At 72.2% G+C, this 54,952-nt stretch carries 49 protein-coding genes, 1 rRNA gene and 1 pseudogene; 28 read left to right on the forward strand and 23 right to left on the reverse strand.

The annotated features are described in order from the left end of the window. The 3 genes and pseudogenes from ABD481_RS39910 to steA form a co-directional block, all read right to left on the reverse strand. Nucleotides 1-250 (reverse strand): annotated as a pseudogene (locus tag ABD481_RS39910) (hypothetical protein); the annotation flags it as partial. Between the two features lie 23 nt (nucleotides 251-273). Next, nucleotides 274-1,269 carry a copper transporter gene (locus tag ABD481_RS39915; protein WP_344671092.1) on the reverse strand — a complete coding sequence of 332 codons (996 nt, stop codon included), beginning with the start codon at nucleotides 1,267-1,269 and terminating at the stop codon, nucleotides 274-276. A gap of 70 nt (nucleotides 1,270-1,339) precedes the next feature. Next, nucleotides 1,340-2,536: a putative cytokinetic ring protein SteA gene (gene steA, locus ABD481_RS39920; RefSeq protein ID WP_344671093.1), complete on the reverse strand. Its 1,197-nt coding sequence runs from the start codon at nucleotides 2,534-2,536 to the stop codon at nucleotides 1,340-1,342. Between the two features lie 277 nt (nucleotides 2,537-2,813). On the opposite strand from steA, the gene ABD481_RS39925 reads away from it, so the two are divergent. The 3 genes from ABD481_RS39925 to ABD481_RS39935 are packed head-to-tail and all read left to right on the forward strand — an operon-like array spanning nucleotide 2,814 to nucleotide 5,851. Beyond that, nucleotides 2,814-3,287, forward strand: a complete 474-nt coding sequence (locus ABD481_RS39925) for a DUF1453 domain-containing protein (RefSeq protein WP_344671094.1) — start codon at nucleotides 2,814-2,816, stop codon at nucleotides 3,285-3,287. A gap of 14 nt (nucleotides 3,288-3,301) precedes the next feature. Further along, nucleotides 3,302-5,002, forward strand: coding sequence for a sensor histidine kinase (locus ABD481_RS39930; protein WP_344671095.1), 1,701 nt, complete (start codon nucleotides 3,302-3,304; stop codon nucleotides 5,000-5,002). Between the two features lie 45 nt (nucleotides 5,003-5,047). Further along, nucleotides 5,048-5,851, forward strand: coding sequence for a dienelactone hydrolase family protein (locus tag ABD481_RS39935; protein ID WP_344671096.1), 804 nt, complete (start codon nucleotides 5,048-5,050; stop codon nucleotides 5,849-5,851). Nucleotides 5,852-5,867: 16 nt separating this feature from the next. Here ABD481_RS39935 and ABD481_RS39940 read toward each other — a convergent pair whose 3' ends face one another. The 5 genes from ABD481_RS39940 to ABD481_RS39960 all read right to left on the reverse strand — a co-directional run bounded on the left by ABD481_RS39940 (nucleotide 5,868) and on the right by ABD481_RS39960 (nucleotide 10,497). Continuing rightward, nucleotides 5,868-6,494, reverse strand: coding sequence for a response regulator (locus tag ABD481_RS39940; protein WP_344671097.1), 627 nt, complete (start codon nucleotides 6,492-6,494; stop codon nucleotides 5,868-5,870). Nucleotides 6,495-6,592: 98 nt separating this feature from the next. Beyond that, on the reverse strand, nucleotides 6,593-8,335 hold the full coding sequence (recN, locus tag ABD481_RS39945) for a DNA repair protein RecN (RefSeq protein ID WP_344671138.1): 1,743 nt from the start codon (nucleotides 8,333-8,335) through the stop codon (nucleotides 6,593-6,595). Nucleotides 8,336-8,476: 141 nt separating this feature from the next. Next, nucleotides 8,477-9,382, reverse strand: coding sequence for an NAD kinase (locus tag ABD481_RS39950; protein WP_344671098.1), 906 nt, complete (start codon nucleotides 9,380-9,382; stop codon nucleotides 8,477-8,479). Between the two features lie 3 nt (nucleotides 9,383-9,385). Next, nucleotides 9,386-10,285, reverse strand: a complete 900-nt coding sequence (locus ABD481_RS39955; RefSeq protein WP_344671099.1) for a TlyA family RNA methyltransferase — start codon at nucleotides 10,283-10,285, stop codon at nucleotides 9,386-9,388. Beyond that, a complete protein-coding gene (locus tag ABD481_RS39960; RefSeq protein ID WP_344671100.1) occupies nucleotides 10,282-10,497 on the reverse strand; it encodes a hypothetical protein in 216 nt (71 codons plus the stop codon). Before ABD481_RS39960 ends, ABD481_RS39955 begins: the two co-directional genes overlap by 4 nt. 75 nt (nucleotides 10,498-10,572) lie before the next feature. Here ABD481_RS39960 and ABD481_RS39965 point away from each other — a divergent pair, with 75 nt between their 5' ends. The 4 genes from ABD481_RS39965 (at nucleotide 10,573) to ABD481_RS39980 (ending at nucleotide 13,241) form a co-directional block, all read left to right on the forward strand. Continuing rightward, nucleotides 10,573-10,902: an alkyl sulfatase C-terminal domain-containing protein gene (locus ABD481_RS39965; protein ID WP_344671101.1), complete on the forward strand. Its 330-nt coding sequence runs from the start codon at nucleotides 10,573-10,575 to the stop codon at nucleotides 10,900-10,902. Nucleotides 10,903-10,915: 13 nt separating this feature from the next. Beyond that, complete coding sequence (locus ABD481_RS39970; protein ID WP_344671102.1) at nucleotides 10,916-11,398, forward strand: SRPBCC family protein; 483 nt, start codon at nucleotides 10,916-10,918, stop codon at nucleotides 11,396-11,398. A 9-nt stretch (nucleotides 11,399-11,407) separates the two neighbouring features. Beyond that, nucleotides 11,408-12,016 (forward strand): TetR/AcrR family transcriptional regulator, encoded by a 609-nt coding sequence (locus ABD481_RS39975; RefSeq protein ID WP_344671103.1) that lies wholly within the window; start codon nucleotides 11,408-11,410, stop codon nucleotides 12,014-12,016. 91 nt (nucleotides 12,017-12,107) lie between these two features. Continuing rightward, nucleotides 12,108-13,241, forward strand: a complete 1,134-nt coding sequence (locus ABD481_RS39980) for a CaiB/BaiF CoA transferase family protein (RefSeq protein WP_344671104.1) — start codon at nucleotides 12,108-12,110, stop codon at nucleotides 13,239-13,241. 25 nt (nucleotides 13,242-13,266) lie between these two features. Here ABD481_RS39980 and ABD481_RS39985 read toward each other — a convergent pair whose 3' ends face one another. The 3 genes from ABD481_RS39985 to ABD481_RS39995 all read right to left on the reverse strand — a co-directional run bounded on the left by ABD481_RS39985 (nucleotide 13,267) and on the right by ABD481_RS39995 (nucleotide 15,168). After that, nucleotides 13,267-13,431, reverse strand: a complete 165-nt coding sequence (locus ABD481_RS39985) for a lamin tail domain-containing protein (RefSeq protein WP_344671105.1) — start codon at nucleotides 13,429-13,431, stop codon at nucleotides 13,267-13,269. A 142-nt stretch (nucleotides 13,432-13,573) separates the two neighbouring features. Further along, the gene (locus tag ABD481_RS39990; RefSeq protein ID WP_344671106.1) at nucleotides 13,574-14,620 is read right to left on the reverse strand and encodes an HAD-IIA family hydrolase; all 1,047 of its coding nucleotides are present in this window, start codon (nucleotides 14,618-14,620) and stop codon (nucleotides 13,574-13,576) included. Nucleotides 14,621-14,721: 101 nt separating this feature from the next. After that, a complete protein-coding gene (locus tag ABD481_RS39995) occupies nucleotides 14,722-15,168 on the reverse strand; it encodes a tetratricopeptide repeat protein (protein WP_344671107.1) in 447 nt (148 codons plus the stop codon). A 186-nt stretch (nucleotides 15,169-15,354) separates the two neighbouring features. Here ABD481_RS39995 and ABD481_RS40000 point away from each other — a divergent pair, with 186 nt between their 5' ends. From ABD481_RS40000 to ABD481_RS40015, 4 genes are all read left to right on the forward strand, one after another. Further along, nucleotides 15,355-16,851: a DUF1015 family protein gene (locus ABD481_RS40000; RefSeq protein ID WP_344671108.1), complete on the forward strand. Its 1,497-nt coding sequence runs from the start codon at nucleotides 15,355-15,357 to the stop codon at nucleotides 16,849-16,851. Nucleotides 16,852-17,093: 242 nt separating this feature from the next. After that, nucleotides 17,094-18,332 (forward strand): alanine--tRNA ligase-related protein, encoded by a 1,239-nt coding sequence (locus tag ABD481_RS40005; RefSeq protein ID WP_344671109.1) that lies wholly within the window; start codon nucleotides 17,094-17,096, stop codon nucleotides 18,330-18,332. 61 nt (nucleotides 18,333-18,393) lie between these two features. Beyond that, nucleotides 18,394-19,701 (forward strand): DUF1444 domain-containing protein, encoded by a 1,308-nt coding sequence (locus tag ABD481_RS40010; protein WP_344671110.1) that lies wholly within the window; start codon nucleotides 18,394-18,396, stop codon nucleotides 19,699-19,701. Between the two features lie 400 nt (nucleotides 19,702-20,101). Then, on the forward strand, nucleotides 20,102-21,112 hold the full coding sequence (locus ABD481_RS40015) for an acetylxylan esterase (protein ID WP_344671139.1): 1,011 nt from the start codon (nucleotides 20,102-20,104) through the stop codon (nucleotides 21,110-21,112). Nucleotides 21,113-21,131: 19 nt separating this feature from the next. On the opposite strand, the gene ABD481_RS40020 is transcribed toward ABD481_RS40015, so the two are convergent. From ABD481_RS40020 to ABD481_RS40030, 3 genes are all read right to left on the reverse strand, one after another. Then, nucleotides 21,132-22,412 (reverse strand): RNA polymerase sigma factor, encoded by a 1,281-nt coding sequence (locus ABD481_RS40020; RefSeq protein ID WP_344671111.1) that lies wholly within the window; start codon nucleotides 22,410-22,412, stop codon nucleotides 21,132-21,134. Then, the gene (locus ABD481_RS40025; protein ID WP_344671112.1) at nucleotides 22,409-22,732 is read right to left on the reverse strand and encodes a YciI family protein; all 324 of its coding nucleotides are present in this window, start codon (nucleotides 22,730-22,732) and stop codon (nucleotides 22,409-22,411) included. The genes ABD481_RS40020 and ABD481_RS40025 overlap by 4 nt, the downstream gene beginning before the upstream one ends. A gap of 239 nt (nucleotides 22,733-22,971) precedes the next feature. Next, nucleotides 22,972-25,434, reverse strand: coding sequence for a glycoside hydrolase family 3 N-terminal domain-containing protein (locus ABD481_RS40030; RefSeq protein WP_344671113.1), 2,463 nt, complete (start codon nucleotides 25,432-25,434; stop codon nucleotides 22,972-22,974). 255 nt (nucleotides 25,435-25,689) lie between these two features. Between ABD481_RS40030 and ABD481_RS40035 the strand changes: the two genes are divergently transcribed. The 3 genes from ABD481_RS40035 (at nucleotide 25,690) to ABD481_RS40045 (ending at nucleotide 27,638) form a co-directional block, all read left to right on the forward strand. After that, nucleotides 25,690-26,217, forward strand: coding sequence for a SigE family RNA polymerase sigma factor (locus ABD481_RS40035; RefSeq protein ID WP_344671114.1), 528 nt, complete (start codon nucleotides 25,690-25,692; stop codon nucleotides 26,215-26,217). Nucleotides 26,218-26,262: 45 nt separating this feature from the next. Beyond that, entirely contained in the window at nucleotides 26,263-27,171 is a 909-nt protein-coding gene (locus ABD481_RS40040) for a hypothetical protein (RefSeq protein ID WP_344671115.1), read from the forward strand. A 191-nt stretch (nucleotides 27,172-27,362) separates the two neighbouring features. Next, nucleotides 27,363-27,638, forward strand: a complete 276-nt coding sequence (locus tag ABD481_RS40045) for a DUF6289 family protein (protein ID WP_344671116.1) — start codon at nucleotides 27,363-27,365, stop codon at nucleotides 27,636-27,638. 23 nt (nucleotides 27,639-27,661) lie between these two features. Here ABD481_RS40045 and ABD481_RS40050 read toward each other — a convergent pair whose 3' ends face one another. Then, nucleotides 27,662-29,710, reverse strand: coding sequence for a hypothetical protein (locus ABD481_RS40050; protein ID WP_344671117.1), 2,049 nt, complete (start codon nucleotides 29,708-29,710; stop codon nucleotides 27,662-27,664). 112 nt (nucleotides 29,711-29,822) lie between these two features. Between ABD481_RS40050 and ABD481_RS40055 the strand changes: the two genes are divergently transcribed. Further along, nucleotides 29,823-30,173, forward strand: a complete 351-nt coding sequence (locus tag ABD481_RS40055; RefSeq protein ID WP_344671118.1) for a hypothetical protein — start codon at nucleotides 29,823-29,825, stop codon at nucleotides 30,171-30,173. Nucleotides 30,174-30,227: 54 nt separating this feature from the next. Beyond that, a complete protein-coding gene (locus tag ABD481_RS40060; RefSeq protein WP_344671119.1) occupies nucleotides 30,228-30,839 on the forward strand; it encodes a hypothetical protein in 612 nt (203 codons plus the stop codon). A 169-nt stretch (nucleotides 30,840-31,008) separates the two neighbouring features. Here the strand turns inward: ABD481_RS40060 and ABD481_RS40065 are convergent, their stop codons facing one another. Next, nucleotides 31,009-32,118 carry a baeRF2 domain-containing protein gene (locus ABD481_RS40065; protein ID WP_344671120.1) on the reverse strand — a complete coding sequence of 370 codons (1,110 nt, stop codon included), beginning with the start codon at nucleotides 32,116-32,118 and terminating at the stop codon, nucleotides 31,009-31,011. 199 nt (nucleotides 32,119-32,317) lie between these two features. On the opposite strand from ABD481_RS40065, the gene ABD481_RS40070 reads away from it, so the two are divergent. From ABD481_RS40070 to ABD481_RS40080, 3 genes are all read left to right on the forward strand, one after another. After that, nucleotides 32,318-34,819, forward strand: coding sequence for an AAA domain-containing protein (locus ABD481_RS40070; RefSeq protein ID WP_344671121.1), 2,502 nt, complete (start codon nucleotides 32,318-32,320; stop codon nucleotides 34,817-34,819). Between the two features lie 33 nt (nucleotides 34,820-34,852). Continuing rightward, the gene (locus ABD481_RS40075; RefSeq protein WP_344671122.1) at nucleotides 34,853-35,443 is read left to right on the forward strand and encodes a TetR/AcrR family transcriptional regulator; all 591 of its coding nucleotides are present in this window, start codon (nucleotides 34,853-34,855) and stop codon (nucleotides 35,441-35,443) included. Nucleotides 35,444-35,573: 130 nt separating this feature from the next. Continuing rightward, nucleotides 35,574-36,362 (forward strand): SDR family oxidoreductase, encoded by a 789-nt coding sequence (locus ABD481_RS40080; protein WP_344671123.1) that lies wholly within the window; start codon nucleotides 35,574-35,576, stop codon nucleotides 36,360-36,362. A gap of 121 nt (nucleotides 36,363-36,483) precedes the next feature. On the opposite strand, the gene ABD481_RS40085 is transcribed toward ABD481_RS40080, so the two are convergent. The 3 genes from ABD481_RS40085 to ABD481_RS40095 form a co-directional block, all read right to left on the reverse strand. After that, nucleotides 36,484-38,775 carry a jacalin-like lectin gene (locus ABD481_RS40085; protein ID WP_344671124.1) on the reverse strand — a complete coding sequence of 764 codons (2,292 nt, stop codon included), beginning with the start codon at nucleotides 38,773-38,775 and terminating at the stop codon, nucleotides 36,484-36,486. A gap of 21 nt (nucleotides 38,776-38,796) precedes the next feature. After that, nucleotides 38,797-39,810 (reverse strand): Tat pathway signal protein, encoded by a 1,014-nt coding sequence (locus ABD481_RS40090; RefSeq protein WP_344671125.1) that lies wholly within the window; start codon nucleotides 39,808-39,810, stop codon nucleotides 38,797-38,799. A gap of 449 nt (nucleotides 39,811-40,259) precedes the next feature. Further along, the gene (locus tag ABD481_RS40095) at nucleotides 40,260-40,664 is read right to left on the reverse strand and encodes a PPOX class F420-dependent oxidoreductase (RefSeq protein WP_344671126.1); all 405 of its coding nucleotides are present in this window, start codon (nucleotides 40,662-40,664) and stop codon (nucleotides 40,260-40,262) included. Between the two features lie 96 nt (nucleotides 40,665-40,760). On the opposite strand from ABD481_RS40095, the gene ABD481_RS40100 reads away from it, so the two are divergent. Both ABD481_RS40100 and ABD481_RS40105 read left to right on the forward strand, forming a co-directional pair. Continuing rightward, complete coding sequence (locus tag ABD481_RS40100) at nucleotides 40,761-41,444, forward strand: TetR/AcrR family transcriptional regulator (RefSeq protein WP_344671127.1); 684 nt, start codon at nucleotides 40,761-40,763, stop codon at nucleotides 41,442-41,444. Then, nucleotides 41,441-42,418, forward strand: coding sequence for an NADP-dependent oxidoreductase (locus tag ABD481_RS40105; protein WP_344671128.1), 978 nt, complete (start codon nucleotides 41,441-41,443; stop codon nucleotides 42,416-42,418). Before ABD481_RS40100 ends, ABD481_RS40105 begins: the two co-directional genes overlap by 4 nt. Nucleotides 42,419-42,531: 113 nt before the next feature. On the opposite strand, the gene ABD481_RS40110 is transcribed toward ABD481_RS40105, so the two are convergent. Continuing rightward, a complete protein-coding gene (locus tag ABD481_RS40110; RefSeq protein WP_344671129.1) occupies nucleotides 42,532-43,152 on the reverse strand; it encodes a DUF6215 domain-containing protein in 621 nt (206 codons plus the stop codon). Between the two features lie 144 nt (nucleotides 43,153-43,296). Between ABD481_RS40110 and ABD481_RS40115 the strand changes: the two genes are divergently transcribed. From ABD481_RS40115 to ABD481_RS40145, 7 genes are all read left to right on the forward strand, one after another. Further along, complete coding sequence (locus tag ABD481_RS40115; RefSeq protein WP_344671130.1) at nucleotides 43,297-44,544, forward strand: hypothetical protein; 1,248 nt, start codon at nucleotides 43,297-43,299, stop codon at nucleotides 44,542-44,544. Between the two features lie 78 nt (nucleotides 44,545-44,622). Beyond that, the gene (locus tag ABD481_RS40120) at nucleotides 44,623-45,591 is read left to right on the forward strand and encodes an MBL fold metallo-hydrolase (protein WP_344671131.1); all 969 of its coding nucleotides are present in this window, start codon (nucleotides 44,623-44,625) and stop codon (nucleotides 45,589-45,591) included. 211 nt (nucleotides 45,592-45,802) lie between these two features. Next, on the forward strand, nucleotides 45,803-46,435 hold the full coding sequence (locus ABD481_RS40125; protein WP_344671140.1) for a pyridoxamine 5'-phosphate oxidase family protein: 633 nt from the start codon (nucleotides 45,803-45,805) through the stop codon (nucleotides 46,433-46,435). A gap of 43 nt (nucleotides 46,436-46,478) precedes the next feature. Next, nucleotides 46,479-46,916 carry a VOC family protein gene (locus ABD481_RS40130; protein WP_344671132.1) on the forward strand — a complete coding sequence of 146 codons (438 nt, stop codon included), beginning with the start codon at nucleotides 46,479-46,481 and terminating at the stop codon, nucleotides 46,914-46,916. 27 nt (nucleotides 46,917-46,943) lie between these two features. Further along, entirely contained in the window at nucleotides 46,944-47,324 is a 381-nt protein-coding gene (locus tag ABD481_RS40135; RefSeq protein ID WP_344671133.1) for an RNA-binding S4 domain-containing protein, read from the forward strand. Nucleotides 47,325-47,675: 351 nt separating this feature from the next. Next, the gene (locus ABD481_RS40140; RefSeq protein ID WP_344671134.1) at nucleotides 47,676-48,509 is read left to right on the forward strand and encodes an ABC transporter ATP-binding protein; all 834 of its coding nucleotides are present in this window, start codon (nucleotides 47,676-47,678) and stop codon (nucleotides 48,507-48,509) included. A gap of 210 nt (nucleotides 48,510-48,719) precedes the next feature. Beyond that, nucleotides 48,720-49,826 (forward strand): branched-chain amino acid ABC transporter permease, encoded by a 1,107-nt coding sequence (locus tag ABD481_RS40145; protein WP_344671135.1) that lies wholly within the window; start codon nucleotides 48,720-48,722, stop codon nucleotides 49,824-49,826. 16 nt (nucleotides 49,827-49,842) lie between these two features. On the opposite strand, the gene ABD481_RS40150 is transcribed toward ABD481_RS40145, so the two are convergent. From ABD481_RS40150 to rrf, 3 genes are all read right to left on the reverse strand, one after another. Further along, entirely contained in the window at nucleotides 49,843-51,375 is a 1,533-nt protein-coding gene (locus tag ABD481_RS40150) for an aldehyde dehydrogenase family protein (protein ID WP_344671136.1), read from the reverse strand. 619 nt (nucleotides 51,376-51,994) lie between these two features. Then, the gene (locus ABD481_RS40155) at nucleotides 51,995-53,038 is read right to left on the reverse strand and encodes a hypothetical protein (RefSeq protein ID WP_344671137.1); all 1,044 of its coding nucleotides are present in this window, start codon (nucleotides 53,036-53,038) and stop codon (nucleotides 51,995-51,997) included. A gap of 1,790 nt (nucleotides 53,039-54,828) precedes the next feature. Continuing rightward, a 5S ribosomal RNA gene (gene rrf, locus ABD481_RS40160) occupies nucleotides 54,829-54,945 on the reverse strand. Between the last annotated feature and the right edge of the window lie 7 nt (nucleotides 54,946-54,952).

The raw sequence follows: 54,952 nt of genomic DNA on the forward strand, positions 1-54,952 counted from the left end.
CCGCGCCGAGCGCCGCCCCGCAGCCGGCGAGCCGCACCGCGCCCGGCACGCCCGGCGCGACGAGCGCCGCCGCCGCGATCCCGGCCGCGACCGCCGGGCCTTCGAGCAGCGTGACCTCGCGTCCTCGGTTGTTCGCCCGCGTCCAGCGCCCCGCACCGCCGGGGGTACGGGCATTGAGCAGCCGGTAGGCGCCGCGTGCCGCCACAGCGCCGGCCGCCGCGGCCGCCGCCGTCTCCTTCACCCCACGCATCACGCCGACCTCCCCTCCCTCGTTCAGTGCAGGTCCGGAAGCGGCCCGTCGGCCGTGCCCGTCAGCCCGTAGTGGCCGGTCTTGCCCGTGGTCTCCTCGGCCAGGGCGAAGACGGTGATGATACGGCCCGAGGCCTGGTCGACCGAGTCGGCGGTGGAGACGTTCTTGGACACCCAGCCGTCCTTGACGGCCGCCGAGAGCAGGCCCGGCGACACGGCGGCGGAGGCCGGGCCGGCCAGCACGGCGCCGTCGGAGCGGCCGCCGCCGGCCAGGTCCTTGAGGAAGCCGAGGTACAGCGTGTTGGCGGTGTCGGTGCCGGAGCCGGCGGTGGGCGCCGAAGGGGCCAGCACCACGGTCAGGTCGGCGGGCAGCGTCGACAGCGATTTCACGTCGGCGTAGCCGGCGGTGCTGTAGATGCTGAGGATGGTCGTGGCGGCGTCGCTGGCGATGCGCTGCTCGCCGACGCCCGAGGTGTTGGCCGGTATCCGCTGCACGACCGCGCCGGCGATGTCGGCCAGGGCGGCGGCGGCCGCGGCGGTCTTGTCCGGCGTGGCCGAGGCGCCGGTGCTCGGCAGCTGCGCGCCGCCGCGCGAGGCGGCCGGGAGCCGGGCGGCGACCTGGGCCAGCTTGCCGCTCTGCGCCGGGTCCAGCAGGCCGGACTTCAGCGTCACCACGCCGGTCACCGTCGCGCCGGCCTTGCCGAGCAGGTCGGACAGGGAGTCGGCGGTGGAGCCGTCGGCGCCGGGCAGCACGACGACGGCCACCGAGTGGCCGCCGAGCTTGCCGGCGACGGCGTCCGGACCGAGCGCGGCCAGCAGCGCGTCGCGGTCCCGGACCTGGGCCGAGAGCTGGTCCTGGGCGCCGTGCAGGGACTGGTTCTCGCCGCGCAGGACCGACAGCTGGTGGTTCAGGCCGTCGTAGGCGATCTTGCTCAGGTAGGAGGAGCCGATGACCAGCCCGACGGTGAGCGCGAGGAAGACCGCGACGATGGAGACGACGTGGTAGCGGAAGTCGATCAAGTGGACAATCCCCGGGGGCGGCGGGCGGCGGTACGGCGGGCAACGGCGGTGCGGATCCGGTGCGCGGCCGTCATGAGAACCAGCCCCGCACCCAGAACACGAAATCGTCCCACAGCGAGCCGAGCACGGTCAGATACCCCTTCCCGGCCGGCGAGACCAGCAGCGTGGCGACGATGGTGGTGAGCGCCGCCAGCACCAGGGCGGTCAGCGACGCGTTGGAGATCCGGCTGCGGTACAGCCGCGAGACCCCTTTGGCGTCCACCAGTTTGCCACCCACGCGCAACCTGGTCAGGAACGTCGAGGCCATGCCGCCGCGACCCTTCTCCAGGAACTCCACCAGGTTGCTGTGACCCCCGACAGCGACGATCAGGCTGGCGCCCTTGTCGTCGGCGAGCAGCATCGCGACATCCTCGCTGGTCCCGGCGGCCGGGAACACGGTGCAGGGCAGGCCCAGGGCGGTGACACGGTCCAGACCGGGGGCGGTGCCGTCCGGGTAGGCGTGCACGATCAGCTCCGCACCGCAGGCCAGCGCCTCGTCGGAGACCGAGTCCATGTCACCGACGATCATGTCGGGCCGGTGGCCGGTCTCCAGCAGCGCGTCCGCGCCGCCGTCGACCCCTATGCAGACCGGCCGGTACTCACGGATGTAGGGACGCAGGACGGCTAGGTCGTCCTTGTGGTGGGCGCCGCGCACCACCATCAGCACATGGCGGCCGTCCAGCCGGGTGGCGATCTCGGGAACGCCGACGCCGTCGAACAGCAGATCCCGCTCGGTCCGCAGGTACTCCATGGTGTTGACGGTGAACGCCTCGATCTGCGCCGAGACGGTCGACCGCGCCTCGGCCAACGCCTCCACGACCTCGGTCAACTCCACCGTCTTGCCGACCGCCACCGGCGTGCTGCCGCGCAGCAAGACGTTGCCGTCCAGCCGCACCCGGTCACCCTCCGTGACCCGCTCCAGCGCCGCCGCCCCGACCTCGTCCACCACCGGAATACCGGCCGAGACCAGGATCTCCAGACCGAGCGTCGGATACCGGCCGGACAGCGACTTCGCAGCGTTCACCACCGCGGCCGGCCGACACGCCAGCAACGCCTCAGCGGCCGCGCGGTCCAGATCGAGGTGGTCGATCAGCGCGATCTCGCCAGGCCGGAGCCGCTTGGTGAGGTCCTTGGTGCGCCGGTCCACGCGGACCACGCCGGACAGACCCGGCAAGTCTGGCTGGCGGGCCTGGGCTCGGCGGCGGGAACGGGACTGGAGGTACGACATCTCTGTCGGTCATCGTCCCACGAGCGCGAGGGTGAGCGGTAAAGGATTGGCGGGTGGGGCGGGTAGGGCGGGGGGCGGGGCGAAGGGCGAGATGCGGCGGCGGGCGGGCGAAGGGCGGCGGCGGGCGTGGCGAGGGGTGGCGGGAGGTGTGGGCGAGGGGCGTGGGCAAGCGTGTCGGCGGAAACCCGGGTGGACTGCCGGATGGACGCGGATCTCCACCCGGGTCTCCACCCGTGCTCCGATCCCGGAACCGGCGCCGGTTCCTAACGTCGAGGGCATGAGCATCGTGCAGATCGGCCTCATCGTCCTGGTGCTGGCGCTCGTCGTCGGAAGGCGCCTGACCGGCCGCCCGCTGGATACCCGGCGATCGGTGGTGTTGCCGGGCGTGCTGGCCGTCTACGGGCTGGTGACTCTCCAGAAGGCGGGCACCCTCACCCACACCGACCAGGCCTGGCTCGCGGCCTCGGGTGCGGTGTCGATCGCCTTCGGACTCGTGCGGGGCATGACAGTGCGGCTGTACGAGCGGGACGGCTACCTCTGGGCCCGGTACCGGCCGAGCACTCTGGCGCTGTGGGCGGCCTCGATCGCCGCCCGGTTCGCAGTCGAGGCCGCGGCGGTGGCTTCCGGGGCGGGGCGCAGTGCGATGACCTCCTCGCTGATGCTGATGTTCGGGCTGTCGCTGGCGGCGGAGTCGCTGGTGGTGCTGCCGCGGGCGCAGGCTTCCGGCGTCCCGGTCATGGCGCGGTCCTGAAAGGCGACGGCGCGATGACCGTGGCGGGCGTGCTTGCCGAGGCAGGGGCCGGGCAGACTGGCAGCACTATGAAGACCGGGAAGGCTGGCTCTAGCTCGGGCTCCGGCGCCAGCTCGGGCTCGGGCCCCGATTCCGGCTCGGCGAAGCGCGGGAGCGGCACCGACCAGGCGGGCGACACAGCGGCATCCGTCCCCCTGGCCATAACGCTGACCGAGGACTTCCCCGACCTCCGCCGCTGGAGCGAGCGCTACCCGCTCGGGGCCGCGGCCCTGCGCGTCGGCGGCCTGGTCTTCGTCGGCGTGACGCTCGTGAAGTCCGACCAGCGGTCGGCGTGGCCCCTGGCGGCGGTCGCGATCACGGCCGGCATGGTCTGGTCGATCGCCACCGCGCGGGAGCACGCCGTGGCGATCCCCGCCGCGATCGTGTTCGGCCTGTCCGGCGCGGTGATGGCCGGAACGGGACGGGGCGAGCCCGCCGGACTGACATTCATGTTCTTGTGCGTGCTCTACCTCCAGGCCGTGGCCGAACCCCGCGTCGTCGCCGTGTACACAGCCGTCGCGCTCCTGGCCATCGGCACAGCCAGCGCCCTGCTCTCCGACCGAGCGGCGGACCTGTCCTGGATCGCCGGCATGACCTTCGGGGGCTACCTGTTCGGCGACTCCCGCCGATCACGGATGCTGGCCTTGCAGCGTGCACACGACCTGCTGGCAATGACCCGCCTGGCCAACGCCGAACAGGCGCACGCCGCGGCACTGGCCGAGCGCGGCCGCATCGCCCGGGACGTGCACGACGTACTGGCGCACTCACTGTCGGGACTGGCAATCCAACTGGAGGCCGCCGACGCACTACTGACCGAAGGCGGCCACATCGACGCCGCACACACGATGGTGGTGCGAGCACGCCGCCTGGCCCGCGACGGCCTGGGCGAGGTACGACGCGCGGTGGCGGCACTGCGCGAGGACGTGCGTCCACCGGAGGAGACCCTGGCACGACTGGTGGCCGACTACGCGGCCGACACCGGATGGCAGGCCTCGTTCGAGGTGGTCGGCGGCCCGGTACCGGAGCTGGCGGTGGAGACGGCGCAGGGGCTGCAACGCGTGGCACAGGAGGCGCTGACGAACGCGCGGAAGCACGCGCCGGGGGCGGCGGTGGAGGTCCGGCTTGCGGTGGGGGCGGAGCAGATCACTTTGACGGTGGAGAACGCGGTGGTGAGTGGTTCGGCCGGCTTGACTGCTTCGATTGGCTCCGACGAATCAGATAACTCGGTCGGCCCGGTCGGCCAGGGCAACTCGGTCGGCTCGGTCGGCTCAATCGGATCAGCTGCTTCGACCGGCTCCCACGAATCGGCCAGCCCGGTCGGATCCATCGGATCGGATAACTCGGCCGGTTCGGACAGCTCGATTGGCTCGGACAGCTCGGAAAACCCGGTCGGCTCGGCCAGCCCGGATAACTCGGCCGGATCGGTCGGCTCGGCCGGTTCGGACAGCTCAGTCAGCCCGGCCAGCTCGGCCAGCTCGGCTCGTTCCACCGGCACGGACAGCTCTCTCAGCTCCTTCGGCTCGCTCGCCGACACCGGCGGCGGCTGGGGCATCATCGGGCTCCGTGAGCGTGTCGGTCTGCTCGGTGGTGCGCTCACGGCCGAGCCCAGCGGGACCGGTGGCTGGCGCCTGGTCGCCAGTGTTCCGATCGTTACACCCGATATCTTCCAAAATTGATTTGTTTGTGGTAATATGCTGTTTTATCGGGACTATGGTGCTCGCATGTGCCATAACCCCGCCTCGCATCCGCCGGTGTTCCAGCCGGCGCTCGGACCGGTCGCCTCCGCCGACACTCTGGTCCTCACCTCCGGCGACGGCTCGCCTTTCAGCGCCTTTCACGCCGTCCCCGCGCCCGCCCACGCCCGCGGCACCTCGGTTCTGGTGCTGCCCGACAACCGTGGCCTGACCGGCTTCTACGAAGACCTCTGCATCCGCCTCGCGGAACAAGGCCATGCGGCCCTGGCGATCGACTATTACGGACGCACCGCCGGCGCGGACCGTACGACCCGCGGTGAGGACTTCGCCTTCATGGAGCACCTCTTCCAGGTGACCCGGGAAGGCTTGTTCGCCGACATCCGGACCGGCATCGGTGCCCTCCCCAGCACCGACGTCGTCGTTCTCGGGTTCTGCTTCGGCGGCCGCCAGGCGTTCCTCAGTGCGGCACCGGAGTTCGGCGTGCGCGGCGTGATCGGTTTCTACGGCTACCCCGACGAGTTGTTCGGCGCTCCCGGCCCGACGCAGCTGGCCGGCACCTTCGTCGTTCCCGTCCTCGGTCTCTTCGGCGCTGCCGACGCAGGGATCACGGCCGCTCATGTATCAGCCTTCGACCATGCTCTCGGCGACCTGCCCCACGAACTCGTGACCTATCCGGACATGCCCCACAGCTTCTTCGACATCCCCGACACCGATCCCGCTGACACCGATCCCGCTGACACCGACTCCCCTGACACCGATCCCGCCGACCCCGCCACCCGCGCCGCTGCCTGCGCCGACGCGTGGCAACGAGTCATGACCTTCCTGCGCTGAGCACGGAGGTCCGGCCTCAGTCCAGACCGTGCCGCAGCGCGTAGCGCACAGCCTGGGCGCGATCGCGCACGCCGATCTTCGCGAACAGGTTGTTGATGTGCGTCTTCACCGTCGCCGCCGACACGAACAGCTCGTCGGCGATCTCGGTGTTCGACCTGCCGCGGGCGATGAGGGTCAGTACCTCGGCCTCGCGGGGTGTCAGCTCGACGGTCGCCGGTACGTCCACGGCCGCGGCCAGCAACGTGGCGGTCACCCCGTCGTCGAGCACGGACTGGCCCGAGGCCGCCGCCTCGATGGCGCGCGCGATCTCGGCCCGGCCCGACTCCTTGGTGAGGTACCCGGTGGCTCCGGCCCGCAGCGCCTTCAACACCGAGGCGTCGTCGGCGTGCGTGGTGAGCACCACGACCCGGGCCTCGGGCACCCGCTCGCCGATCAGCCGGGTGGCCTCCACCCCGTCGACCCCCGGCATCCGCAGATCCATCAGCACCACGTCGGGCCGCAGCGCCTCGACCGCGGCCACCGCCGCCGCGCCGTCGGCGGCCTCGCCCACGACCTCCACCCCGCCGGTCACCGACAACAACGCCACCAACCCGTCCCGCACCGCCGCCTGATCGTCGACCACCACCACGCGAATAGCCGCCACCGCAGCATTCTCACACCCGGGCGCCGTCTTCGGGCGCCGGCCCCGCGATCCCACAAGCGCCGGGACCGCGAGGCCGTTCCGCATAAGCCCCAAACCCCCTAAGCCCGCTGCCGATCCGCCGCCGCGGCTTGAAGCAGCTCGTCCGCGTGCGCCTGCCCCAGCTCGGACTCCTCAAGCCCGGCCAGCATCCGCGCCAGCTCGCGCCGCCGCTCCGCGTCGTCCAGCACCGTCACCCCCGACCGGGTCACCGACCCGTCGTTGGCCTTGCGCACCACCAGCTGCCGGTCGGCGAACGCCGCGACCTGGGGCAGGTGGGTCACCACCACCACCTGTGCGGACCGCGCCAGGCGGGCCAGGCGGCGGCCCACCTCGACCGCCGCCTTGCCGCCGACGCCCGCGTCGACCTCGTCGAACACGAAGGTGGGGACCGGGTCCGAGCCGGCGAAGACCACCTCCACCGCGAGCATCACCCGGGAGAGCTCGCCGCCGGAGGCGCCCTTGGCGATGGGCAGGAACGGCGCTCCCGGGTGCGGTGCCAGCCGGAGCTCCACGTCGTCGACGCCGGTCGGGCCGAAGGCCACCGTGCGGCCGTCGATCGGCAGGCCGGTCGGGAGGTCCTTCTGCGTGACCGGTACCTCGATGCGGGCGTGCGGCATGGCCAGCTCGGCCAGTTCGGTGGTCACCGCCGCGGCGAACTTGTCGGCGGCCTGGGACCGACCGGCGGAGACCCGTGCGGCCAGTTCGGCCAGCTCAGCGCGCGCCGTGTCGCGCTCGGCGGCCAGCGCCGTGATGCGGTCGTCGTCGCCCTCCAGCTCGGCCAGGCGCAGGGCTCCGGTGGAGGCCCAGGCGATCACGTCGGGGAGTTTGGGGCCGTACTTGCGCATCAGGCTGTTGAGGTCGCTGATGCGCTGCTGGACGTCGGCCAGGCGGCGCGGGTCGGCCTCGATGGAGTCGGTGTAGGCGGCCAGGTCGGTGCTGACATCGGCGAGCAGGAACGAGGCCTCGTCCAGGCGGGCGGCGAGTTCGGCCAGGGCCGGGTCGTGGCCGCGGGCGCCGTCCAGGGCGCGGGTGGCCTCCGTCAGCAGCGACAGGGCGTTGATCGAGGCCGGGTCGTCGGGGCTGCCGGCCAGGGCCATGTGGGCGCCGCCGGCGGCGGTGCGCAGGGTGTCGGCGTGGCCCAGGCGCTCGCTCTCGGCGGCCAGTTCCTCGTCCTCGCCCTCGAGCGGGTCCAGGCGCTCGACCTCGGCCAGGCCGAAGCGGAGCAGGTCCGCCTCCTGGGCGCGTTCGCGGGCGCGGGTGGTGAGCTCGTCGAGCGTGGTCTCGATCTTCTTCAGGCGGTCGTAGCAGGACTTGTACTCGGCCAGCGGCTCGGCGACCGCGGGGCCGGCGTAGCGGTCCAGGGCCTGGCGCTGGCGGGCCGGCTGCAGGAGCGACTGCTGCGCGGACTGGCCGTGCATCGCCACCAGGTCGTCGGACAGCCCGCCGAGCACGCCGATCGGGACCGCGGCGCCGCCCAGGCTGGCCCGCGAGCGCCCCTCCAGGGACACCGAGCGGGAGATGATCAGCTCCGCGCGGCCCTCCCCGGCCGGCTCCAGCTCGGCCCCGGCGTCGGCGGCGGCCCGCCCGGCCGGGCCCTTGGGGTCCACGAGCAGCCGCCCCTCGACCGAGGCGCGCTCGGCGCCCGGCCGCACCAGCGCGGAGTCCGACCGGCCGCCGAACAGCAGCCCGAGGCCGGTGACCACCATCGTCTTGCCCGCGCCGGTCTCGCCGGTCACCGCCGTGAACCCGGGCGACAGCTCCAACACCGCGTCCTCGATCACCCCGAGGCCGCGAATCCTCATCTGCTCCAGCACGGGTACGACACTAAGTGGTCGCGGCCCCCATGCGGTACCTGCGCGCCGGATTCGTCCCCTTAGGGGCCGAAGTTCACAGCCCTGACACTTGCGGCGGGAGCTCCGGATCGGCCGGCGGGGGTCCGGCGATCATTTCTGCGCGCGCCAGCCGCCGACCGGCAGCGCGAACTTCGCCACCAGCCGGTCGGTGAACGGGGCGTGGTGCAGCCGGGCGAAACGCACCGGCAGCGCGCCGCGCCGCACCTTCACCACCGCGCCGTGCGGCAGGTCCAGCACCCGCCGGCCGTCGCACCACATCACAGCGCCCTTGCTCGCCGGGTCGTCGCCGTTGGGCTGCAGCTCCAGCGCCAGCACGGAATGCGGCGAGACCACCAGCGGCCGGGCGAACAGCGCGTGCGCGCTGATCGGCACCAGCAGCAGGGCGTCCAGGTCGGGCCAGACGATCGGGCCGCCGGCCGAGAAGTTGTAGGCGGTGGAGCCGGTCGGCGTCGCGAAGATCACGCCGTCGCAGCCCCATTTCGACAGCGGCCGGCCGTCGATGGAGACCAGCACCTCGACCATGCGCTCGCGCGAGTACTTCTCGACGCTGGCCTCGTTCAGCGCCCAGGACCGGTCGAGCACCTGCCCGTCCAGGGCGACCTCGACGTCGACGGTCATCCGCTCCTCGACGTCGTAGTCGCGGGCCACGATCCGGTCCACGACGTAGGTCAGGTCCTCGTACTCGGCCTCGGCCAGGAACCCGACGCGGCCGAGGTTCACGCCCAGCAGCGGCACGCCGGCCGAGCGGGCGATCTCGGCGCCGCGCAGCACGGTCCCGTCGCCGCCGAGGACCACGACCAGCTCCACGCCCTCCCCGGCGTCCACGCCCGCCGGGCACACCTGCGCGTCGGTCTCCAACTCCCCGGCCTCGCCGGCCAGCACCCGCACCTCGACGCCGGCCGCGGTGAGCCGCGCGACCGTGTCCCGCGCGGCGTCCAGCGCCACCTGCCGGCCGGTGTGGACGACCAACAGCACCGCGCGCTCGCTGTGTCCCATTGCTTAGTCCCCAGACCCCTCGTCGCTTGCCGTGCCGAGTCCGGCCGGCGTGCCCGATCCCGCCTTCGACCCGCCGTCCGGGTCGAACCGGCCGTCCCCGGCCGGGCCTTCCTGGACGGCCCGCGCGAGCTCCTCCTCGCGCAGCGGCGGCGCGTCGGCGCGCAGCCAGAGGAAGTACTCGACGTTGCCCGCCGGCCCTGGAAGCGGACTCGCGGCCACGCCGCGCACCCCGAGCCCGGCCCGGGCCGCGGCGGCCGCCACGTCCCGCACCGCCTCGGCGTGCAGGGCGACGTCGCGCACCACGCCTCCGGAGCCCAGCCGCTCCCGGCCGACCTCGAACTGCGGCTTGACCATCAGGGCCAGGTCCGCCTCCGGGGTGGCGCAGGCGGCCAGCGCCGGGAGCACCAGCCGCAGGGAGATGAACGAGAGGTCACCCACCACGAGGTCCACCCGACCGCCGATCGTCTCCGGCGTCAAGTCGCGCACGTTGGTGCGGTCCAGGACCGTCACCCGGTCGTCGGTGCGCAGCGACCAGGCCAGCTGCCCGTAGCCGACGTCCACGGCCACGACGTGCGCGGCGCCGTTGCGCAGCAGCACGTCGGTGAAGCCGCCGGTGGAGGCCCCGGCGTCCAGGGCCCGGCGGCCCTGGAAGCTCAAGCCGTGCGGGGCGAAGGCGGCCAGCGCGCCGGCCAGCTTGTGGCCGCCGCGCGAGACGTAGTCCGCGCCGTCCTTGGCCTCGGTGACGACGATCGCGGCCGAGGTCTGGACCTGGGTCGCGGGCTTGGCGGCGGTCTGCCCGCCGACCGTCACCCGGCCGGCCTCGATCAGCTCCCGCGCCTGCTCCCGGGAGCGGGCCAGGTTGCGGCGCACCAGCTCGGCGTCCAGGCGGCGCCGCGCGGTCACCGGCCGGGCCCGCCCTGGCCGCCCGGCCCCGCGGGCTGCTCGGCCAGGATCGCGCGCAGGTCGTTGTGGATGGCGTCGTAGACGTCGGCGTGCACCGCCAGCTCGGTCTCCGGCAGGCGGGTGAGGCGGTCCAGGACGTCGTCCACGGGACGGTGCCCGGAGTGCTCGAAGTCCACTTCGAAACGGAATTCCCCGGTCTCGGACTCGTCCATGGTCGCGCTGCTCGCCTTCGGTTGCCGACTGTTCACCACGAACGCTATCGCGTGGCTTCCGCTAAGGTCGCGAACGTGGCCACCATCGAGGAATGCCGGGAAGCGCTGAAGGAGTTCGGCGGGAAGCTCGGCGGCATGGACGACTCGAACAAGAAGCTGGTGCGGACCGTCAGCCTGCGGGTCCCGGACCTGGACGTGACCTTCCACGGCGTCCTGCGCGAAGGCGCCCTGGAGGACATCACCACCGAGCCCCGGGAGCGGGCGCAGGTCCGTCTCACGATCGCCGGCGACGATCTGCTGGCCCTGGTCGCCGGCGACCTGAACTTCGCCGCCGCCTGGGCCCGCGGCCGGGTGAAGCTCGAAGCCTCCTTCTCCGACCTGCTGCGCCTGCGCAAGCTGGTGTGATCGGCTGGGCAGCATGACGACCACCCATTCCCGGCGCTTCATCCGGGCGCCCCGCGCCGCCGTCTACCACGCCCTGATCGACGCCGAGTCGGTCCGGCACTGGATGGTGCCGGACGACATGACCAGCGAGATCCACACCTTCGAGGGACGCCAGGGCGGGGCCTTCCGCATCTCGCTCACCTACGACGCCCCGGACGGCACCGGGAAGACCACCGGACGCACCGACACCTTCCACGGGACGTTCGTGGAGCTCGTGCCGGACACCAAGGTGGTGCAGTCGGTGGAGTTCGAGACCGACGTCCCGGACCTGCGCGGGCTGATGACGATCACCTACGAGCTGCACGACGCCGACGACGGCACCGAGCTCGTCGGACGCCACGACGACCTGCCGCCGGGCGTCTCCCCCGCCGACAACGAGCTCGGCACCCGGATGTCGATGGACAAGCTGGCCCGGCTGGTCGAGGGGCCCTCAACAAACCGGCAGCCCTGCCTGTAAGTTGGGCGCGTGACCGCACGCCGCACCCAGGAGGAACGCTCCGCCACCACGCAGCGCCTGCTGCTCGACGCGACGGTCGAGTGTCTGGTGAAGTTCGGCTACGCCGGGACCACCACCACTCGCGTCTCGGAGCTGGCCGGCGTCTCGCGCGGGGCGCAGGTGCACCACTTCGCGACCAAGGACGAGCTGGTGGTGGCCGCGGTCCGGCATCTGGCCGAGCAGCAGGCGCAGCTGGTGCTGGCCCGGCCGGACCTGATGGCCGGGGCCGCCGACCCGGTCGGGGAGGCGCTGGAGCTGCTGTGGAAGGCGCACCAGGGCCCGACGTTCGACGCCGCGATCGAGCTGTGGGTGGCCGCGCGCACCGATCCGGAGCTGCGGGAGGCCACGGCCGCGTTCGAACGGGCGCTGACCGCGCGGTTCGTGGAGGTCTCGCTGATCCTGTTCGGGCCGCGGGTCACGGCCCTGCCGGACTTCCAGCCCCGGCTGCTGACCGCGCTGGAGGCGATCCGGGGCCTGCGGATGGTGTCGTTCCTGCATCCGCACCCCTCGGCGCGGCTGGACGAGCGGTGGCAGCGCTCGAAGGCGTTGCTGCGCCCGCTGTTCGAGGAACCGCGATAAGGGTTCGCAGGCGCCTGGCGAACACCGAGGGGCGCGGGTTCGCGAGGATTCTGATACACCGTCAGGGATGGGTCGCCGCCGGGAGGGTGTCATGGCTGGACCGTTGCAGGGACTGAGAGTCGTCGAGATCGCGGGCATCGGACCCGGTCCGTTCGCCGCGATGCTGCTCGCCGACCTGGGCGCGGAGGTGCTGCGGGTGGACCGGCCCGGCGGCGGCGGGCTGTCGCTGGGCGACCGGGACGTGCTCAACCGCGGCCGGCGCTCGGTGGCCGTGGACCTCAAGCACCCCGGCGGCGCCGAGGTGGTGCTGCGGCTGGCCGAGCGGGCCGACGTGCTGATCGAGGGCTACCGCCCGGGCGTGGCCGAGCGCCTGGGCATCGGCCCGGAGCCGTGCCTGGCCCGCAACCCGCGCCTGGTCTACGGCCGGATGACCGGCTGGGGCCAGGAGGGCCCGCTGGCGCCGACCGCCGGGCACGACATCGGCTACGTGGCCGTCACCGGCACGCTGCACGCCATCGGCCGGGCCGGCGGCCCGCCGCAGGTCCCGCTGAACCTGGTCGGCGACTTCGGCGGCGGGTCGATGTACCTGGCGGTGGGCCTGCTGGCGGCGGTCTGGGAGGCCGGCCGCTCCGGGCGCGGCCAGGTCGTGGACGCCGCGATCGTGGACGGCACCGCGCACCTGTCGGCGATCCTGCACGGCTTCACCAGCCTGGGCCTGTGGCGCGCCGAGCGCGGCACCAACCTGCTGGACACCGGGGCGCCGTACTACGACGTCTACGAGACCGCCGACGGCGAGTACATGGCGGTCGGCGCGATCGAGCCGCGGTTCTTCGGCGAGCTGGTGGAGCGCCTCGGCATCGCGCACGTGGTGCCGGAGCAGAACGACCGGGAGCGGTGGCCGCACCTGCGGGAGCTGCTCACCGACGTGTTCTCGACCCGGACCCGCGAGGAGTGGACGAAGGTCTTCGAGGGCAGCGACGCGTGCGTGGCCCCGGTGCTGTCCGCGAAGGAGGCGGTCGAGCACCCGCACCTGGCCGCGCGCGGCACGCTGGTGGAGCGCGACGGCCTCACCCAGCCCGCGCCGGCGCCCCGGTTCTCGCGGACCGGGGCGGAGCTGGGACTGCCGCCGTGCGGCGCAGGGGCGCACACCCGCGAGGCGCTGGCCGACTGGGGCTTCGAGGACGTGGCGGACCTGGTCGCGGACGGGACCGTGGTGCAGGGCTGAGGCGTTCGAGCTCAGCTGTTCGAGATCAGCCCAGCGACACCTTCACGACCTGCGAGGACGGGAACACGACGGTCCCGTTCTGGTTCTTGGCGAAGACCCAGCCCTCGACGAAGGCCACGGAGTTGACCGGGTAGTCGCTGTTGTTCGCCAGTTCGATACGGACGGCGGGGCGCCATTCGAGTTCCTTCATGGCGCCCATCCTCGGCAGCCCGACGCGCCGCGGCCAGGCGGGAGGCCCAGGCAGGGGACCGGCCGGTCCCCCGCCCCTCCGCACACTCAAGCCCGGTCGGCCGGCGCACTCAAGCCAAGTGAGCCGGCACGAGTCGGCGCGCTCAGACCAAGTCGGCCAGCGCCGCCAGCGCGTCGGCGGCGTCGGCGTCCCCGTCGTGGTCCCACACGGCGGCGCACATCACCCGGACCGCGTCCATCTTGTCGCCGTGCGCGTGCAGCACCACCTGGCCGGAGACGACGGCGGCGGTGGTGCGCCCGAGCACGAAGTTGACGCCGTCGCGGGTCGGCGCGACGTGGGTGGTCAGCAGCCCGCGCAGGTCCTCGGCGATGTAGCTGGGCCGGCGCTCGGGCGGGGCGGCGAGCAGGTCGGGGATGGTGGTGACGCCGGTGAGGACCAGCAGGCTGTCGGTGCGGCCGCGGATCGCGCCCTCGATGTCGGTGTCGAGGCGGTCGCCGACGATCAGCGGGCGGGTCGCGCCGGAGCGCAGGATCGACTCGCGGTGCAGCGGCAGCTCCGGCTTGCCCGCGACCTGCGGGATCACGCCGGAGGCGGCGCGGACCGCGGCGACCAGGGTGCCGTTGCCGGGGGCGATGCCGCGGGCGGTGGGCACGGTGGTGTCGGCGTTGGTGGCGATCCACGGCACGCCGGCGCGGACCGCGTAGGTGGCCTCGGCCAGGTCCTTCCAGCCCAGGTCGGGGCTGTAGCCCTGGACCACGACGTCGGGCAGGTCGTCGGCGGAGGCCACCGGGCGCAGGCCCAGCTCCTTGACCGCCTCCAGCAGGCCGGCGCCGCCGATCACCAGCACCCGGCCGTTGTCGCCGACGCAGGCGTGCGCCATCCGGGCCGCGGCCTGCGCGGAGGTCACCACCTCGGCGGCGTGCGCCGGGACGCCGAGCTGGTTCAGGTGTTCGGCCACCGCCTCGGGCGTGCGGGAGGCGTTGTTGGTGACGTAGGCCCGGCGCATGCCGTGGGTCTCGGCCTCGCGCAGCGCTTCGGCGGCGTGCGGGACCGCGTCGGTGCCGCGGTACACCACGCCGTCGAGGTCCAGCAGGGCCGTGTCGTAGTCCTGGGCGAGCGGCTTGGCGGAACTCAGCAGCGGCACGGCCGCGGCGGTCCCGCGCGGCCCGTCGGCAGTCTCAGCGGTCACACGGCTATCTGATCACATCTGCTTCCCGCACGGGCGAGGACCCCTGACACCGGTCCGGGCGGAAACCTCGGGCCGCAGCTGGAGGACAGTGCCCGCGGAGCTCAGCCGTCGGCCAGTCCGCGCTTGCCGGTCTGCTCCCGCAGCGTGGAGCGCGCCGCGCGCAGGGCGTTGGCGTAGTGCCGGATCTCCGGGCGCATCGCCGCGGCGGCGGAAAGGTGTTCCACGGCGACATCCATCCGGCCGAGTTTCGCCGCGGCCAGGCCCCAGCCGAACTGGGCGTAGTCGTCGTCCGGGCTGACGTGGGCCAGCTGGGCGAAGCTCTCCAGCGCCTGGTCGTACAGGCCGCCGTCGAAGTGCGCGCGGGCCAGGGCCTCCAGCACCGGGGCGGAGTCGGGGGTCTTCTGCGCGACCTTGGTGAGCAGCTGCGCCGCCCCCTGCGGGTCGCCGGCCTCCAGCAGCTGTACGCCCTGCCGGTACCAGTCGGCGGCCTCGCCGGTGGGCTCGCCGACGCCGTCCTCAGCGTCATACCCGCCGTATCGCTCAGACATAAGATCCTCCGTCGTACTCGGCTCCCGCTACCGGCTCCCCATCCGTGACAACCTGTATGCCGTTCTTCCTTTCCACACGTCGGCCACCTCACTCCCCGTCGTTCTCAAGCGCCCCCCGAGTCCCCCGACCGCGCAGAGCGAGCGGGCGTCTCGGCTCCGGCGTATCTCGCCTCGTACCATGCCTGCATGGCACACAGCGATCCGCAGGCGCTGCGAGTGCTCCCGTTCCGGGGGCTGAGGTTCGTCCCGGAGCGGGTGGGCGACCCGTCGGCGGTCACTTCGCCACCGTACGACATGATCGGGCCGGAGGAGGCCAGGCGGCTGGCCGACACCGCGGAACACAACGTCGTCCGCCTGATCCTGGCGGCGCCGGAGGAGGCGGCGGCCGGCCCTGGCGCCCCCGCCGACGGCCGGCCGGCGCGCTACCGGCGGGCGGCGTCCTCGCTGCGGGAGTGGATGGACGACGGGTCGCTGCGCCTGGACCCCGAGCCCGGCTTCTACGTCTACGAGCAGACCGGGGCCGGTTTCCGGCAGCGCGGTCTGATCGCCCTGGTGCGGCTGGACGACGCCGACACGGGGTCCGATGCCGAGTCCGACGCCGCCGAACCGGCCCCGGGCCGCCGCGCGATCCTGCCGCACGAGGCCGTGACCGACTCGGTGGTGGCGGACCGCCTGGCCCAGATGCGGGCCACCGACGCCCACATCGAGCCGATCCTGCTGACCTACGAGGGCGACCGCACCGTCTCGGACCTGGTGGACCGGGTGGCGAACCACAGCGAGCCGGTGACCGCGACCACCACTGCCGACGGCACCGAGCACCGGCTGTGGGCCGTGACCGATCCGGTCACGGTCGACCGGATCAGCGCCGACCTGCTGTGGCACCGCGCGCTGATCGCCGACGGGCACCACCGGCACGCGGCCTACCGGCGGCTGCGGGCGGAGCGCGCCGGGCAGGCCGAGGCGGCTGGCACCGGCGCTGGCAGTGGCACCGGCACCCGCAGTGACACCAGCAGTGACACTGACACTGACAACAGCTCTAGCACTGGCACTGACAGCGGCACTGGCAGCGGCACTGGCACCGTCACCACCGCCGCCTACACCGGCCCGGCCGCCTACGGCCTGGCCCTGATCGTCGACTCCGCCCGCTACCCCCTGAGCCTGCACGCCATCCACCGCGTGCTGCCCCACGTCCCGCTCGCGGTGGCGGTGGAGCAGGCGGGCAAGGTGTTCGCGGTGCGCGAGACGGCCGACCCGCACACCGTGCTGGAAGGCATCCCCGCGAGCGAGCACGCCTTCGTCCTGTCCGACGGCACCACGCACCACCTGCTCACCGCCCCGGACCCGGCAGTCCTGGCCCGGGCCGTGCCCGCCGACCGCCCCGCCGCCTGGCGGGCCCTGGATGCGACGGTCCTGCACCACGTCCTGGTGGAGTCGGTCTGGCACCTCCCGGACACTCCCGAGGAAGTCCGCTTCGACCACGACCCGGAGCACGCGATCGCCGAGGCCGCGCGGCTGGGCGGGACCGCGGTGCTGCTGCGCCCGACGACCGAGGAGGTCGTGCGCGAACTGGCCGGCGCCGGGGTGCTGATGCCGCGCAAGTCGACGGCGTTCGGCCCGAAGCCGGCGTCGGGCCTGGTCATGCGGCTGTTACAGGAGACCGCCGGCGAAAACCGTTGGCCCTGAGCGGGTCGGCGCGCCTACAGTCAGTACATGGAGATCATCCGGCATACCGTCGCCGCGGCCGCGCGAGCTATCAGCTCCCCGGCTGCCGCTTCCTGATCTTCCTCCCTTTTTGCCGTCGGCGGCCGGATCGGTCCGCCGGCTCCGGCGTGCTCCGCATCAGGCGATGACGGCACGCGTGTCCTCCCCCGGCGACGCCATCCGGCCACCGCGCTCACCCCGCGACCCCGGAAAGGCCTCCCGCCATGGACTGCCGCGAAACCGTCACCACCTTCCTCGACTTCTACCGTGAGCACGGCCACGAGGTGCCGACCGACCGGACCCTGCTGCCGCCCCCGGGCGACGACTCGGTGCTGTTCACCACCTCCGGCATGCACCACCTCACCCCCTACCTGCTCGGCCGCCCGCATCCGCAGGGCCGGCGCCTCGGCGGCGTCCAACGCTGTCTGCGCACCACCGACCTGGAAGAGATCGGCGACCCGACCCACCTGACCGTCTTCGAGATGCTCGGGTCCTGGTCGCTGGGCGACTACGGCCCCGGTCAGAGCCTGCGCTGGGGCCATCGGCTGCTGACCGAGGGCTTCGGCCTGCGGCCCGAGCGGCTGCACGTCACCGTGTTCGGCGGCGACGAGCAGGTCGGCCCGGACCTGGAGTCCCTGGAGACCTGGCAGGACCTGGGCGTCCCGGTGGAGCCGCTGGGTGCGGACAACTGGTGGTCGAACGGCCCGACCGGACCGTGCGGCCCGGACAGCGAGATCTTCGTCTGGACCGGCTCGGACGAGCCGCGCGGCACGCCGAGCACCGACCCGGGCTGGGTCGAGGTCTGGAACCACGTGATGATGCGCCACGACCGGCTGCCGGACGGCTCGCTGGTCCCGCTGCCGCAGCGGTGCGTCGACACCGGCATGGGCCTGGAGCGGCTGCTGACCGTGCTCCAGGGCAAGGACTCGGTCTACGACACGGACGTCTTCGAGCCCTGGCAGCGGACGGTGCCGGGGCTGTGGCCGCTGGAGCCGCGGCGGCACCGGCTCGTCGTGGACCATCTGCGGTCGAGCATGGTCGTGGTCGGCGACGGCGTCCGGCCGTCCAACACCGGGCGCGGCTACGTGCTGCGACGCCTGCTGCGCCGCGTGCTGACCGTGCTGTGGCGCGGCGGCCTGCCGCCGCTCGACGACCTGCCGCTGGACCTGTATGTCCACACCCTGGACCACTTCGGGCAGTCGCCGTCCCGACTCCAGTCCCAGTTCCAGCTCCAGTCCCAGCCCCAGTTCCAGCCCCAGTCCCAGGGCTCCGGCGGCGTCTCGCCCGAACAGGTCCGCGAGGTCCTGCTCGACGAGCAGCGCCGGTTCCTGGAGCTGCTTGAGCGCGGACGGCGGCTGCTGTCCCGCCGGCCGCGCGGCGAGGTCCTGGATGATCGGACCCTGCGGTTCCTGCACGAGACCCACGGTCTGCCGCCGGAGCTCGTGGAGGTCCTGTCGATCTGAGTATCCGCTGGTCACCGGGACGTCACCTGATCGTCGGGGGCCTGCGCTATCGTCCCCGGCCATGGGGATAGCCGACAAGATCTTCGGATCCGCCCGCGACCGGTTCGGGAAGGAGGTGGCGGCCCGCGTCCTGGCCCTGGACTCCGTCGCCCGCACCGTTTACGACGCGGAGAACTTCCGGGTACTGGTGTTCCGGACCCCCGCCGATGACTCCCCCGGCGTGATCACCCTGGACATGGTGTTCCAGGAGACGCGCAACGCCTCGGCGGCGGCGCGGCGCGCCGCTGTCGGCCGGCTGGTCGAGGTGGCGGCGCTGCCGCCGACGCCCGACACCTGGGAGCTGGCCCGGCCGCTGCTGCGCCCGGTGCTGCGGCCGCCGGTGCACGACCCGGAGATCGACGTGGTGCGCCGCCCGGCGCTGCGCTACCTGGCCGAGATGCTGGTCCTGGACAGCCCTTCGGCGATGAAGTACGTCGCCCCGCAGGACCTCGCGGCCTGGGGCGTCGACGCGCAGCAGGCGTTCGACGCCGGGCACCGCAACCTCGCCCGGTCGGTCACCGAGACCCTGGACCGCGCCCGGGCCAGAGCCCGGGCCGCGGCCGAGACGACGGGCCGGGCGACCGGCAAGACGGCAGGCAAGACGACGGGCAAGCCGGTAGGCAAGCCGGTAGGCAAGCCGGCGGACCAGACAGCGGAACCGGAGGCCACCCGGCTGGACGACTCCGGCGACTTCTACGTGACCTCGCTCCCGCTGGTCGAGGGCTGGCTCGGCGCACTGCGGCAGATCGCGGGCGCGCGTCCGCTGGTGTTCCCCACCAGCAACAGTGTCCTGCTGCTGGCCTACGAGTCCGCCGACGCGGACCGGACCACCGCCCGGCTGCGGGACGCCGAACGCGAGTGGACCGAGTCCGCGCGCCCACTGTGCCCGGCCCCGATCACCGTGGACGACGACGGCGCCGCCACGCTCTACGAGGTGCCCGCCGACCACCCGGCCCACGCCGCGGTCAAGCACGCCGCGATCCTGCTGGCGATGAGCTCCTACGGCCCGCAGACCGAGTACCTGCGGGACGTCGCAGCGTCCGGCGACCCGTTCCCGGCCTCGCTCAAAGGCTTCCGCAGCCCGGCCGGCGAGGAGTTCACCGGCACCACCTGGAGCGACGGCATCGACTCCCTGCTACCGCACGCCGACCTGGTCTTCTTCCCGAAGGAGGGCCAGGCGATGGTCCAGATCCCCTGGGACGTCGTCGCCGAGGAAGTCGACCTGACCCCGGCCGAAGGATTCCACCCGGCGCGCTACCGGGTCGGCTCGTGGCCGGCGCCGGAGGTCATGGCGCGGATGGCGGCGCGCGCGGGCGGCGCACTGGTCTGAGCTGGGCTGGGCTTTAGTGCGCCGGGCTGAGTCGGGACGGGCTGAGTCGGGCTGAGCTGGGCTGAGCTGGGCTGAGCTAAAGGGTGCTGGTCTCAGTCGGGCTGGACTTGGCTGAGCTGAGCTGGTCTGAGCTTGGTCGAGCTGAGCTTGGCTTGGCTTGGCTTGGCTTGGCTTGGCTTGGCTTGGCTTGGCTGAGCTCGGCTTAGCTCGGCTTAGCTCGGCTTAGCTCGGCTTAGCTCGGCTTAGCTCGGCTTAGCTCGGCTTAGCTCGGCTTAGCTGGTCTGAGCTGGTCTGAGCTCAGCTGCTCCGAGCCGAGCCACGAACCGCCCGCCCCCTTGATCCACCTCGTCCGCATACACTGCTGCGGCCGATGTGGATCATTCGATATGGGGAGGGCGCCATGGCGCTGTTCGATCTGCCGTTGGAGGAGTTGCGGGCCTACCGGCCCGAGCGCGAGGAGCCGGCCGATTTCGACGCGTTCTGGAAGCGGACGCTGACCGAGGCCGAGGCCGCCGCGTTCGAGCCGGTGTTCGAGCCCTACGACGCGGCGTTGGCGCTGTTCGAGGTCTTCGATGTGACGTTCGGCGGCTGGGGCGGGGACCCGGTGAAGGCGTGGCTGATCCTGCCGCGCGCCGGAGCGACCGGCTCCGGTACCGCCTCCGATGCCGACGATGCCGACGATGCCCCGCTCCCCTGCGTGGTCCACTTCCTCGGCTACACCCGCGGCCGCGGCCTGCCCCACGACCACCTGGCGTTCCCGGCCGCCGGCTGGGCCACGCTGGTGATGGACACCCGCGGTCAGGGTGCCGCGCAGACCAACGAGCTCGGTGCCACCGCCGATCCGCACGGCGGCGGGAACCCGGCCGGCGGCTGGTGGATGACGCGCGGCGTGATGGATCCGGAGCAGTACTACTACCGGCGCGTGTACACCGACGCCGTGCGTGCGGTCGAGACCGCGGCGGCGCATCCGCGCATCGATGCCTCCCGGATCGTGGTGCAGGGCGCGAGCCAGGGCGGCGCGATCAGCACGGCGGTCGCGGCGCTGCGGCCGGGCCTGCTGGCGGCGATGATCGACGTGCCGTTCCTGTCCCACTTCCGGCGCGCGGTCACGCTCGTGGACAGCGACCCGTACCACGAGATCGTGGACTTCCTGAAGGTCCAGCGCACCGCCGAGCAGCAGGTCTTCGCCACCCTGTCCTACTTCGACGGGATGCACTTCGCCGCGCGCGCCACGATCCCGGCGCTGTATTCGGTGGCGCTGATGGACCTCACCTGCCCGCCGTCGACGGTGTTCGCGTCCTACAACCACTGGGCCGGGCCGAAGGACATCGAGGTCTATCCGTGGAACGACCACGAGGGCGGCGCCGCCGCGCAGCGGGACCGGCAGCTGCGGCATCTGCGGACCCTGTGATCGCGGGCCGGGGCCCCGGTCAGAACCCCGGCCGCTCCAGTCGCCCGGGCTGCACCGGCTCCCCGAGCTGGTCGCGGCGGCGGACGAGGTACGCGCGCTCGCCGGTGTTCCCGGCGAGCTCGATCGCCCGGTCGTAGGCCGCCCGCGACTCCTGGCTGCGGCCGAGCCGGCGCAGCAGGTCCGCGCGGGTGGCGTGGAACGGGTGGTACCCGGCCAGCGGGTCCCGGAGCCGGTCGACGGCGGCCAGCGCCACCTCCGGGCCGTCGAGCTCGGCCACGGCGATGGCCCGGTTGAGGGCGACGACCGGGGAGGCGTCCAGCCGCACCAGCTGGTCGTAGAGGGCGACGATCTGCGACCAGTCGGTGTCGCGGACGTCCCGGGCGCTGGTGTGCACGGCGTTGACGGCGGCCAGGAGCTGGTAGCGGCCGGGCGCCCGGCCGGCGGCCAGGCGCTCGCGGACCAGCCGGTGGCCCTCGGCGATCAGCGCCGCGTCCCAGGACCCGCGGTCCTGCTCGCCGAGCGCGACCAGGTCGCCGGCCGCCGAGACCCGGGCCGGCCGGCGGGCCTCGGTGAGCAGCATCAGCGCCAGCAGCCCGGCGACCTCGCCGTCGTCCGGCAGCAGGGCCTGGACCAGGCGGGTGAGCCGGATCGCCTCGGCGGTCAGCGCCGGGCGCACCGGGTCGCTGTCCGGCCCGGAGGCCAGGTAGCCCTCGTTGAAGACCAGGAACAGGACGGCCAGCACCCCCGACACCCGGCCCGGCAGGTCCGCCTCGCGCGGCACCCGGTAGGGGATGCCGGCGGTCTTGATCTTGTCCTTCGCGCGGGTGATCCGCCGGGCCATGGCGGCCTCGCTGACCAGGAACGCCCGGGCGATCTCGGCGACGGTGAGGCCGCCGACCATCCGCAGCGTCAGCGCCACCCGGGCCTCCATCGCCAGCGCCGGGTGCGCGCAGGTGAAGACCAGCCGGAGCCGTTCGTCCTCGACCGCGCCGACCGGCTCGGGCGGCCCGGCCGTGTCGTCCAGCCACATCTGCGCCTCCCTGTGCTTGTCGTCGCGTTTGCCCTCCCGGCGGAGCCGGTCCACGGCCTTGTGCTGCGCGGTGGTGGTCAGCCACGCCGCGGGGTTGGGCGGCACGCCGCCGGCCGGCCACCGCTCGACGGCGACGGCGAACGCCTCGGCCGCCGCCTCCTCGGCGACGTCGAGGTCGCCGAAGCGCCGGGCCAGGCCGGCGACCAGCCGGGCCCACTCCTCGCGGTGGGCCCGGACGACCGCCTCCCGGGCCCCCTCGGCGGTGCTCACAGGATCGGCCGCACCTCAAGCTTGCGGTTGCACGCCCGGGAGCCGGCGGCGGCCAGTTCGAGCGCCACGTCGAGGTCCGGCGCCTCCCAGATCCACAGGCCGATGAGGTACTCCTTCGACTCCAGGAACGGCCCGTCGGTGACCACGGACTCGGCCCCGCGGTTGTCGATCACGGTGGCGGTGTCCGGCCCGCCGAGCCCGGCCGCGAAGACCCACTGGCCGTCGGCCTTGAGCTGCTTGTTGAACGTGGTGATCGCGGCCATCTCCTCGTCGGTGGCCTGATCGGTCCCGTCGGTGATCACGGAAACGAGAAACTGCATGGTGGTTCATCTCCCTGTACTGGGCCGGACGCCCCCGCTGGGCGGCCGTTCACCCCTTCCACGAACGGCCCCGCCCCGATCGGACACGGGTCGGACATCTTTTCTCCGCGGACGTCTCGAAGGCGCCCGGGTTTTCCCCGACGCTATCCCGTCCCACCGGCCCCAGCAGCACAAAAGGCGCGGCCGGCGCGAGCGATCCCCTCAAATCGCCCGCACCGGCCGCGGATGGTTCAGCCCGGTCAGGTCAGGCTGAACGGCGCGGACAGATCGACGTCGTACGGCGTGGTGTCGTTCTTGTCGATCTGCAGGATGTAGCCGCCCGGCTCCACGGTGGGCGGCGCGTCGGCGTCGATGTCGCCCTGGCTGCGGGCCAGGGCCGAGGCCGGGAAGGTGACCTTCACGGTCTGCGAGGCGCCGGCGGCCAGGGTGACCCGGGCGAACCCGACGAGCCGCTGCGGCGGTTCGGCGGACGCGCTGAGCGGCTGGGCGACGTACAGCGGCACGATGTCGGTGCCGTCGCGGCTGCCGGTGTTGGTGGCGGTGAAGGTGGCGGTGACCGAGGTGGTGCCGTGGTGGCCGCCGCTGGTCGCGACGGTCAGCGCGGTGTGGCTGAAGCCGGTGTAGGACAGGCCGTAGCCGAAGGGGTAGGCCGGGTTGTAGTTGTGCCCGGGGCCGGAGCCGGTGTTGGGCAGCTGGTCGAAGAACTTGGGCTGGTCGCCGAGCGGCGACGGCGCGCCGCCGTCGAAGTCGCCGCCCACGGCCGGCGCGTCGGAGGGCCAGCTGATCGGCAGGTGGCCGCTGGGGTTCACCTTGCCGAACAGCACGTCGGCCACGGCCTGTCCGGCCTCGGTGCTGCCCTGGTAGGCCATCAGCACCGCGTTGGCCTTCTCGGCCGGCCCCAGGCCCACCGGCCGTCCGGCCTCGACCACGACGATCACCGGCTTACCGGTGGCCTCCAGGGCCGAGATCAGCGCCTGCTGGTCCGCCGGCAGCGCGGGAGCCGGGTTGTCGCCCAGGCCCTCGGCGTAGGCCTTCTCCCCGACGACGGCCACGTAGGCATCGGTGTCCGGCGCCGCGGCCACCGCCGCCGCCTGGTCGCTGATGGCCTTGGCCTGCACGTCGGCGCCCAGGACGCCCTTCTGCACGGTGGTGCCCGGCGGGATCTGGTCCGGCAGGCCCATGCAGCACACGTGCCCGGCGCCGGCCACGCCCTGCCAGCTGACGCTCCAGCCGCCGAGCTGGTTGGTCATGGAGTCGGCGCTCGGCCCGGTCACGACCACGCGGGCGCCGGCCGCCAGCGGGAGCGCGCCGTTCTGGTTGCGCAGCAGGGTGATCGACTCCTGCGCGGCCTGGAGGGTCTTGTCCCGCCCCGCGGTCGCGGCGGCGTTCGCGGCGCCCGGGTCGACGCAGGCCTTCGTCGGGTCGGCGACGCAGGGCTGGTCGAACAGGCCCAGCTTGAACTTCATGGTCAGGATCCGGCGCACGGCGTCGTCGATCCGCGACATCTTGATCTTGCCGGTGGCGACGTCCTGGAGCACGGCGGCCTGCCACTGGTCGGCGCCGCCGACCTCCATGCTCATGTCCAGTCCGGCGTTGACGGCGGCGGCGATCGCGCCGGGCAGGTCCGGGGCGATGTGGTACGCGGTCTGCAACGCCTGGACGTCCTGGTAGTCGCTGATCACGACGCCCTTGAAGCCCAGCTGGCCCCGGAGGATGTCGGTGAGCAGGGTGTGCGACCCGGTGGCCGGGACGCCGTTGATGGAGCCGGAGTCGACCATGACCGCGTCCGCGCCGGCGTCGATGGCGCCGGCGTAGGAGGGCAGGATCGTGGTCTGGAGGTAGTTCATCGGCAGGAGCGCCTCGTTGCGGTCGTGCCCGTTGACCGACTGCGAGTAGCCCGCGAAGTGCTTCACCGTCGCGCCGACGTTCAGGCCGCCGGCCGGCGCCTGCATTCCGGCAACGTTTGCGGCGCCCAAGGCCGAGGTCAGAGCGGGCTCCTCGCCCCAGGTCTCATAGGTGCGGCCCCAGCGGTTGTCGCGGGCGACGTCCTGCACCGGAGCGAAGTCCCACGTCCACCCGGTGGCGCGCAGCGCGGAAGCGGTCATCGCACCGCCGTCGCGCGCGGCGGTGGTGTCCCAGGTGGCGCCCATGCCGATGGACTGCGGGAACAGCGGCGCCTGGTAGGGGTGGCCGAAGCCGTGGACGGCGTCCACGCCGAACACGACGGGGATGTGCAGGCGCGAGTGCGAGACCGCGAACTGCTGGATGGCGTTGTACTCGTTGGCCCAGTCCTGCGCGGTGTTGCCGCTGCCGCCGTTCCCGGTGGTGTCGACCGGGTTGTCGGTCCCGCCGGCCAGCAGCGAGCCGACGTTCTGGTCGACGAGCGCGGCCTGCAGGCACGCGGGCGACGGCAGATTGAACCCGGCCGCCCCGCACGCACCCCCGGCCGCGGCGGTCACGTTGTCGACGAGCTGCTGATCCATCTGTCCGGCCTTCTCGGCCAGGGTCATCCGTCCCAGCAGATCGTTCACCCGCGCCGAGATGGGCGCGGAACGGTTCAGATAGGCGGGTCCGGAGAATCCGGCGGCGCCGGTCGCGGCGGCCGCGTCGACGGACGCCACGGCCACGACGGCGGCCACGCCGACCCGGACCAGACGGCGGCGCGCCGTCCGGGGACGGCCGGGGCCGTCGTGCGGTTTCACCCGCGTTGACCGCTCTGACCACGGTGTTCGAGCACGCATCAAGCACACTCCCAGCTGTTTCAAGCCCTTGTCGAGTGAGTTTGTTGCGGCCGCAAACAATCCGGATGGAGTGAGTCAACTGCGAGATCGCCAGTTCGTCAAGGTTCTGAAACGCGGGGGCAAAACACGGCACCCTGAATCGAAATCCGGCCCCCGCCGCATCTACTACGTAGGCGCAGGCAAGCAGCGCGGAACCCGGCAAGGAAGGCGGACACCGTGGGGTGGATAGGGCGAAGCGGCCGTGAAAGACAGGACGCCGAGTTCACCGAGTATGCGCGGGCGCGCGCCGGTCGGCTCCGGGAGACCGCCTACTTGTTGTGCGGGGACTGGCATCGTGCGCAGGACTTGACGCAGGCCACGCTGGCGCGGGTGTACGTCGCCTGGCCGAAGATCGAACGGGCCGAGGCCGTCGACGCCTACGCGCGCCGGGTGCTGACCAACGAGTTCCTGGGGTACCGGCGGCGGCGCAGCTCGTCCGAGCGGGTCACCGACGAGCTGCCGGAGACCGCGGGCCGCGCGGGGCAGCCGGAGCTGCGCCTGACCTTGCTGGAGGCGCTGGGGCGGCTGTCCCCGGCGCGCCGCGCGGTCGTGGTGCTCCGCTACTGGGAGGACCACAGCATCGAGACGGTCGCGGAGATGCTCGGGATGAGCACCTCCGCGGTGAAGTCGGCGAGCCTCCGGGCCCTGGCCGAGCTGCGTTCGGTGCTCGGCGCCGACTTCCTGGGCGACCTCGCCGCGGTCTGACCAGCGCTCACCGATCCCATCAGCCGTTTTCCAAGGAGTAGCAGCATGCAAGCTCAAGAAGAGTTCCGCTCGCGACTGCGCGAGGACCTGACCACGACCTCGCAGCCTCCCGTCGGCGCCCTGGCCGCCGACGCCCTCGCCGCCGGCCGGCGGATCCGGCGGCGCCAGCGCACGCTGCGCGCGGTCGGCGGGACGGCGGCGGTGGCCGTGGTCGCCGTCGGGTCGGCGGCGATCGCCGGCTCCTTCGGCTCCGACACTGGCTCGGGTCCCGGCGTCGGAGCCGTGGGCCCGGGCGCGGTCCGGACGACCGCCACCGCTCCGTCGCAGTCCGCTCCGTCGCAGTCGGCCCCGACCCGGCCCGACCCGTCCCGGAGCAGCACGTCGCCGACCGCCCCGTCCCGGACGCACGGGTCCTGGACCGTCCCGCCGGCGGCGAAGGTCAAGGTTCCGGAGTGGGTCACGCCCCGGGCGATCGTCGCCCAGGCCGAGCACATCCTCCCCGCGGGCACGCAGTTCTCCGCCCTGTCCGGCGACTACGCCTGGGCCGGCGGCGACCCCCGCGAGCTGTGGGCGGTCAGCGGCCGTCTGACCATCGGCACCCTGACCGAAGGGACCGCGCTGGAGGTGACGCTCCACAAGTACAACGGCATCCCGTCCGGAGGCGCCTCCTGCTCCGCGCCGACGACCTGCGACCGCGAGGTCCTGAACGACGGCGCCGTGGTCGAGGTGGCCCACCACAGCGGCCTGAGCGGACAGGGTTCCTACGTCTGGCTGTTCCGCACCGACGGCATGTCGATCCAGGTCAGCGCGAAGGACGCCTCGAAGATCAGCGACGACGAGCTGTTCGCGATCGCCTCCGACGGCGCCTTCGGCTCGCTCAAAATGGAGAAGTCCTTCGTCCAGCAGGCCGAGTCCACCGTCAAGGGCGACTTCATGAACCCGCCGACGCCCTGACACCGCGACGGCCGGCCCTCTGGCAGGTTCCGGCCACGCTCCCACGACAGCGGTTCCCCGGTGAGTCAAGCACCGGGGGACCGCCGTCCCTCGGAGCTTAGCCACCCGCACCGCTTTAGCGCTCCCGCGCCCGCGGTCAAGTCCCCGGTCTCCCCGATGACAAAGCCTGGTATCGCAGTACTCTGACCTGCATGAAACGCCACCTGGCCTCCGCCCTCGCCGGTCTGGCCGCCACCAGCGGCCTCACCCTCGGCCTGACGATCAGCACCGCGTCCACCGCCGCCGCCTACTCCGCGTGCAAGGCCGGCACCGAATGCTCGTGGGTCTACTACACGAGCGCGGCCCACACCGTCGCCACCGGCGTCCGCGGCTACGACTGCTCCGGCAACCCGTTTAGCTGGGGCACTACGTCGCCGTACGTCGTCTACGAAGTGGCCGGCTGCGGCGGTGGCGGACCGGTCGACTGACGACACGGCCCGCTCCTCCACGCTCAGCAGTAGCTCTTGCCGTTCGGCGCCGACGCCTGCTCCACCCCGCACATGTGCCCCGCCGCGTCGAACGCCTCCACCGAGTTCAGCTCCGCTGCCTCCGGCCCATAGCCCTGAGGCAGCGGGATCACCAGCCAGCGGCCCTCAGCCTGCCCGGCCACCGGCCCCACCACCTTCAGCCTCGCCACTTGAGGCCCCCCGGCCACGACCAGATAGCTCTGGTGGTCCGGGGCGTCCCACACCGCGGCGGCCACCGCCGGGACCGTCATGAAAGCGTTGTCGCTCAGATCGGCATCCGCGGAGTACCGGCGCCGATCCACGAACGCTGAGACGGCCCCGGCGGCCGGCATGTCCGCGCTCGCGCATGTCCCGTCGGGCATCGCCAGCAGCGCGCTGTCGGTGTAGTCCTGCCCCGTGTCCCAGGCCCGCACAGTGCGCCTGATCAGATAGCCGACGCCGCCGCCGGGCAGCGGGCCGGTGGCCACGTCGGCCAACTCGATCCACTCCGCCTGGCTGTCCCCTTCGGTCCGGAACTCGGCCTGCTTGCGTGCCGCACACCAATCACCGGCGCTCAACTCACCGGCACTCAGCGCGGCTCCGCCACCGCTCACCCCCGCGCTCCCTGACTGCCGCAGGCTCTTGATGATCGGCAGCAACGGCGCGCGATCGTAGAACGTCTCCTGCACGGTGACCGGGCCGCCGTCGGTAAGCGTCACGAACCCATCGGGCAGGGTGTACCGGATTCCCCCGGACGGCGACCACTGTCCGGTATCAGCATGCTGCGGATCTGCCCGAGGCACCGGGACCTCCAGCACCCCGCGCGCATCCGGCCGCGCGGGCGCCCAACTGGCCGCGGCCCCGTCCAGCGGACCGGTCCGCACCTCGGACGCGCCCGGCGGCAGCAGTATCGGATCGACGCCGAACACCCCGGACCCGAACAGCCGGATGCCGCCGGCGGCCGCCGGATCGCCACCGCCGGAGTTCACCGTGACCAGGTGGTCCGCGTCGAACGGGAACGGCAGGCCCAGGTTCTTGCCCTTGACCCCTTCGAGGTAGACCGCAACGTCCATCCCCTCGTACCCGGTCCAGGGAATGCCGTGGTCGTCCATCACCACGACCGTGATGCCGCGGACCCGGCCCGCGAACAGGACCGCGGGCTTGTGCCCGGCGGGCAGCGCGGGCCGGTCCGCCTGGTGCCAGGCCCGAGCGGCACGGCGCAGCAACGCCGCGTCGCCCAGCAGCTCGCCGCGCGCGGTCCACGCGTTCAGGCCGACGTCGTTCGCCGTGGGAGCGCCCTTGACCACCGGATCGTCGGCGGCCGCGCCCAATGGCGGAGTCCGCACGCCGTACCACCACACCCCGGCCCCGGCGGCCAGCACCAACACTGCGAGCGCCGCCCAGCGCCGACGGCCGCGCCGCCTGCGCCGCACGATCGCGTCCGCGGCCACCACCGGTACCCGCGTCGGATCGAGCTCGGGCCCGAGCAGCAGGGCTCTGATCTCAGTCTCCGGCCGATCGTCGCACACCAGGTCCAGGCCGGTCCGGGCCTGCTCGACCTCGGCCGGGGTCGGCGCCGTCGCGGGCAGCGGAGTGCCCTCCAGCAGGTGGCGCAGCACCGCCACGCGGCGCGGGCGTTTGAGGACGTCCAGCCGGGCCAGGACGTCGCGCTGCTCCGGCGTCGGCTCCGCCGGGCGTATGTCCGCGCCCAGACGTCCCCAGTGACGCCACGGGTCGCCCGGGTCGGCCAGCACCAGCCGGGCCGCCGCGGCGACCGGATCGGGGGCCGGGACCGGGTCGGGTGCCGCTCCTGCGGTGCCGTCGGTGACTGCGGTGGCTGCGGTGGCTACGGTGCTGTCCGTCGCTGCCGTGCTGTCCGTGTCTGCGGCGGTGCTCGTGACCGCGGCGGCGTCCGTCTCCCGCACGGCCCGGGCCGCGAGCCGGTGCGCGGTAACCAAGGCGGCTCTGGCCCCGCTGCCGTACTCCGTCAGGTAGATCAGCCGCGCCGCGCGCGCGTAGGCGCCGCCTCGATCGCGTTCCCGCTCCCCCGTCACCGCACCGCTCCCCATCTCCGGACGACGCTCGACTATAGCAGGGGTCGAACATACCAAATCTGTGCATTGACGCAGGCCCGCAGCGCATTAACATCCCCCGCGGGAGGTGCGCATGAGTGCACGGAGCAGCATCGCGTCAGGCCTCACCGCGGCGGTGGCCGCGGCCCTGTCGGTACTGGGGCCGGCCGCGGCCCACGCGGACGATCCGGTTCCCAGCTGCGAACAGATGGGGCAGACGGCACAGCGCAATATCTACAGCTACAACTGCGAGGAGTTCGTCCCCGGCAGCCCGTACCTGACCTGGGCCGGCGCGCCGATCACCAGCGGTCAGGGAACCGCGGAGCTGTGGGGAACGTGCGTCGGGGGCTCGCTCCCTTACACGATCCGCGTCAGTTGGACGATCTCCGGTGTGACGCACAACGCCAGCACCAGGCTGACCTGCTCCGGCGGCGGCAAGGTCTAGCGCGCCCAGCACCACCGTCGCGGGGCCTTGTCGGGCCGTGGTACCGACCCGACAATGGCCGCAGCTCCGGCATCCGGAGTCAATCGACGGCGTCTACGTGCCGTTCTGGCTGTTCGCCACGGACAGAGCCGGACGAACTCCGAGGGGCAGACCGAGACCTACACGACGACCGAGACCTACACGCAGTGGAAGCGGGTCGACGGGCAGGTCGAGGTGCCGTTCACCGGCCTGCTGGTCCCGGCCTGCGGACCGCTGGCCGAGGAGCTCCCGGCGTGGCCGCTGGCGGACGCCGTGCCCTACGAGCGCGGCATGGCCGCCGGGCGGCGGATCGTCGCCTACGACGTCGAGCCCGAGGAAGGCTTCGACGACGCGGGCGTCCTCATGGGGCCGCGGATCGACGACGCCGTCCGGCAGGACATCGGCGGCGCCAAGCAACGGATCACCGAGGTCCGGACCGCCTACGAGAACACCCGGTTCACCCTGGTGCTCCTGCCGGCGTGGCTGGCGACCTACCGGCACGGCGGGCAGTCGTTCTCGCTGCTGGTCAACGGATCCAGCGCGGAGGTGGCCGGGGAGCATCCGGTCAGCCGGGGCAAGGTCGTGGCGACGGTCGCGGTCCTGCTGGTGGCCGCGGTGGTCGGCGGGATCCTGATGTGGGGGCACTGATTCGCCGACCGCTCAAGATCCGCGCGCCGGCCGGCCCGCCCGCCCAGGACTCACGACCGACGACCGACGACCCACGACCCACGCAGCGTTCCGACCGCCCGAATTCCGCGCACCGGCCGGCACGCCCGACACCCGCGCAACGTTCCAGCCGCCCAAGGCTCGCGCGCCCTCAGCCCCCGAACCGCAAAATCGCCGCGACCCCGTCGTCGGCCGGCACCTCCGGCAGCAGTTCGCTGAACGCCGCGCCGCCGGCGACCGCCGCTCGCAGCAGCAGCGGCCCGGCGGCGGCTTCGAACGCCGATTCGGCGTGCGGGCCGAGCGCCTCCGGGGCGCTGCCGACCATGCGCTGGTCCTCGGCCGAGGCCCAGCGGGCCGGGTCCGGGGCGCGGTCGGCGGCCAGCAGCAGGCGCTCGACGTTGCCCTGCGTCAGGGCCTCGGTGACGGCGGCGATCCCGTGCACCGCGCGGCCCTGCCCCAGCGCGTCCCGGTAGGCCGCCATCATCTGCTCGTGCTCGGTCCGCGACCGCTCGGCCAGCGCCTCGTCGACCGCCTCGCGCAGCACGGCGAAGGCGTCGTCGCGGGCCCGGCCGCCGGCCACCTCCACCACGTCGGCGTCCAGGTTGAGCGCGGCCAGCTCCTCGCGCAGCAGCGGAACCGCCTTCGGGTCGCCGGCGACGAAGACCACCGAGGCGTTGACGTCGCTCGCGGCCTGCACCGTCTCCTCGGCGACGCCGGTGGCGTTGTCCGTCCAGGCGTTGAGCGAGCGGCGGTGGTACGACGCCATCGAGGGCCCGCCCGCGCGCACCCGGGTGAGGTGCAGGGTCGTGCCGTCGTAGGTGCGGCGCGTGGCCGGGTCGTAGGCGCCGGCCGGATAGGCCTCGATGTCGCCGCCCACCCGGTCCAGCGCCACCACCGCGTAGGGAACCTGGTGGTCCAGGTCCAGGACGGTCTCCAGCGGGTCCGGGACCGGGCCCACGACGGCCCGGCTGCGGGGCGGCGGCTCGGACAACGCGAAGGCGCCCAGCACCCGGCCGTCGGCGGCGAACAGCGACTCGCCCTGCGGCCCCACGATGTGCGGGGAGGCGCCCACCTCCCCGTCCAGCGCGGCCAGCGTCGGCTCGTCCACGCCCTGGCCGGCCAGCTCGCGCCGCAGGGCCTGCCAGGTCAGCTCCAGACGCTTGTCGGCGTCGTGGTCGTCGCGGCTGGTGTCCAGGTGGACGGACACCACCGGGGCCGAGGAGCCGCCGTCGTAGAGCGGACGCAAAAGAGTCAGATCCATGGCCGGGCCTTCCGCGCTCGGGGTGCTTGCCGTCCCATCCTGCGCCGGAGCGGCGCGCGCGGCATGCGCACTCCCGGTGGACGCTGCTCCGATCGGTGCCCAGAGGTATCCCTGTTTCCCGGTCTTCCGCGACGCTGCGCTGATACCCTGTCTGGCTTCCACGCATTTGGGTCGTTAGCGGCGTTGAGAACGAGGCAGTATGACCGACCAGCCGGGAACCACCATCCAGCAGCTGCTGACGGCGGCACGACTGGAGCCGGCCCCGACCCGCCGGGACGACCCCGACCCTGGTTCCGGCTCCGACTCCGGCTCCGACTCCGCCCCCGATCTCGACCCCGGCTCCGCCCCCGATCCCGATCCCGCCCCCGACCCCGCCCGCCTGATCGGCGGCTGGGCCGACCTCCAGCTCGACGCCGACCAGCGCGCCGCCGTCGAGCTCGCGCTGGGCAGCGACGTGCTGTTCCTGTGGGGCCCGCCGGGCACCGGCAAGACCGACGTCGTCTCCTACATCGTCGAAGGCTGCTACCGCCAGGACCGCACGGTCCTGTTCCTGGCCCCCACCGCCGTCGCCGTCGACCAGGCCCTGCACCGGATCTGCCGCCTCCTCGGCGCCGAGACCGGATTCGACGAAGGACTGGTCCAGCGCTCCGGCCCGATCGCCTCCCCCGGGCTGGCCGCGGCCTACGGCGACCGGATCCGGCCCGAAAAGATCGTCGAGCGGCTCTCGGTCCCGCTTCGCCAAGAAGCAGAACGGCTCACCGAGCAGTCCGCCAACGTCACGGCCCAGATAGCCGCGCGGCAACGGGTTGTGGAGCTGGAACAGACCCGGAACGCCGCCACGGACGACCTCCTCGCCCTCGACCAGCGCCACATGCACCTGACCGCGCTCCTGGCGGTCACCGAGACCACCATCGCCCGGCTGACCGACGAGAAGCAGCGCACAGAGACCTCGTTCGTCCTCCGCCGCCAGACCCGCTTGGAGCGCCTGGAGCGCGATCTGGAGCAAGCCCACCTCCAGCAAGCCACGCACCAGCAGCACCTGAGCGACGTCAACGCCGACCAGGAAACCGCTCGCCAGTCGCAGAACGCCGCGATCGAAGCGCTCAAGCTGCCTCAGAACAACGTCGTCGTGCTGCCTCCCCTGGCCGCGCTCCGGACCACCGCCGAGGAGCTTCAGACCCAGGCCGACGAGGTCGACGAACGCCTGCGCAGCCTTCCCCACGACGTCCACGACCGCTGCCGGGTCCTCGGCGCGACCGTGGCCGAGGCGATCGCGTCCCAGCAGCTGCCGAGCCACATCGACGTCGTCGTCATCGACGAGGCCGGCATGGTCGACCTCCCGTCGGCCTGGCAGGCCGCGGGCCTGGCGGCCCGCCGCCTGATCGTCGCCGGCGACTTCCGCCAGCTGCCGCCGCCGGCCGAGGCCGGACAGGACCTCTTCCACGCCGCCGGAATCGTCAAGGACAACACGGTCGCCGAGGACGATCCGCGCCTGGCGGTGCTCCGGACCCAGTACCGGATGCGGGCGCCGATCTGCGATCTGGTCAAGGCCGTGGCCTATCCCGACTCGCACCTGCGCACCGGCCGGCACGACGCCCCGGGGGCCCAGCCGTCCCGGCCATCCCCGCAGTCCCGGCCATCCCCGCCGCCCGGCCTCCCGGACGCACCGCTGATCCTGGTCGACACCTCGACCCGCCGCGTCGCCCAGCGGCACCGCGACGGCGCGCACCTGACGAACGAAGTCCACGAAGCGGTGCTCCACGAGATCATCAGGGCTCTGCAAGCCTCCGACACGCCTCCCACCCCCGACAACCTCGCGGTCGTCACCCCGTACCGCGAGCAGGCGGACAACCTCACCGCCGGCATCGAACACTGCTTCGCCGAAGCGCGCCCCGGCCTCCTGGCGGGCACCGTCCATCAGCTCCAGGGCGGCCAGCGCCCCGTCGTCGTCTTCGACACCGTGGCGGGCGCCGGGGCCGAGCCCGGCTCGTTCTTCGACGGCACGGCCCTGGGTTCGGACACCTGCCGCCTGCTCAACGTCGGCCTGTCGCGGGCCCAGGACCAGCTGGTCGTCGTCGCCGATGTCGAGTACCTCCGCGACAAAGTGCACAGCAGCCCGGTCCGGCGGATGCTCGACCACCTGGAACAGCACGCGTTCCGCTGGCCGGTGGACGACCTGATCCCGCTCCGCACCGCCTCCCAGCTGGGCCGGCTGAGCTCCGACGACCTCGACCGCCCCGTGTTCGTCCCGGCCCACGAGGTCGCCGGCGCCGTGCAGTGGGACATCGAACAGGCACGCAAGAGCATTGACATCTACTGCGCCTTCCTCGGCGCCGCCGCCGTCGGCACCTGGCTGCGCCACCTGGAACCGCGCGTCGCCGCGGGAGTGACCGTCACCGTCCATACACGGGCCGCCGAGGCGTACACCGACACGGCCGCCGACGCGGCGAGCGAGCGCCAGCGGACGCAGATAGCGCGGCTGCGCGCAGCGGGATGCCAGGTCCGAACCAGGGAACGGATGCACGAGAAGGTCATGATCCTGGACTCCGAAGTCCTGTGGCACGGCGCCCTGAACCTGCTCGCGCACACCGGTTCCCAGGGCTTGATGATGCGGCTGACCAGCGGCCCCGCCTGCGACCGGGTCCACCGCTTCCTCGACGGCCCGCACCCCGGGCCGCACCACGGCCCGCACCATTCTTGACCTCCAAGTCAAAAACCAACTACAGTCCTTCCCATGGGCCGCCCGAAGACCTTCGAACCCGACGACGTCATCGAGCGCGCGATGCAGACCTTCTGGACGCGCGGCTACGCCGCCACCTCCCCCGCCGACCTCGCCGAGGCCACCGGCGTGGGCAAGGGGAGCCTGTATCACGCCTTCGGGTCCAAGCGGGACCTCTTCAGCAAGGCGCTGGAGTGCTACAGCCGACTCGGCGAGGAAATGACCGAGGATCTCCTGAACCGGCCCGGAACCGCCAAGGAACGGATCCGCGCCTACATAAGGGCCCTGGTCGACGCCGACCTCGACGGGCCGGTCCGCCGAGGCTGTCTGGCGGCGAACACCGCGCTGGAGCTCGCGGGGCGGGATCCGGAGGCGGAGCGGACCGTGCGGCGGATCGCCGAACGCGTCGTGGACCTCATCGAGGCCCGGATCGAGCTCGGCAAGCGGGACGGGGACGTGGCGGCGGACGTCGACGCGCGGGTTCAGGCCCTGCTGGTCCAGAACACCGTCTCGGGGCTGCGGATCATGGCCTGCGGCTTCGAACGGTCGACGCTCTACGCCGTCATCGACGCCTCGGTGGCCGGTATCCGGCAGCCCGCTGTTTAGCCGCCCGGCATCCGACAGCCGGCCGAAACCAGCTCATCCAGCTTGCGAGGAGCCCGCTCGACCACCCCCGGAGTCCGGGTGGCTTTTTCACGCCCTAATTGTTGACCTAGAGTTCAAGAAAGTGGGAGTCATGGATCTCGGCATCAGTGGGAAGACCGCCCTGGTCACCGGGGCCAGCCGGGGAATCGGGCTGGCCGTCGTGCAGCTGCTGGCGGCGGAGGGAGTGCGGGTGGTCGGCGCGGCCCGCACGTCGAACCCGGAATTGGAGAAGGCGGCCGTGGCCACCGTCCAGACGGACCTCGCGACCCGGGACGGCGCCACGGCAGCGGTCGAACAAGCGGTGGCGGCCCTCGGCGGCCTGGACTTCCTCGTGAACAACGTCGGAGGCGGCGACCCCTCCGGCATCACCATCGGCTCCTTCCTGGACGTCGAGGACGACCAGTGGCGCCACTTCATGGACCTCAACCTCTACAGCGCGGTCTGGACGACGCGTGCCGCCCTGCCGAGCCTGTTGGAGCGGCGAGGCGCGATCGTGAACGTCTCCTCGATCAACGGCCGCGTCCCCACCGGCTCCCCGGTCGGCTACGCCGAGGCCAAGGCGGCGCTGAACCAGCTGGGCAAGCGCCTCAGCGAGGAGCTGGCGCCGCGGGGCGTGCGCGTCAACACCGTGTCGCCGGGCCCGGTGTCGACCCCGCTGTGGACCTCCGCGGACAGTTTCGGCACGAAGGTCGCCGAGGCCATGGGCCTGTCCCAGACCGAGATGCTGGACGCGCTCCCGCAGACCTTCGGCGCCTCGTCGGGGCGGGTGTCCACGGCCGAGGAGGTCGCCGACCTGGTGGCGTTCCTGCTGTCCGAGCGCGCGGCGAACGTCCACGGCACGGACAGCGTCATCGACGGCGGGATCCTCAAGGCGGCCTGACCGGACCGGTCGCACAGCGGGACTGGAAAGAGGCGTGCGCCGGCCACCGACGGCGCACGCCTCGTCCTGCGAGTGAGCGAGCGAATCCGCTATTGCTACTGCCGCTCGCTATACCGAACGGCTAGCGGACGACGATCCCCACGGACCCCAGGCACTGCGACGCCCCGTTGTTCGCCGAGGCCACCGTCCCGAAGAATCCCAGCACCTGCTGCGTCGCCGGCCGCGGTGCCCGCAGGTCGAACGTTCGCGGGCCGGACACAGCGATGTCCGATCCGAACACCTCGCTGACCGCGCCGCTCCTGCGGTGGAACTGGAGCTTGTTGACGTAGACGCCGCCGTACCAGGACCCCCACTCCCCCGAGATCCCGATCAGCGGATCGACCTCGTCGAACGTCACCGTCGTCAGGGCGGCGCTGCCGACCGGCACCCCGGTCCCGCCGCGGATCGCGTCGACGGTGCCGTTCGCGTGGGTGGCGTGGATCCCGTCGATGATCTCGCCGTGGTAGACGTCGATCTTCGAGATCCGCTGGGCGCCGGCGGTGTCGTCGAACGGGCTGCCGCCGCCTCCGGCCGGCCCGAGCCGCGTGCTGATCGACCCGCTGTTGCGCGCGTGCGGGCCCGCGTACTTCCACAGCGGCGCCCAGTACACGTTCAGCAGTTCGCCGACCGCCTCCGGGCCCTCGATCAGGTAGTTGAACTCCGACAGCGAGCCCGGATAGAGGTTGTCGGACCCGACGACGTACGCCTCGTCGTCGATGATCATCAGCTTGGCGTGGTTGCCGGGCGCCGACGGCACCTTCGAATAGATGTAGCCGCTCGCGTTGAGCACCGACAGCGCCGCGCTGCCGATCACGCCGTGGCTCGGGGGCTTCTCGCTCAACGGCGGCTGCTTGAGCGTGGCGGTGTAGCCCTCCGGCGACAGGCCGGGCCACTTGTAGGTCTCGCCTTCGACCGTGCTCGTCGCCGGCACGGCGTCGGTGTAGTACAGCGGAGCGACGAACAGCCTGCTCAGCGCCTCGGCCCGGGCGCCGTCCGGGTCCGGGAGCACCGCGTCGCTCTGGACGTCGTGGGTCATGTAGTACTGCATGAGGTCGTAGGTGCGCACCGCGCCCGAACCGAACGAGTACTGATCGCCCTCCGCACCGGCGCCGGCGTCCAGCGGAGACACCACGACCTGCACGGTCAGCGCCTTGTTCGCCAGCAGCGCCTGGATGAGCCACTGGCAGACCACGTGGTCCGACCAGTTCTTCTTCCACGCGCTGACCAGGTCCATCTGCGACATCTTGATGCTGTGCTTGGCCCCGAGGATGAGCTGCTGCTTCATCAGCTCGGAGGCGTTCTGGAAGTCGGTGCTGCCGCGCCAGTACTTCCCGACCGCCAGCATCCCGGTGGCCGGCTTGTACTCGTCGAGCCCGGAGTAGGACGGATGCACGACCCGCAGCGGGAAGCAGTCCTGAGTGAACTCGGGAAGCTGTTGCAGGTCCTGGGAGCGGATGTCGGTCGGCGGCTTGGGCGGCGGCGCGGGCTCCTCCAGCTTGGGGCCGGAGTCATGCCAGTGCACGATCTCGGTCTGCCGGGTCGTCACATAGGCGGCGGCGCGGGTCCTGATGAGCGGGTTGTCCGGCCGGGACTTGGCAGGATCCCGGCTGTTCCACACCACCTTCACCGGGTCCATCTGCTCCTGGCTCAGCAGATCGCTGCCGCAGGCCCACAGCTGGTCCAGGTAGCCCTGCGCGCCGGCCGCGGCCGGGCCGTGGACCACCACGGACATGTCGTGGACCGGCGGATAGCTGCGGAACAGGTCCATGTTCAGGTTGTGGCCGCCGGCCAGCGCCTCGATGCTGTCGGCGACCACGATCTTGGAGTGGTTCCACGTCATCTTGGTGTCGTCGCTGCCGAAGATGCCGTCGCCGCCGAACACCTTCCACTGCAACGCCGACAGGATGCCTTCTTGCAGCCGGTAGAACCGGCCCAGCCAGATGTCCGGCACCTTCTCCCAGTACCGCGACCGGTCCCGCACCAGGCGGACCAGCGCCTGTTTGAACAGGGTGTAGTTGGTCGGCTCGCCGACCGGCACCATCGGCGTCTGGCCGAACAGGAAACGGAACTGCGTGGGGTAGTCCCGGTTCAGCCGCAGGCTCAGCGAGGTGTCCATGGCGCCGAGGATGATGCCGCCCCAGTCCGGGTCCGGGCAGTTCAGCGACGCGATGTCGCACCGGAACTCGGTCTTCTGGACGATCTCCTCCAGCGCCGTCTCGAACTCGCCCTGCCGGACGAACGCCTGGGGCATGATGGCGGACCCGAACGGTTGGCCCCAGACCCTGGGGGTGTCCATGAGCCGCAGGTAGTTGCGGCCGCTGCGCTGGCTGTAGTGACCCTGGACCCGCTGCTGGACACTGTCGATCTCACTCATGGCTTCCTCCCTCGCCCACTCCTACAGAAAGGTCCAGTTGACCCAGCCGGCGCCGGTGCGCGCGGCGGTGACGGGGTACGGCTGCCGATACGGCGGGTCGCCGACCACGTCCTCCAGGTAGTAGGTGTTCCAGGGCAGCCGCCCGGAGATCGAGGAGACCTGCCGCACGTAGGGCCGCCCGGGCTTGACGCTGTCCCGCAGCGGGCCGCCGCCCATGGTGTCGAACTGGGCGTGGTCCAGGTTGATCTCCTGCCGCAGCAGCAGCGCGCCGGCGTCGACCGCCGACTTCACCAGGAAGGCGGTGCCCCAGCTGGTGAGGTAGGACCGGGCCAGCCGGTAGACCAACTGCCCGACCCGCGCGGCGCTCGCGCTGACCTTCGCCGGGTCGTACTGGCCGTCGCTGGTCGCGTTCCCGGCGACGGTGCCGTGCCGTCCGCGGCAGGCGTAGAGGCGGTAGCCGGCGGGCTGGGCGGCGCCGTTCTTGGGCGCGGCCAGCGGATCGGCGAGCTGGTAGTTGTCGGCCAGCGCGGACCAGCTGCCGCCGAGGGTCGGGGTGGCGGTGCTGCCGGCCATCTTCGCGTTGGGGCGCGGCACCACGCCGTTGAAGCCGGTGTCGAGGTGGTCCCACGCGGTGACGCCGACGTACTCGACGACGTTCGGCGGCAGCTGGGTGAGGATCCCGTACCAGTTGCCCGGACCCGGGACCGGGTCGATGGCGAGGATCCGCACCGGGACGTCCTTCGGGCCGTAGGCGTACAGGAACCACGCGGCCATGACGCACTCCACCGCGCCCCGGCTGTGCCCGATGAAGTTGTAGGACTGCGCCCCGCTGCGGGCCGCGAGATTCGCGCCGTGCAGCGCCAACGCCGCCGCGTCCCACCCGGAGACCTGCGACAGCGTCGAACGCTGGTCGCCACCGGAGTACTTCTGCGTGTCGCCGAGCAGATCGCTGGGCACCCTCAGCGGTCCGGTCAGCACCAACGGCTCGCTGGCGTCCCGCGGCGCGGCCCAGTCGTTCTCCCCGACACCACGCACCGTGACGCTCGGACTAGTGGCGTGCAGACTGCCGGAGATCTCTTTGTGAATACGGACCGGAATATAGCCCGCCTCAGCACTGTAGATCGCTTTGTCGCTACCGCTCCGCGTCGCCTCACCCTCATCCCGCGTGCATGAAGTTCCGCAAAAGCACACGGTGAACACAGCGCTCATAGAATCCCTCCCGTCCCCCGGGCAGGCCCTTACCCACCACGCCCGGAGCGTAACTCGGCGCATTGAGCCGCACCAGACATCGACTACTGATTTTCTTCCTGATATACGCGGCAGGATATTCAGGGATTTGGCGTCGAGTCCGGGGCTTTAGAGCGACGGGATATGCCTATTGAGTTATCGCGCCAGAATGTGCGGAGAAGCGACACGGCGGAGCGGGATAAAAGCCTTGAGGAGGAGGAGCTTACCCCTAGTTCCGTCGCCGATCGGGCCGCCCCTCACCGCTCGACGTCGCGCTTCCCGGCGGCCGGGTTGCCGGGGTCGACGCCGAAGCTGATGATCCGCTCGGGGTGCACGCGGATGATCGGGCCCGCGACGTTCGCCCGGGAGTCCACGGGGGCGTCGATCACCTCGGCGCGGCCCCGGATCTCCAGGCAGCGCACGGTCCACGGCTGGACGGAGGGGATGTCGTCGACGACGAAGGCCGCTTTGCCGTTCGCGGCGACGTTGCGGTACTTGCGGCTCGCGGCCATGGCGCGGCCGCCGATGTCGATCGTGCCGAGCTCGGTGTTCACGCCGAAGCCGACCGGGCTGACCTGGAGCGTGCCGTCCGGGTGCTGGGTGGCCAGGCGGCCCAGGCGCTGTTGGTGCAGGTAGGCCAGTTCGGCTTCGGTGAAGGTCATGGCGGGACTCCTGGTTCGGTCGGCAGCGGTCGGCAGCGGTCGGCAGCAGTCAGTGGCTGTTGTCATTCATTCAATTGAATAATGTAGCCTGGTGGCGTGTCCACCGCAGCCGAACCAGCCGAACCCACCGAGCCACCCCCCACCGAGCCACCCCCCGCCGAAACACCGCCGTCGCCGCGCCGGGCCGCCCCGGAGCAGTCCGCACGTCGCACGTCGGCCCGGACCAGGGAGAAGATCCTGGACGCCGCCGTGGCCGAGTTCGGGGCGAAGGGCTTCGCCGGGGCGCGGACCGCCGAGATCGCGGCCCGGGCCGGGGTGAACCAGCAGCTCATCGCCTACCACTTCGGCGGCAAGCAGGGCCTGCTCGACGAGCTCCGGGCCCGCTGGGCCGCCACCGAGGGAGCGTCCCGGCCGGCCGGGACCCTGGCCGAGTCGGTGCGCGCCTACCTCGACCTGACGCTCGACCGGCCGGACTGGTCGCGGCTGGTGGTCTGGCGCGCGCTCGGCGACGCCTCCGACAGCCCGCCGGACGAGCAGGCCGGGCGGCTGCGCGCGGCCGTCGACCGCTTCCGGGACCGCCAGGCCGACGGCGAGATCGCCGACGACCTCGACCCGGCCTTCGCCCTCCTGCTCTGTTACGCCCTGACGTTCGCGCCGATCGCCCTGCCGCACTTCGTGCGCGACGTCACCGGCCTGGACCCCCTCTCGGCGGAGTACCGCGACCGGTGCGCCGCCGAGATCGTCAAGCTCCTCACTCCTCGTGAAAGGCCCACAGCATGAGCTCCGCGATCGTGTTCACCGAGTACGGCGGCCCCGAAGTCCTGCGCCTCGTCGACGCCGAACCACCCGCGCCCGCCGCCGGCCAGGTCCGGATCCGGGTGCACGCCGCCGGCCTCCAGCCCGCCGACTCGCTGCTGCGCAGCGGCCGCTTCCGCACGTTCATGCCCGCCCGCTTCCCCCAGCGGGTCGGCAACGAGCTGGCGGGTGTGGTCGAGGCGGTCGGTCCGGACGTCGACGGATGGCAGATCGGCGCGGCGGTCCTGGGTCCGGCAGCAGCCCCCGGCGCCCACGCCGAGTACGCCCTCGCCGACGCCGCCCAGCTCGTGGCCAAGCCCGCCGACCTGCCGTGGAGCCAGGCCGGGGCGCTGTCCGCGTCCGGGCAGACCGCCGCGACCTGCCTGTTCGACCTCGGCATCGGCGAAGGCGGCGGGAACGGCGAAGGCGTCGGCAAGAACATCGGCGAGGGCGACACGGTCCTGATCCACGGCGCCGCCGGCGGCGTCGGAAGCATGGCGGTCCAGATCGCCGCCGCACGCGGAGCCCGCGTCATCGGCACGGCCTCGGAGCGCAACCACGAGTTCCTGCGCGACCTCGGCGCCGTCCCCGTCGTCTACGGCCCCGGCCTCGCCGAGCGGGTCCGCCAAGCCCTCGGCGCCGCCGCCGGCTCCACCCCCGTCGACGCCGCCTTCGACACCGCCGGGACCGACGACGCCCTGAGCGCCTCGGTCGAACTGGTCGCCGACCGGTCCCGGATCGGCACGGTCGCCGCCGCGGCCGACGTCGAGCGGTACGGAATCCGCCGCCTGAGCACCCGCAGGTCGGCCGAGCAGCTGCGAAGCCTGGTGGCGCTGACGGAGGCCGGACGGCTGAAGGTCTCCGTGCAGCAGACCTTCACGCTTGAGCAGGCGGTGGAGGCCTACAAGGAACTGGACGGCGGGCATGTCCGCGGGAAGCTCGTGTTCGTGATGCCCTGAGCTCGGCAGACGGCCTGCGTTTCCCCGACCTTGTGTTTTCCCGGCACCTTGAGTTTCCCCGACCTTGAGTTTCCCCAGCACCTTGAGTTTCCCCGGCGCCGGCGGTTCGGCCGTCAGGACCGCCAGTCCGGCAGCGTGGGCAGCACCTTCTCCGCGATGGCCGTCGAGAGCCGCAGGCTCTCCTCCTTGCCCAGCGGCGACCGGTCGTTCGAGATGAGCACCGAGTAGGTCCCGGCCCCGCTGTCGGCCGCGTCCCACGCGGCCTCGACGGTCCAGGACTGCTCCCCGTTCGTCGTCGTCGTGAACCAGTCGGCCCGATGGCCGCCCACCGTGAGCTTCCCGCCGCCCTCCATCTCGGTCAGCGGGAAGCCGCGGTAGCGCACGATCGCCACGGAATAGGGCCCGACCTGCACCATCTCGTGGACGATGTCGTCCGACTCCCGGCTGCTGTCCGGCGCGCCGAACCACATCCCCTGCCGCGTCCGCTCACCGGGAACACCCAGGATCTCCGGCAGGCCGCCGTCGCTCAGCGCCACGCACAGCCGCGCGGCGGTGACGTCCAAGGCGTGCCGCGAGGTCGTCGCGCAGGCCGAGCGCGGCTCCGCCGCACCGGTCGTCCGTCCCGACCACCACACTCCCCCGACGACCGCGCCCACCCCGAGCGCTCCCACCGCAGCTGCCGCCACCACTGTCCGCTGCTTCCCCAACGCGGTTCCCATCCCGTTCTGTGCCACGCCCGATGTCCCCGGCCCCCGGAGCCGGAGCATCATAGCGAGTCCGCACGCGCCGCCGCCTGCTGAATCAGAACACGAATTCACTTGTCCAGACCTCTCCGGCGCGCGTATGTTCGGGTCCGCCGTCGGACAAGGGAAGCCCACATGCTTCGCCGATCAGTCGTTCCCGCCACGGTGAGCGCCATAGCCGTCACCGCGGCCGCGGGTCTGCTGGCTCTCGCCATGGCCGCATGCCACGGCGGGGGCTCCGCCACCGCCAAGCCCGGCCCGCAGCCGAGTTACACCCCCGCTCCGCTGGCCGCGAAGCTCGCCGCCGTCACCGACCCCGGCGGACTGCCGCCCCAGGCCCGGTCGGTGACGGCCTTCGCCGTCCCGCAGCCGTGGAGCGTCGACGGGTTCGGGGTCCGCGCCGACGGCGACTACCTGGCGTTCAAGGCCACCGATCTGTCCGCTCCGATGGAGTCCCACGGCACCGACGGCGAGAAGCACTCCGAGATCTGGGTCGTCGACACCCGGTCCGGACAGCTGTACCGCTCGGCGAAGGTCGACCAGGGCATGGCCATCGCGAGCCTCTACGCCGGGGCCGGCTGGCTGCTGCGCGTGGAGTCGGCGCCGGACGCCGGCGGCGGCTGCGCCGACCCGGGCGACTGCTGGACGTGGAAGATCTACGCGCAGAAGCTGCCGGACGGCCGGCCGACGCTGCTGGAGCAGGCACCGCGACCGATGCGGCAGGCGATGGTCCCCTACATCTCCTCCGACGGCAAAGCCTTCGCATGGCAGCAGGGCCTGGACGACACGCACGGCGTCACCATGCTGTGGCGCCCCGGGCTGTGGCACCCCGGCGACGCCCACGCCACGCGCCTGGACACGTCGGACGAGGAGGCCCTCGTCACCATCGACGGCGACCACCTGTTCGAGGAGGTCCACCGTACCGGGGCCGACGGCGGGCCCGGCCCGTCGACCGTGTACCGGGAGGGCCTCGACGGCGGCGGGCGCGCCCAGGTCGCAAAGGTCACCTCCAGCTGCTGCGCCGCTGTCCACGCCTCGGCCCTGGCCTACTTCGGCGCCGGACGCGACCAGGCCGCCGGCCTGGACGTGCTGCGGATCGCCGCCGACGGCACCACCTCGACGACCCCGCTGGAGTCCATCGCCGGCAAGACCGAAGGGTTCTACTACGCGAGCTGGGTCGACACCGATCACCTGGTGGTCTCCTCCAGCGGCGGCACCCAGGTCGTCGACCTGGCGAGCCGCGGCGCCTTCACCTTCCCGACCGGGGACGCCGGGCAGACCACCGTCGCCGGGCACGCGGTCCGCACCGACGCCGGCCACGTCGAGGCGGTGGTCACGGACGGGAACAGCATGCGGGAGACCGTCGTGGAGATCGGGTTCTGAGTCGGCTTCCCGAGGGAATCTCAAGTCAGTGCTACGGTCCCCTGATGTCACCACTCGCCTAACGAACCTGGACCTTCCATGACGAATCTGGGCTCCGACGTCCACGAGATCGACACCCTCATGTCCGGCCACACCGGCATCACCGCCGGCTACGCCATCCTCGGCGAACACCCGGCGCTGATCGAGACCGGGACCGGCAAGTCGGCACCGGTCGTGCGGGACGCGCTGGCCGCACTGGGCGTGGGGCCGGCGGATCTGCGGACGATCGTCGTGACGCACATCCACCTGGACCACGCCGGCGGCGTCGGGGACCTGGCGGCGATGTTCCCGAACGCGGAGATCGTCGTGCACGCCTCGGGCGCGCGGCACCTGGTCGACCCCTCGCGGCTGATGGCCAGCGCGCGCCGGGTGTTCGGGTCGCTGATGGACGACGTGTTCGGGCCGCTGCTGCCGACCGAGGCGCACCGGGTGCGCGCGGTGGAGGACATCGGGTCGATCGACCTCGGCGGCGGCCGGCGGCTGGAGACCCACCACACGCCGGGGCACGCGCGGCACCACGTGGGGCTGATCGACTCGCTGACCGGCGACCTGTACGTCGGCGACGCCGCCGGGCTGTACATCCCGAGCGACGACCCGGACCAGCCGGGGGACGTGCGGCCCGGGACGCCGCCGCCGGACTTCGACCTGGAGCTGGCGGTGAACTCGCTGGAGAAGTTCCGCACGCTGCGGCCGACGCGGCTGCTGTTCAGCCACTACGGGCCGGTGCGCGACGTCGCCGACACCCTGGACCGGGCCGAGGAGGAGGTGCGGCTGTGGGTGGAGCTGGTGCGCGACGCCCGGAACAGCCGCCTGGACCTGGACCACGCCATCGAGATGGTGCGGGAGAAGACCGCCGCGCGGTATCCGGTCGAGCAGGCGAACGAGGCGACGTACACCAAGTTCGAGGAACTGTCGTCGTACGCGTCGAACATCGTCGGGATCAACCTGTACCTGAACAAGCAGGACGGGTGGGAGCACAGGATGGCGGACGCGGCGTCGGCGGGCTGATCTCGGGTCTTGGACCTGCTCTTGGTCTTAGTCTCGGTCTTGGTCTCGGATCTCGGATCGCGGCGGCGGCTACCCTGGACCTGGTCGGAAAACCGTACAAGCACCAGGGGAGGCCGCCGCCGTGACCGAGACCGCGCCGGGGAGCAGGACCGAGGACGCCGCCGCCGAAGCCGTCACCACCACCACCGAGGTTCGCAGCACCGCCACCGAGATCGCCGCCACCGAGGCCATCACCACCGTCGCCGAGCTCCGCGCCCTCCTCGGCGCCCCGATGGAGCGCGCCGTCAACAAGGAGCGCACCGCGCTGCTCCCGATCGACCGCCAGTGGCTGGCCGCCTCCCCGTTCTGCCTCGTCGCCACCTCCGACGCCGACGGCAACTGCGACGTCTCGCCCAAGGGCGACCCGGCCGGCTTCATCAAGGTCCTGTCCGACACCCGCGTGGCCGTCCCCGAGCGCCCCGGCAACCGCCGCGCCGACGGCTATCTCAACATCCTGAGCAACCCGCACGTCGGCCTGATCACCGTCGTCCCCGGCCGCTCCGAGACGCTGCGCATCAACGGCCGCGCCACCCTGGTCCGCGACGCCCCCTACTTCGACTCCATGACGGTCAAGGGCCACCGCCCGATCCTGGCCATCGAGGTCGACATCGAGCAGATCTTCTTCCACTGCGCGAAGTCGTTCATGCGCTCCAAGCTCTGGAAGCCGGAGACCTGGGAGCCGGAGCTGCTGCCGCACCACGCCGTCATCGTGAAGTCGGTGCAGCCGACCCGCGAAACGCTGGACGAGCTGTTCGAGTACTACGGCCCGAGCTACGAGGACAAGCTCTACGGCACCGCGAAGTAGCCGCCGAGCGGCACGTGTCGGTGCCATCGGCTAGCGTCGGGACATGGCACATACCTTCCAGATCGTGATCGACTGCGCCGACCCGCATCCGCTCGCCGACTGGTGGGCCGAGACCCTCGGCTGGGAGGTGGAGCCCTCCAACGAGGACTTCATCCGCCGGATGGTCGCCGAGGGCCAGGCCACCGAGGCCGACACCGCGACCCACCGCGGCGTCCTGGTCTGGCGCGAGGCCGCCGCGATCGTGCACCCCGACGGCAAGGCCGCCGGACCCGGCGCGCGTCTGCTGTTCCAGCAGGTCCCGGAGCCGAAATCGGTCAAGAACCGGGTCCACCTGGACCTGAACGTGGGTCCGGACCAGGTGGACAGCGAGCTGGAGCGGCTCACGGCGCGCGGTGCGACGTTCCTGTACCGGGAGCGGCAGGGGCCGATGGGCTGGGTCACCCTGACCGACCCCGAGGGGAACGAGCTGTGCCTGCATTGAGGGGCCCGGTCTGAGTAAAGTCGCCCCATGACCTCCGCCGACCCCGCCGCACCGGTCCGCGTGGACAGCTGGATCTGGTCGGTCCGGCTGACCAAGTCCCGCTCGCAGGCCGCCGACGCCTGCCGCGGCGGCCACGTGAAGGTGAACAACGAGAGCGTGAAGCCCTCGCACGTGGTGCGGATCGGCGACGAGGTCCGGGTGCGCCAGGACCAGCGCGAGCGCGTGGTGGTCGTCAGCAAACTGATCAGCAAGCGGGTCAGCGCCCCGGCCGCGGCCGAGTGCTACGTCGACAACAGCCCTGCGCCTCCGCCGCGTGAGCTGTCCGTGCCAGTGGCCCTGCGCGATCGCGGCGCGGGCCGGCCGACCAAGCGGGAGCGGCGGGACATGGACCGGCTGCGGGGTCGGTGAGGCGGTACGCCGGTCTTAATCGGTCCTGCCGGCCCTTTCGGGTCCTGCCAGCCCAGCCAGCCCTGCCAGCCCTGTCGGGTCCTGCCAGCCCGGTCGGGTCCTGCCGGTTCCGCCCGTTCCGCACGCTTCATGCGCATCCGCACCGCGCCCTGAACCTTCCTTGGCGCGAAACCGTTGTGGTCGGGTCCCGTTCGCTGCATCATCGCGAATAGGACCGTCAGCCCCTTTTGAACCTCCGGAACCGCTTGTCCCGCCGGAACCGCTTGAAGCGCCGGTGCCGCCACCACGCGCCAGGCACCCGCTTTCCCCCAGCCCTGCACTCCCGCGCTCGCCTCCCTTAAGGCCAGGGCCATGACCGCAGCCGGCAGCACCCTCCCTCCCCTGCTGGAACTCCGTGACGTCCGCGTGGCGTTCGGCGGCCTGACCGCGCTCGACGGCGTCAGCCTGAGCGTGCCGCGCGGCCGGGTCGTCGGCGTGATCGGGCCCGCCGGCGCCGGGAAGACGACGATGCTCGACGTCGTGTGCGGCCGGGTGCGGCCGACCTCCGGCGAGGTCCTGGTCCGCGGCATCTCGCTGCACGGGCACCGTCCGCAGCAGCTCGCGAGCCTGGGCGTGGCCCGCACGTTGCAGCGGCTCGGGCTGTTCAGCCACCTCACCGTCGCCGAGAACGTGATGGCCGGCGCGGTCCGGATGCCCCGGGCCGGATTCCTGCCCACACTGCTGGCCCTCCCCCGCGCCGACCGCCGCGAGCGCGCGCTACGAGCCAGGGCCCTGGCAGTCCTGGACCGCGTCGGTCTGGCCGACACCGCGGATCTGCTGCCCGGCCGACTCTCCCACGGGGACCAGAAGCGGGTCGTGCTGGCACGTGCCCTGATCGCCGAGCCCTCCCTGCTGCTGCTCGACGAGCCCGCCGCCGGCCTGTCCGCCGCCGAGATGAGCGAACTGTCGGCGCAGCTGGCGACGCTGCGGGCCGCCGACGCGCTGTCGGTGATGCTGGTCGAGCACCGCGTGGACTTCGCCATGGGGCTGTGCGACGACGTCGTGGTGCTCGACTCGGGGCGCCTCATCGCGCAGGGGCCGCCGGCCGTGGTGGCCCTGGGGGCCTTCGACGCCGACGGTGACGGTGACGGTGGTGGCGGCGGCGAGGCCGGTGACGCCGACGGTGACGAGGTCGCTCATGTCTGACGCGCCCGGACCGCCTCGGCCGCTCGGTCCGTCCCGTCCGCCCGGACCGCCTCGTCCACCGCGTCCACCGCGACCTCCCGACCCGTACGCGCCGCCCGACCCGTTCGAGGTCGGCGATCCGGCGGAACCGGTCGGACCGCCCGATCCGGCCGCCGGACCCGAGCCGCCCGCACCGTACGGCTTCTCCACACGCGGCGCGGAGCGGCAAGCATGAAAGCCGGCTCCGTTCACCGTGGCCCGGTCCGCAACGCTCACATCCGCCGCACCTTGTTCCCCGGCGTCCCGTTCCCCGCTGTTCTGCTCCGCAGCACCCTGGCCCGCCACACACTCGCCGGCGCCGCCGCGCTCGCCGCGCTGTACCTGCTCACCACGAACGTCGACGCCGGCGGTAATCACGAGATCGCGCAGGTCGCCGCACTGGCCTGTGCCGCAGCCGGTCTGACCGTGCTGGCCGGCCGCTCGGGGCAGCTCTCCCTGGGCCAAGGCGCGTTCATGGCCATCGGGGCCTACACCGCGGCGCAGCTTCTCAACCATCTGCGGTGGCCCGTGGCGGCCGTGATCGGCGCGGCGTGCGCCACCGCTGCTGGAAGCGGCTTGCTGGTCGGGATCCCGACCGTTCGGCTGCGGGGCTGGTTTCTAGCCGCCGCCACCTTGGTCTTCGCCGTCGGGCTGCCGCTGACCGCCGAACACACTCCACCGCTGACCACCCCGCCCGGCCTCGGTACCACGTTCCCGGTAGAGCGCTGGCAGGCATGGATCGCCGGCGGCACCGCGGTCGTCGTGTTCTGGCTGCTGGCCAACCTGGCCACGGGCGAGACCGGCCGCCGCTTCGGGGCGGTGCGCGACGACGAAGCCGCCGCCGCGCTGTCCGGACTACCCGTGGCGCGGATCCGGATCACGGCGTTCACGGTGGCAGCGGCGAGCGCAGGAGTGGGCGGCGCCTTGCTGGCGCTCAGCACCGCAACCGTGGCGCCGGGGAAGTTCACCCTGACGTTGTCGCTGCAACTGCTCACGGCGGTGATGCTGGGCTGCCCGGGTTCGCTGACCGGCGCCGCCGCGTGGTCGGCGCTGCTGGGGCTGCTGCCGGGGTGGCTGGACGACGTGTCGGGTACGGCCGCGTTCTCGCACGACATCGCTTCGAACCTGCCGATGGCGGTCTACGGCATAGCTCTGATCATCGCCGTAATCGCCTTCCCGCGCGGACTGCCCGATGCCCTGCGCCGCCTGCGCGGCTGGTTCTCGGACGCGCCCGGCCCCGGCACCGCCCCTGGCCCCGGCACCGAGGCCGACGCCGACGCCGACGCCGAGAACGTCTGAGACTCCCTACCCTCCGCTACTTCTTGCGGCCGTACCGGACCATGGCGTACTTCTCCAGGATCACTATGGTCTTCGGATTGCGGGCGAACGTCGTCGGCTCGAACGGGGTCGACCAGCGCCGCCGGGTGATCGCCTTCGGACGGGTGAACTCCCGCAGGCCGTCGGCGCCGTGGATGCGACCGAAGCCGGACTCGCCGACGCCGCCGAACGGCAGGCCGGGAATCCCGGCGAACGCGATGACGGCGTTGACCGAGGTCATGCCGCTGCGCAGGCGGCGGGCGACGGCCATGGCGCCGTTCCGGGCGTAGACGGAGGAGCCCAGGCCGTAGTCGGTGGCGTTGGCCAGGACGACGGCTTCCTCCAGATCCTTGACGCCCTTGACGGTGATCGTCGGACCGAACGTCTCTTCGCAGACCGCGCTGGCGTCTTCGGGGACGTCCACCAACACCGTCGGCTCCACATACGGCGCCTTCACCGCCTCCGCGCCGCCAACGATCGCGGTGGCTCCCTTGGCGATGGCGTCGTCGATATGACGGCGGACGATGTCGACCTGCGCGGGCATGGTCATCGGCCCGTAGGCGGCGTCCGGGCCGTCGCCGGGCTTGAGCGCCAGCTTCTGGATCCGCGCGGACAGCTCGGCGATGAACTTGTCCTTCACCGAGTCCACGACATACACCCGCTCGATCCCGACACACGTCTGCCCGGCGTTGGACATCGCACCCCACAGCGCGGCATCGGCGGCCTGCTCCAGGTTCGCGTCGGCGGCGACGATCATCGCGTCCTTACCGCCGCACTCCATCAACACCGGCGTCAACGACGGCGCACAGGCGGCCATCACCTTCCGCCCGGTCCGCGCACTCCCGGTGAACGCAATCTTGTCCACCCCGGACTGGCACAACGCCGCCCCGGTCTCCCCGGTCCCGGTGACCAGCCGCAGCACCTGATGCGGCGCATCCGGGTTGGCCCGCCCGAAGGCGTCCACAAGCCACTCACCGATCGCCGTCGTGTACTCCGAAGGCTTGAACACCACGGCGTTACCGGCGGCGAGCGCATAGGCGATCGACCCGACCGGAGTGAAGATCGGATAGTTCCACGGCCCGATGACCCCCACCACACCAAGCGGCTGATACTCCAAGCTCGCGGCATGGTTCGCCATCAACATGCCGGTACCCACCCGCCGCGAACGCAGCACCCTCCGCGCATGGCCCGCAGCCCACCCGATGTGCTCGACAGCCAGGAACACCTCCAGAAACGCATCATCCCGCGGCTTGCCATTCTCCCGATGCACCAGCGCGCACAACTCCTCCCGCCCGCGCGTAATGACACCGGCCCACCTGAGCAGCCGCCGCTCACGCTCGGCCCACGACAGCGCGCCCCACCAGCCCGCAGCCTGCCGCGCCTCGTCCACGACACCACGCACCCGCGCAGCGGTCATGACGGGAAAAGTAGCGACCTCACCACCACCGGCGGGGTCGTAGGAGACGAAACTAGGGACGTCCGAGTCGAGGACGCCGACAGCCCCGCCGCCGGCTGAACCCTGATCACTCATGGCTGACTGCCTCTTCCATACGAAGTGGGGATCGGAGGCTCCATCACTACCGACGAGTAACGTCGATGGTTCCGATCCTTCACCTGGAAGCCGCCCGGAGCAAGAGGCACGACCGCGATTCGCTGCGGGACGGCTGAGCTGTTCGGGTACGGAGACGCGAAACTGCCCGGCATGGGCAGTTGTTGAGGGCCGGCGATGGACCACTCGGGAATTCTGGTGCAGAGACACGAAACCGCCCGGCGCGCAGTCGCCAGGACTGGCGGCGGGCGGCGGGCGGCTCGGAGTGCTCCGCCTGAGGGGTTCCGGTTCCGGCGCAGAGATTCCGGTTCGCAGATTCCGGGGCGGAACGCGAAACCGCCCGGAGCTCGGTCATCGGACCGGCAACGGGCGGCTCGGGGCGTTCCGGCGCGGAAGTGCGAAACCGCCCGGCGCTCAGTCGTGGGACCGGCGACGGGCGGCTCGGGGTTCGGTGCCTTGGCACTGCTGCGCCGCGCTTTGGCACTCTGGCGCTTCGGCACTTCTGTGTTCGATCAAGCTCTTAGCTCAGGCTGTGACCGGGTCGAGAGCTGGCGACGCCGACTCAGCCTGAGCTTCGCGCTGCACGAAGTCTGCGCGGATGTCAGTCCGTGGCGGGATTGCGCTTCTTGGCCGGACCGGAGTCGGAGACCGTGTCGGAGTCGGCGCTCAGCTCGTCGCCCGCGTCCGGCTCGTCCTCATCATCCTCATCCTCGTCATCCTCATCGTCTTCATCGTCGAAGTCGTCTTCGTCGTCCTCGTCGTCGAACTCTTCGTCCTCGTCGTCGTCGAGCTCGTCGGCTTCGTCGTCATCGTCCTCGAAGTCGTCCTCGTCCTCGTCGTCGGCGTCCTCGGCGTCGTCGGCCTGGCCGTCGAGTTCCTCGTCCGGCTCCTCCTCCGACTCCTCCTCCGACTCGCCGTCCGTCTCCTCGTCGGCGTCAAGCTCGTCCTCGTACTCGTCGAAGGCGATGCCGTCGAGCTCGTCGACGCGTTCGGCGGCGTCGGTCAGGCCTTCGGAGTCGGCGTCGGCGGCGCGCATGAACCACTCGCGCGCGTCTTCCTGGCGCTCGGCGGCCAGCAGGGCCTCGGCGTAGGCGTAGCGCAGGCGGGCGGTCCACGGCTGGATCTTCGCCGGTGTCAGGTCCGCGCCCTGGAGCTGCACCACGGCGGCCTCGGGCTGCTCCATGTCCAGGCGCGCCCCGGCCGCGACCATCCGCAGCTCGATCTGCGTCTCCTTGTCGAGGGTCTTGGCCTCCGGCGCGGTCGCCATCGCCAGGGCCCGCTCCGGGCGGCCCAGCCCGCGCTCGCAGTCGGCCATCACGGCCCAGTGGTCGTTCGTCCCGGTGATCCGGCGCACCGTCCGCAGGTCGGCCAGCGCCTCGGAGTACCGGCCGGTCAGGTAGGCCGCCAGCCCGGCCGCCTCCCGCGTGGAGGCCAGACGCGGCGCCATCTTCATCGCGGTCCGGGCGTGCCGGTAGGCCAGCTCCGGGTCCTCGTCGAGGTTGCGCCCCGCCATCACCAGGTGCCCGGCGATGACCGACGCCTTCGACTTCAGCAGCTGCGCGAGCTCGTCCTGGATGTCCTTGTCGAGCTTGTCGATCGTGGCGTCATCCTCGATGACCAGCTCGTCCGGCTCCGCCTCGGCCACGAGCCCGGCGCTGCCCTCGACGTCGCCGAACGCGGCCGGCGCCGCCTCGAACTCCCGCTCGTCGGGAGCCGCACCCGGTCCGGAGCGACGGTCCTCGTAGCTGGGCCGCTCACGGTAGTCACGCGTGCGGCCACCATCACGGTCGCCGAAGCCACCCCGCGAACCGGAGCCCCCGCGGTCGAAGCCACGCTGCTCACGGTCGCCGGACCCACCACGGTCAAAGCCGCGCGGCTCACGGTCACCGGAACCCCTACGGTCGCCGAAGCCACCACGCGGACCCGAGCCGCCGCGGTCAAAGCCACGCTGCTCACGGTCGCCCGACCCACCACGGTCGAAGCCCCGCGAGTCCCGGTCACCGAAGCCGCCCCGCGAACCACCACGGTCCGAACCCCGCGAATCACGATCGCCGAAGCCCCGGCTGTCCCGACCGTCCCGACCGCCCGAGCCCGGCCGACCAGCGAACTCGCCTCGCGAGCCGGACCCGCTCCGGTCGAAGCTCCGCGAATCACGGTCGCCATAGCCACCGCGCGAACCGGAACCACCACGGTCGAACCCACGCGAGTCACGATCGCCGCGCGGAGCGGAGGAACCCCCGCGATCGAAGCCACCCCGCGAACCGGACCCATCACGGTCGAAACCGCGCGCGTCACGCTCACCACGCGGACCGGAAGCACCACGGTCGCCGAACCCACCCCGCGAGTCACGATCGCCGCGCGGAGCGGAGCCTCCGCGATCGAAACCACCCCGCGAGCCAGACCCATCGCGGTCAAAGCCGCGCGCGTCACGCTCACCACGCGGACCGGAAGCACCACGGTCGCCGAACCCACCCCGCGGACCGGAGCCACGCGAGTCGCGGTCACCATAGCCACCACGCGAGCCGGCACCGCGCGAATCACGATCGCCGAACCCACCGCGCGAGTCACGATCCCCATAACCGCCCCGGGAGCCGGAACCCTGCGAGTCACGGTTGCCATAGCCACCGCGCGAACCGCCGCCCTGCGAATCACGGTCGCCGTACCCACCGCGCGGACCGGAGCTCCGCGAGTCACGGTCTCCATAGCCACCCCGCGAACCCGACCCCTGCGAGTCACGATCGCCATAGCCGCCACGCGGACCGGAGCCCCGCGAATCACGGTCCCCATAACCGCCACGCGAGCCAGAACCACCTCGGTCGAAGCCACGCGAATCGCGGTCACCGGATCCACGTCCGTCCCGACTGCCGCCGGCACCGCCGCGTCCACCCGCGAAACCGCCGCGCGAGTCACCGCCGCCTGGCCGGTCGCCGTAGCCGCCACGCGAGTCGCGGTCGCCATAACCCCGGCTGCCGCCGGCCGGACGCGCACCGTAGCCACCGCCCCGGGAATCACGGTCACCCGAGCGGCCGTCACGCGGAGCCGGCCGGTCGCCGTACCCGCCACGCGCATCACGGTCGCCGTAGCCACCGCGGTTGCCGCCGGCCGGACGCGCACCGTAGCCGCCACCACCCCGCGAGTCGCGGTCACCGGAACGGTTGTCCCGTGAAGCCGGCCGGTCGCCGTAGCCACCGCGCGAGTCGCGGTCACGCTGCGGGGAGCGGTCGTCGCCGGAGCGTCGGTTGTCGCCGCCGCGAGGCGCCTGACCCCGCTCGCGGTCCCGGTCGGAGCGGCCCGGGCGACGGTCCGATGATGGTGACATGAGATGCGCTCCTGTTCCTGTTATGAGTACGGTCCATCCTCCCGCAACGCGGAAGAAAGGGCCAAACGCAGCGAAGCCCCCTCCGGGTGATCCCGGAGGGGGCTTCGTGAAATTTAGTCCGGCCGCGTCCTACTCTCCCACCAGGTCCCCCTGGCAGTACCATCGGCGCTGGCGGGCTTAGCTTCCGGGTTCGGAATGGAACCGGGCGTTTCCCCGCCGCCATGGCGGCCGTAACACCTT

It is taken from the genome of Catenulispora yoronensis, from assembly GCF_039531695.1.
Classification (GTDB): Bacteria; Actinomycetota; Actinomycetes; order Streptomycetales; family Catenulisporaceae; genus Catenulispora; species Catenulispora yoronensis.

What these genes read in the sequence shown, in the direction of transcription:
- recN (WP_344671138.1), bottom strand. Translation starts at nt 8,335, where the DNA reads ATGAGGATTCGCGGCCTCGGGGTGATCGAGGACGCGGTGTTGGAGCTG.
- ABD481_RS40140 (WP_344671134.1), top strand. Translation starts at nt 47,676, where the DNA reads ATGACCGCAGCCGGCAGCACCCTCCCTCCCCTGCTGGAACTCCGTGAC.
- steA (WP_344671093.1), bottom strand. Translation starts at nt 2,536, where the DNA reads ATGTCGTACCTCCAGTCCCGTTCCCGCCGCCGAGCCCAGGCCCGCCAG.
- ABD481_RS40095 (WP_344671126.1), bottom strand. Translation starts at nt 40,664, where the DNA reads ATGACCTTCACCGAAGCCGAACTGGCCTACCTGCACCAACAGCGCCTG.
- ABD481_RS40130 (WP_344671132.1), top strand. Translation starts at nt 46,479, where the DNA reads ATGGCACATACCTTCCAGATCGTGATCGACTGCGCCGACCCGCATCCG.
- ABD481_RS39985 (WP_344671105.1), bottom strand. Translation starts at nt 13,431, where the DNA reads ATGAAGGAACTCGAATGGCGCCCCGCCGTCCGTATCGAACTGGCGAAC.
- ABD481_RS40120 (WP_344671131.1), top strand. Translation starts at nt 44,623, where the DNA reads ATGACGAATCTGGGCTCCGACGTCCACGAGATCGACACCCTCATGTCC.
- ABD481_RS40075 (WP_344671122.1), top strand. Translation starts at nt 34,853, where the DNA reads ATGGGCCGCCCGAAGACCTTCGAACCCGACGACGTCATCGAGCGCGCG.
- ABD481_RS40150 (WP_344671136.1), bottom strand. Translation starts at nt 51,375, where the DNA reads ATGAGTGATCAGGGTTCAGCCGGCGGCGGGGCTGTCGGCGTCCTCGAC.
- ABD481_RS40010 (WP_344671110.1), top strand. Translation starts at nt 18,394, where the DNA reads ATGGGGATAGCCGACAAGATCTTCGGATCCGCCCGCGACCGGTTCGGG.
- ABD481_RS40025 (WP_344671112.1), bottom strand. Translation starts at nt 22,732, where the DNA reads ATGCAGTTTCTCGTTTCCGTGATCACCGACGGGACCGATCAGGCCACC.
- ABD481_RS39930 (WP_344671095.1), top strand. Translation starts at nt 3,302, where the DNA reads ATGACCGTGGCGGGCGTGCTTGCCGAGGCAGGGGCCGGGCAGACTGGC.
- ABD481_RS40060 (WP_344671119.1), top strand. Translation starts at nt 30,228, where the DNA reads ATGGCCGCAGCTCCGGCATCCGGAGTCAATCGACGGCGTCTACGTGCC.
- ABD481_RS39980 (WP_344671104.1), top strand. Translation starts at nt 12,108, where the DNA reads ATGGCTGGACCGTTGCAGGGACTGAGAGTCGTCGAGATCGCGGGCATC.
- ABD481_RS40085 (WP_344671124.1), bottom strand. Translation starts at nt 38,775, where the DNA reads ATGAGTGAGATCGACAGTGTCCAGCAGCGGGTCCAGGGTCACTACAGC.
- ABD481_RS40000 (WP_344671108.1), top strand. Translation starts at nt 15,355, where the DNA reads ATGGCACACAGCGATCCGCAGGCGCTGCGAGTGCTCCCGTTCCGGGGG.
- ABD481_RS39925 (WP_344671094.1), top strand. Translation starts at nt 2,814, where the DNA reads ATGAGCATCGTGCAGATCGGCCTCATCGTCCTGGTGCTGGCGCTCGTC.
- ABD481_RS40005 (WP_344671109.1), top strand. Translation starts at nt 17,094, where the DNA reads ATGGACTGCCGCGAAACCGTCACCACCTTCCTCGACTTCTACCGTGAG.
- ABD481_RS40045 (WP_344671116.1), top strand. Translation starts at nt 27,363, where the DNA reads ATGAAACGCCACCTGGCCTCCGCCCTCGCCGGTCTGGCCGCCACCAGC.
- ABD481_RS40070 (WP_344671121.1), top strand. Translation starts at nt 32,318, where the DNA reads ATGACCGACCAGCCGGGAACCACCATCCAGCAGCTGCTGACGGCGGCA.
- ABD481_RS40065 (WP_344671120.1), bottom strand. Translation starts at nt 32,118, where the DNA reads ATGGATCTGACTCTTTTGCGTCCGCTCTACGACGGCGGCTCCTCGGCC.
- ABD481_RS39935 (WP_344671096.1), top strand. Translation starts at nt 5,048, where the DNA reads ATGTGCCATAACCCCGCCTCGCATCCGCCGGTGTTCCAGCCGGCGCTC.
- ABD481_RS40055 (WP_344671118.1), top strand. Translation starts at nt 29,823, where the DNA reads ATGAGTGCACGGAGCAGCATCGCGTCAGGCCTCACCGCGGCGGTGGCC.
- ABD481_RS40145 (WP_344671135.1), top strand. Translation starts at nt 48,720, where the DNA reads ATGAAAGCCGGCTCCGTTCACCGTGGCCCGGTCCGCAACGCTCACATC.
- ABD481_RS39970 (WP_344671102.1), top strand. Translation starts at nt 10,916, where the DNA reads ATGACGACCACCCATTCCCGGCGCTTCATCCGGGCGCCCCGCGCCGCC.
- ABD481_RS40015 (WP_344671139.1), top strand. Translation starts at nt 20,102, where the DNA reads ATGGCGCTGTTCGATCTGCCGTTGGAGGAGTTGCGGGCCTACCGGCCC.
- ABD481_RS40080 (WP_344671123.1), top strand. Translation starts at nt 35,574, where the DNA reads ATGGATCTCGGCATCAGTGGGAAGACCGCCCTGGTCACCGGGGCCAGC.
- ABD481_RS39950 (WP_344671098.1), bottom strand. Translation starts at nt 9,382, where the DNA reads ATGGGACACAGCGAGCGCGCGGTGCTGTTGGTCGTCCACACCGGCCGG.
- ABD481_RS40135 (WP_344671133.1), top strand. Translation starts at nt 46,944, where the DNA reads ATGACCTCCGCCGACCCCGCCGCACCGGTCCGCGTGGACAGCTGGATC.
- ABD481_RS39995 (WP_344671107.1), bottom strand. Translation starts at nt 15,168, where the DNA reads ATGTCTGAGCGATACGGCGGGTATGACGCTGAGGACGGCGTCGGCGAG.
- ABD481_RS40040 (WP_344671115.1), top strand. Translation starts at nt 26,263, where the DNA reads ATGCAAGCTCAAGAAGAGTTCCGCTCGCGACTGCGCGAGGACCTGACC.
- ABD481_RS40105 (WP_344671128.1), top strand. Translation starts at nt 41,441, where the DNA reads ATGAGCTCCGCGATCGTGTTCACCGAGTACGGCGGCCCCGAAGTCCTG.
- ABD481_RS39960 (WP_344671100.1), bottom strand. Translation starts at nt 10,497, where the DNA reads ATGGACGAGTCCGAGACCGGGGAATTCCGTTTCGAAGTGGACTTCGAG.
- ABD481_RS40115 (WP_344671130.1), top strand. Translation starts at nt 43,297, where the DNA reads ATGCTTCGCCGATCAGTCGTTCCCGCCACGGTGAGCGCCATAGCCGTC.